54 protein-coding genes (1 of these 54 running past the window's edge) are annotated in these 57,671 nt (G+C 42.9%); 43 read left to right on the top strand and 11 right to left on the bottom strand.

Features of this window, described 5'->3' with window-relative positions:
• The 4 genes from dltD to DW930_RS09700 form a co-directional block, all read left to right on the top strand.
• A protein-coding gene (gene dltD, locus DW930_RS09715) for a D-alanyl-lipoteichoic acid biosynthesis protein DltD (protein WP_123159932.1) crosses the window boundary here: on the top strand, positions 1-235 show its 3' portion. The gene continues 1,034 nt to the left of window position 1, outside the view; the window shows 235 of its 1,269 coding nt (coding positions 1,035-1,269); the start codon falls outside the window, past its left edge; the stop codon is at positions 233-235.
• Positions 236-379: 144 nt separating this feature from the next.
• Positions 380-616 (top strand): hypothetical protein, encoded by a 237-nt coding sequence (locus tag DW930_RS09710; protein ID WP_203224893.1) that lies wholly within the window; start codon positions 380-382, stop codon positions 614-616.
• Between the two features lie 100 nt (positions 617-716).
• Complete coding sequence (gene aspS / locus DW930_RS09705) at positions 717-2,471, top strand: aspartate--tRNA ligase (RefSeq protein ID WP_123159931.1); 1,755 nt, start codon at positions 717-719, stop codon at positions 2,469-2,471.
• Between the two features lie 73 nt (positions 2,472-2,544).
• A complete protein-coding gene (locus DW930_RS09700; protein WP_123159930.1) occupies positions 2,545-3,486 on the top strand; it encodes a YitT family protein in 942 nt (313 codons plus the stop codon).
• A gap of 34 nt (positions 3,487-3,520) precedes the next feature.
• Here DW930_RS09700 and pulA read toward each other — a convergent pair whose 3' ends face one another.
• The 6 genes from pulA to DW930_RS09670 all read right to left on the bottom strand — a co-directional run bounded on the left by pulA (position 3,521) and on the right by DW930_RS09670 (position 11,110).
• Positions 3,521-5,572, bottom strand: a complete 2,052-nt coding sequence (pulA, locus tag DW930_RS09695; RefSeq protein WP_123159929.1) for a type I pullulanase — start codon at positions 5,570-5,572, stop codon at positions 3,521-3,523.
• Positions 5,573-5,580: 8 nt separating this feature from the next.
• Entirely contained in the window at positions 5,581-6,564 is a 984-nt protein-coding gene (locus tag DW930_RS09690) for a LacI family DNA-binding transcriptional regulator (protein ID WP_120701465.1), read from the bottom strand.
• A gap of 11 nt (positions 6,565-6,575) precedes the next feature.
• Positions 6,576-7,388, bottom strand: coding sequence for a DUF1189 domain-containing protein (locus DW930_RS09685; RefSeq protein ID WP_123159928.1), 813 nt, complete (start codon positions 7,386-7,388; stop codon positions 6,576-6,578).
• A 244-nt stretch (positions 7,389-7,632) separates the two neighbouring features.
• A complete protein-coding gene (locus DW930_RS09680; RefSeq protein WP_023024736.1) occupies positions 7,633-8,475 on the bottom strand; it encodes a sugar ABC transporter permease in 843 nt (280 codons plus the stop codon).
• Between the two features lies 1 nt (position 8,476).
• A complete protein-coding gene (locus DW930_RS09675; protein ID WP_023027397.1) occupies positions 8,477-9,772 on the bottom strand; it encodes a sugar ABC transporter permease in 1,296 nt (431 codons plus the stop codon).
• A gap of 81 nt (positions 9,773-9,853) precedes the next feature.
• Positions 9,854-11,110, bottom strand: a complete 1,257-nt coding sequence (locus DW930_RS09670) for an extracellular solute-binding protein (protein WP_117744835.1) — start codon at positions 11,108-11,110, stop codon at positions 9,854-9,856.
• A gap of 349 nt (positions 11,111-11,459) precedes the next feature.
• Here DW930_RS09670 and malQ point away from each other — a divergent pair, with 349 nt between their 5' ends.
• The 4 genes from malQ (at position 11,460) to nrdI (ending at position 16,593) form a co-directional block, all read left to right on the top strand.
• Complete coding sequence (malQ, locus tag DW930_RS09665) at positions 11,460-13,097, top strand: 4-alpha-glucanotransferase (protein WP_279387284.1); 1,638 nt, start codon at positions 11,460-11,462, stop codon at positions 13,095-13,097.
• A 21-nt stretch (positions 13,098-13,118) separates the two neighbouring features.
• On the top strand, positions 13,119-15,377 hold the full coding sequence (glgP, locus tag DW930_RS09660; RefSeq protein ID WP_120701469.1) for a glycogen/starch/alpha-glucan family phosphorylase: 2,259 nt from the start codon (positions 13,119-13,121) through the stop codon (positions 15,375-15,377).
• 174 nt (positions 15,378-15,551) lie between these two features.
• A complete protein-coding gene (locus tag DW930_RS09655; RefSeq protein WP_023027392.1) occupies positions 15,552-16,064 on the top strand; it encodes a hypothetical protein in 513 nt (170 codons plus the stop codon).
• A gap of 61 nt (positions 16,065-16,125) precedes the next feature.
• Entirely contained in the window at positions 16,126-16,593 is a 468-nt protein-coding gene (gene nrdI, locus DW930_RS09650; protein ID WP_123159926.1) for a class Ib ribonucleoside-diphosphate reductase assembly flavoprotein NrdI, read from the top strand.
• Positions 16,594-16,666: 73 nt separating this feature from the next.
• Here the strand turns inward: nrdI and DW930_RS09645 are convergent, their stop codons facing one another.
• Together DW930_RS09645 and argS are read right to left on the bottom strand one after the other, a co-directional pair.
• The gene (locus DW930_RS09645) at positions 16,667-16,912 is read right to left on the bottom strand and encodes a hypothetical protein (protein WP_023024726.1); all 246 of its coding nucleotides are present in this window, start codon (positions 16,910-16,912) and stop codon (positions 16,667-16,669) included.
• 164 nt (positions 16,913-17,076) lie between these two features.
• The gene (gene argS / locus DW930_RS09640; RefSeq protein WP_023024724.1) at positions 17,077-18,765 is read right to left on the bottom strand and encodes an arginine--tRNA ligase; all 1,689 of its coding nucleotides are present in this window, start codon (positions 18,763-18,765) and stop codon (positions 17,077-17,079) included.
• A gap of 102 nt (positions 18,766-18,867) precedes the next feature.
• On the opposite strand from argS, the gene argR reads away from it, so the two are divergent.
• Both argR and mutS read left to right on the top strand, forming a co-directional pair.
• Entirely contained in the window at positions 18,868-19,311 is a 444-nt protein-coding gene (argR, locus tag DW930_RS09635; RefSeq protein ID WP_023024723.1) for an arginine repressor, read from the top strand.
• Positions 19,312-19,417: 106 nt separating this feature from the next.
• Positions 19,418-21,961: a DNA mismatch repair protein MutS gene (gene mutS, locus DW930_RS09630; RefSeq protein ID WP_123159925.1), complete on the top strand. Its 2,544-nt coding sequence runs from the start codon at positions 19,418-19,420 to the stop codon at positions 21,959-21,961.
• Positions 21,962-22,148: 187 nt separating this feature from the next.
• Here the strand turns inward: mutS and DW930_RS09620 are convergent, their stop codons facing one another.
• Positions 22,149-22,607 (bottom strand): DUF3021 domain-containing protein, encoded by a 459-nt coding sequence (locus tag DW930_RS09620; protein WP_123159924.1) that lies wholly within the window; start codon positions 22,605-22,607, stop codon positions 22,149-22,151.
• Complete coding sequence (locus tag DW930_RS09615; RefSeq protein ID WP_123159923.1) at positions 22,604-23,041, bottom strand: LytTR family DNA-binding domain-containing protein; 438 nt, start codon at positions 23,039-23,041, stop codon at positions 22,604-22,606. The genes DW930_RS09620 and DW930_RS09615 overlap by 4 nt, the downstream gene beginning before the upstream one ends.
• A gap of 253 nt (positions 23,042-23,294) precedes the next feature.
• Here DW930_RS09615 and mutL point away from each other — a divergent pair, with 253 nt between their 5' ends.
• From mutL to DW930_RS09595, 4 genes are read left to right on the top strand one after another with little or no spacing between them, the layout of a single operon-like run.
• On the top strand, positions 23,295-25,244 hold the full coding sequence (gene mutL / locus DW930_RS09610; RefSeq protein ID WP_123159922.1) for a DNA mismatch repair endonuclease MutL: 1,950 nt from the start codon (positions 23,295-23,297) through the stop codon (positions 25,242-25,244).
• Between the two features lie 20 nt (positions 25,245-25,264).
• Complete coding sequence (gene ruvA, locus DW930_RS09605; protein WP_123159921.1) at positions 25,265-25,858, top strand: Holliday junction branch migration protein RuvA; 594 nt, start codon at positions 25,265-25,267, stop codon at positions 25,856-25,858.
• 9 nt (positions 25,859-25,867) lie between these two features.
• A complete protein-coding gene (locus DW930_RS09600) occupies positions 25,868-26,431 on the top strand; it encodes a DNA-3-methyladenine glycosylase I (RefSeq protein ID WP_123159920.1) in 564 nt (187 codons plus the stop codon).
• Positions 26,428-27,111: a type II CAAX endopeptidase family protein gene (locus DW930_RS09595; protein WP_123159919.1), complete on the top strand. Its 684-nt coding sequence runs from the start codon at positions 26,428-26,430 to the stop codon at positions 27,109-27,111. Before DW930_RS09600 ends, DW930_RS09595 begins: the two co-directional genes overlap by 4 nt.
• Before the next feature lie 180 nt (positions 27,112-27,291).
• Here DW930_RS09595 and DW930_RS09585 read toward each other — a convergent pair whose 3' ends face one another.
• Positions 27,292-28,347 (bottom strand): S66 peptidase family protein, encoded by a 1,056-nt coding sequence (locus DW930_RS09585; RefSeq protein WP_123159918.1) that lies wholly within the window; start codon positions 28,345-28,347, stop codon positions 27,292-27,294.
• 357 nt (positions 28,348-28,704) lie between these two features.
• Here DW930_RS09585 and DW930_RS09580 point away from each other — a divergent pair, with 357 nt between their 5' ends.
• From DW930_RS09580 to DW930_RS09435, 29 genes are all read left to right on the top strand, one after another.
• Positions 28,705-29,973 carry a competence/damage-inducible protein A gene (locus DW930_RS09580; RefSeq protein WP_123159917.1) on the top strand — a complete coding sequence of 423 codons (1,269 nt, stop codon included), beginning with the start codon at positions 28,705-28,707 and terminating at the stop codon, positions 29,971-29,973.
• 46 nt (positions 29,974-30,019) lie between these two features.
• Positions 30,020-31,162 (top strand): recombinase RecA, encoded by a 1,143-nt coding sequence (recA, locus tag DW930_RS09575; protein ID WP_117744824.1) that lies wholly within the window; start codon positions 30,020-30,022, stop codon positions 31,160-31,162.
• 87 nt (positions 31,163-31,249) lie between these two features.
• Positions 31,250-31,648 carry a transcriptional regulator Spx gene (gene spx / locus DW930_RS09570; protein WP_006595399.1) on the top strand — a complete coding sequence of 133 codons (399 nt, stop codon included), beginning with the start codon at positions 31,250-31,252 and terminating at the stop codon, positions 31,646-31,648.
• Between the two features lie 183 nt (positions 31,649-31,831).
• Positions 31,832-32,425 (top strand): SP0191 family lipoprotein, encoded by a 594-nt coding sequence (locus DW930_RS09565; protein WP_123159916.1) that lies wholly within the window; start codon positions 31,832-31,834, stop codon positions 32,423-32,425.
• A 10-nt stretch (positions 32,426-32,435) separates the two neighbouring features.
• The gene (locus tag DW930_RS09560) at positions 32,436-32,987 is read left to right on the top strand and encodes a hypothetical protein (RefSeq protein ID WP_117744822.1); all 552 of its coding nucleotides are present in this window, start codon (positions 32,436-32,438) and stop codon (positions 32,985-32,987) included.
• A gap of 141 nt (positions 32,988-33,128) precedes the next feature.
• Positions 33,129-33,395 (top strand): IreB family regulatory phosphoprotein, encoded by a 267-nt coding sequence (locus tag DW930_RS09555; RefSeq protein ID WP_006597020.1) that lies wholly within the window; start codon positions 33,129-33,131, stop codon positions 33,393-33,395.
• Positions 33,395-33,814 carry a Holliday junction resolvase RuvX gene (ruvX, locus tag DW930_RS09550; RefSeq protein WP_117744821.1) on the top strand — a complete coding sequence of 140 codons (420 nt, stop codon included), beginning with the start codon at positions 33,395-33,397 and terminating at the stop codon, positions 33,812-33,814. The genes DW930_RS09555 and ruvX overlap by 1 nt, the downstream gene beginning before the upstream one ends.
• Before the next feature lie 17 nt (positions 33,815-33,831).
• The gene (locus tag DW930_RS09545; protein ID WP_006595405.1) at positions 33,832-34,143 is read left to right on the top strand and encodes a DUF1292 domain-containing protein; all 312 of its coding nucleotides are present in this window, start codon (positions 33,832-33,834) and stop codon (positions 34,141-34,143) included.
• A 324-nt stretch (positions 34,144-34,467) separates the two neighbouring features.
• The gene (locus DW930_RS09540) at positions 34,468-35,715 is read left to right on the top strand and encodes a folylpolyglutamate synthase/dihydrofolate synthase family protein (RefSeq protein WP_120701484.1); all 1,248 of its coding nucleotides are present in this window, start codon (positions 34,468-34,470) and stop codon (positions 35,713-35,715) included.
• Positions 35,716-35,837: 122 nt separating this feature from the next.
• Positions 35,838-36,260, top strand: a complete 423-nt coding sequence (locus tag DW930_RS09535; RefSeq protein WP_120701485.1) for an SP_0198 family lipoprotein — start codon at positions 35,838-35,840, stop codon at positions 36,258-36,260.
• A gap of 264 nt (positions 36,261-36,524) precedes the next feature.
• Complete coding sequence (gene cls / locus DW930_RS09525; protein WP_117744818.1) at positions 36,525-38,060, top strand: cardiolipin synthase; 1,536 nt, start codon at positions 36,525-36,527, stop codon at positions 38,058-38,060.
• A gap of 150 nt (positions 38,061-38,210) precedes the next feature.
• A complete protein-coding gene (locus tag DW930_RS09520) occupies positions 38,211-39,077 on the top strand; it encodes a hypothetical protein (RefSeq protein ID WP_174705351.1) in 867 nt (288 codons plus the stop codon).
• Positions 39,078-39,251: 174 nt separating this feature from the next.
• On the top strand, positions 39,252-40,730 hold the full coding sequence (locus DW930_RS09515; RefSeq protein WP_042507535.1) for an LCP family protein: 1,479 nt from the start codon (positions 39,252-39,254) through the stop codon (positions 40,728-40,730).
• Positions 40,723-41,454, top strand: a complete 732-nt coding sequence (cps4B, locus tag DW930_RS09510; protein WP_123159915.1) for a capsular polysaccharide biosynthesis protein Cps4B — start codon at positions 40,723-40,725, stop codon at positions 41,452-41,454. The genes DW930_RS09515 and cps4B overlap by 8 nt, the downstream gene beginning before the upstream one ends.
• A gap of 42 nt (positions 41,455-41,496) precedes the next feature.
• Positions 41,497-42,192, top strand: coding sequence for a Wzz/FepE/Etk N-terminal domain-containing protein (locus DW930_RS09505; RefSeq protein ID WP_023024692.1), 696 nt, complete (start codon positions 41,497-41,499; stop codon positions 42,190-42,192).
• 12 nt (positions 42,193-42,204) lie between these two features.
• Positions 42,205-42,900 (top strand): tyrosine-protein kinase, encoded by a 696-nt coding sequence (locus tag DW930_RS09500; RefSeq protein ID WP_023027373.1) that lies wholly within the window; start codon positions 42,205-42,207, stop codon positions 42,898-42,900.
• Between the two features lie 19 nt (positions 42,901-42,919).
• A complete protein-coding gene (locus DW930_RS09495) occupies positions 42,920-44,293 on the top strand; it encodes a sugar transferase (protein ID WP_023027372.1) in 1,374 nt (457 codons plus the stop codon).
• A gap of 2 nt (positions 44,294-44,295) precedes the next feature.
• Positions 44,296-45,081 (top strand): LicD family protein, encoded by a 786-nt coding sequence (locus DW930_RS09490; protein ID WP_123159914.1) that lies wholly within the window; start codon positions 44,296-44,298, stop codon positions 45,079-45,081.
• A gap of 20 nt (positions 45,082-45,101) precedes the next feature.
• A complete protein-coding gene (locus tag DW930_RS09485; RefSeq protein ID WP_196805881.1) occupies positions 45,102-45,824 on the top strand; it encodes a WecB/TagA/CpsF family glycosyltransferase in 723 nt (240 codons plus the stop codon).
• Positions 45,799-46,884, top strand: a complete 1,086-nt coding sequence (locus DW930_RS09480; protein WP_023027370.1) for a glycosyltransferase family 4 protein — start codon at positions 45,799-45,801, stop codon at positions 46,882-46,884. The genes DW930_RS09485 and DW930_RS09480 overlap by 26 nt, the downstream gene beginning before the upstream one ends.
• Positions 46,881-47,975: a UDP-N-acetylglucosamine 2-epimerase (non-hydrolyzing) gene (wecB, locus tag DW930_RS09475; protein ID WP_123159913.1), complete on the top strand. Its 1,095-nt coding sequence runs from the start codon at positions 46,881-46,883 to the stop codon at positions 47,973-47,975. The genes DW930_RS09480 and wecB overlap by 4 nt, the downstream gene beginning before the upstream one ends.
• Positions 47,975-48,940, top strand: coding sequence for a glycosyltransferase family 2 protein (locus DW930_RS09470; protein ID WP_023024683.1), 966 nt, complete (start codon positions 47,975-47,977; stop codon positions 48,938-48,940). The genes wecB and DW930_RS09470 overlap by 1 nt, the downstream gene beginning before the upstream one ends.
• A gap of 55 nt (positions 48,941-48,995) precedes the next feature.
• On the top strand, positions 48,996-49,703 hold the full coding sequence (locus DW930_RS09465) for a 2-C-methyl-D-erythritol 4-phosphate cytidylyltransferase (RefSeq protein WP_023024681.1): 708 nt from the start codon (positions 48,996-48,998) through the stop codon (positions 49,701-49,703).
• Between the two features lies 1 nt (position 49,704).
• Positions 49,705-50,730 (top strand): zinc-binding dehydrogenase, encoded by a 1,026-nt coding sequence (locus DW930_RS09460; RefSeq protein WP_023024679.1) that lies wholly within the window; start codon positions 49,705-49,707, stop codon positions 50,728-50,730.
• Positions 50,731-50,736: 6 nt separating this feature from the next.
• Positions 50,737-52,155, top strand: a complete 1,419-nt coding sequence (locus tag DW930_RS09455) for a flippase (protein ID WP_023024678.1) — start codon at positions 50,737-50,739, stop codon at positions 52,153-52,155.
• 202 nt (positions 52,156-52,357) lie between these two features.
• Positions 52,358-53,506, top strand: coding sequence for a hypothetical protein (locus DW930_RS09450; RefSeq protein WP_023027368.1), 1,149 nt, complete (start codon positions 52,358-52,360; stop codon positions 53,504-53,506).
• A 129-nt stretch (positions 53,507-53,635) separates the two neighbouring features.
• A complete protein-coding gene (gene glf / locus DW930_RS09445; RefSeq protein WP_023024674.1) occupies positions 53,636-54,733 on the top strand; it encodes a UDP-galactopyranose mutase in 1,098 nt (365 codons plus the stop codon).
• 15 nt (positions 54,734-54,748) lie between these two features.
• Positions 54,749-55,804 carry a sugar transferase gene (locus DW930_RS09440; protein WP_023027367.1) on the top strand — a complete coding sequence of 352 codons (1,056 nt, stop codon included), beginning with the start codon at positions 54,749-54,751 and terminating at the stop codon, positions 55,802-55,804.
• A 114-nt stretch (positions 55,805-55,918) separates the two neighbouring features.
• The coding region (locus DW930_RS09435; protein ID WP_243635771.1) for a GBS Bsp-like repeat-containing protein at positions 55,919-57,671 on the top strand (1,753 nt) is incomplete at its 3' end.

Raw genomic sequence — 57,671 nt, 5'->3', positions numbered from 1 at the left:
TTACCAATTAGAAAGTCAAGGCTTTACCCATATTGCTGATTTTTCTAAAGATGGTGATAAACCCTACTTTATGCAAGATACCATTCATATGGGCTGGAATGGATGGTTGGCATTTGATAAAGCAGTTGATCCTTTTGTCTCCAACCCTCAACCTGCCCCTGAATACAAGATTAACAATCGTTTCTTAAGTCAAGACTGGGCTAACTATAAAGGTCAGCCGGATCAATTTAAGTAAGATGCGAAGAGGTTGAGAATACCCAGTCTCAACCTTTTTTCCTATGGTTTTGAATGAACTTATCCCCATATTCACAGACTTATCCACAAACTTGTGGATAAGTCTGTCTAATACAACGAGAGGAACTGGTACAAGATGAAAACAATGAAGAAAATAGCCTTTTATGCGATTCTTCAAGGAATAGTGATCTTTCTCATTACGGGCCTCATCACCCAATTAGTCAGAGGAGATTTCTTTTTCCGTAGCTTGGCCCCAATATTTGGAGTCTTGGCAGCTGTCATGCGTTTTGGAACAGCAAGTCTGATGAAAATGTTGGCCCCAACGCTATACGATGAAGAGGTAAAAAAAGAGAAAGCTCCTACCAAGAAAGAAGCTGAATAAAAAAATTGTTTTTTCTGGAAAAATCTCTGGGAAAGCACTTATCTAACAGGCTTTATGGTAAAATAGAAGGAAGAATATTAGTTTGGAGAGTAAAAATACAATGAAACGTTCCATGTATGCAGGGCGTGTTCGCGAGGAACACATTGGACAAGAACTAACCCTCAAAGGATGGGTGAGTCGACGCCGTGATTTGGGTGGCTTGATCTTTATTGATTTGCGGGACCGTGAAGGGATTATGCAATTGGTCATCAATCCGGAAACTGTTCGTTCAGAAGTCATGGCCACGGCCGAGAGTCTTCGTAGCGAATATGTGATCGAAGTGACAGGTCAAGTTGCTGCCAGACAGCAAGCGAATGATAAAATTGCAACAGGTCAGGTTGAAATGCATGTTTCTTCCTTAACTGTCCTCAATACTGCAAAAACCACGCCATTTGAGATCAAGGACGGCATTGAAGCCAACGACGATACTCGTCTACGCTATCGATATTTGGACTTGCGCCGTCCAGAAATGTTGGAAAACTTAAAATTGCGTGCCAAGGTAACCCATTCTATCCGTAATTACTTGGATGAGTTGGAATTTATTGATGTGGAAACACCATTCCTTTCTAAATCAACTCCAGAAGGGGCGCGTGACTACCTCGTACCATCTCGCGTTAACAAGGGTCACTTTTATGCCTTGCCTCAAAGCCCTCAAATCACCAAACAATTGTTGATGAATGCTGGCTTTGACCGTTATTATCAAATCGTCAAATGTTTCCGTGATGAAGATTTACGTGGCGACCGTCAACCAGAGTTCACACAGGTCGATTTAGAAACTTCCTTCTTGACAGAGCAAGAAATTCAAGATATTACGGAAGGTTTAATCGCACGTGTTATGAAAGAAACTAAGGGAATCGAAGTGAAACTTCCTTTCCCACGGATGAAGTACGATGATGCTATGGCTCTTTATGGATCTGACAAACCAGATACTCGTTTTGAGATGCTCTTGACAGACTTGACAGAAGTTGTAAAGGGTGTAGACTTCAAGGTCTTCTCAGAAGCACCTGCCGTTAAAGCCATCGTTGTTAAAGGCGCAGCAGACAATTACTCTCGTAAAGACATCGATAAGATGACCGAAGTAGCCAAGCAATATGGAGCAAAAGGTCTAGCGTGGGTCAAGGTAGTTGATGGTGCTTTAAACGGTCCAGTAGCTAAGTTCTTGACAGGTGTGACAACAGAGTTGACAAGTGCTTTACAGTTGGAAGAAAAGGATTTGGTTCTCTTTGTAGCAGATACACTAGAAGTGGCCAATGCAACTCTAGGTGCCCTTCGTTGTAGAATTGCCAAGGAATTGGACCTCATTGACAATAGTCAATTCAACTTCCTATGGGTGGTCGATTGGCCAATGTTTGAGTGGTCTGAAGAAGAAGGTCGTTACATGAGTGCCCACCATCCATTTACACTTCCGCAAGCAGATACAGCTCATGAATTAGAGGGCGATCTTGCCAAGGTACGGGCCATTGCCTATGATATTGTGCTCAATGGTTACGAGCTTGGTGGTGGTAGTCTTCGGATCAACCAAAAAGAATTGCAAGAACGGATGTTTACCGCTCTCGGTTTCTCAAAAGAAGACGCGACAGAGCAATTTGGTTTCTTGCTAGAAGCCATGGATTATGGTTTCCCTCCACATGGTGGATTAGCTCTTGGTTTGGACCGTTTTGTCATGCTGTTAGCTGGTGAGGAGAATATCCGTGAAGTGATTGCCTTTCCTAAGAACAATAAGGCAACGGATCCAATGACCCAAGCCCCTTCTACAGTAGCTGATAAACAACTGGAAGAGTTGAGCCTACAAGTAGAAGTAAAAACTGAGGAATAAGGATAGAAAAAGCGGAAAATTACCATAAGCAACTTGTGGGATTTTCCCTTTATTTATAAATTGAGAGATAAACATGAAAAAAACTCGCTTAGGCAAGATCTTGCGTTATTATATACGAAGATTGGCCTATAACTTTAAATTACTACGGGTCTTAAAAAGTATTTCCCGAGAGAAGTACGATGAAAAGATCTCGGCTTCTTTGGTCTATGGCTTCCTATCTGCTGTTGCTGTGAACTTCTTTTTCCAGCCGGGACGTGTGTATTCCAGTGGTGCGACAGGATTGGCCCAGATTATATCCGCCCTTAGTGATCGATTTTTAGGCTTTACCATTCCGGTCTCTTTGTCATTCTATGTCATCAATCTGCCATTGATGATCATCGCTTGGTATCAAATTGGTCATAAGTTTACTATTTTCACCTTTATCACGGTGTCTATGAGTTCCTTCTTTATCCAATTTATGCCAGTGGTTACCCTGACCAATGATCCTATTATGAATGCTCTCTTTGGGGGAGTTGTAATGGGGACAGGGATTGGATTTGCGCTTCGCAACAATATCTCCAGTGGGGGAACCGATATTGTTAGCTTGACCATTCGAAAGCGAACGGGCAAGAACGTCGGAAAAATTTCTCTCATCGTCAATGGGACCATCATGTTGATAGCAGGGATGACCTTTGGTTGGAAATATGCCCTCTATTCGATGATTACCATTTTTGTGTCCAGTCGAGTGACAGATGCAGTCTTTACCAAGCAGAAGCGGATGCAGGCTATGATTGTCACTAGCCAACCGGATAAGATAATTGAGAAAATTCATAAGCGTTTGCATCGTGGAGCAACCATTATCCACAATGCGGAAGGGACTTATAATCATCAGGAAAAAGCGGTCTTGCTCACCGTTATTACCAGAGCAGAGTTTAATGAGTTTAAATTTTTAATGAAAAAAGAGGATCCTGAAGCTTTTATTACCATATCAGAAAATGTTCATATTATTGGACGTTTTGTCGAAGTGGAGGATTAAAAAATTCCTGCAAGATAGGCTTGCAGGAATTTTTTTATGCTTGTTCTACCAAAATCCAACTATAGGCTGGAATGGTGAATTCTCTTTGAGAAATTTGTTGCTCTCTAGTATAAACATGGGGGTGAGCAATTGCTAATCTAGCAGGCTGTTTGAGTGAATAAGTCCACTCTTGATCCCCCAGGTTGACCAAGATAAGAAGTTTGCGTCCATCTTTTTCGATGCTGTAAGAGAAAGTGTTTTCCGAAGTCCAGGTGACTTGACAGTAGTCTCGAATGTCTTGGGCCTTCTCTAGGTGGAGGAGGTCTTCCTCTTTACGATAGGCAATCAATTCACGAAGGAACTGAATATCTCTTTCATAGGCTGTAGAAGAAAGCCAGTCTAGTTGATTTAGAGCATCTGGAAGATTGTAAGTATTTTCTTCTAAGCCTTTGCTGCGATAGAACTCTTGGCCAGCATGTAGGAAGGGAACGCCTTGAGACAAGAGGACGAGGTGCAAGCCGAGACGGGCTTTAGCCTGTCGCTTCTCCTCTGAAATGTTTGGATCTTCAACCTTGAGATAGTCAAAGAAGGTTGCGTTATCGTGGCATTCCACATAGTTAATCGCCTGTTGAGGACGCACAAAGTGGGGTGCTCCTTTGAGTCCGACATTGCCAGTCAAAATATTGGCAAGATCATTGGCCTGATAGCGACTTTCTATACGTCCTTCTTTCAAGATGCTTCGTTTAACGGTATCTCGGAAGTTGTCACTGAAAAAGCCATAAGGACGAAGGTGACGGGCATTGTATTGATGAGCCAGGAGTTCAGGATCCAGTCCTGTATCCATCTTCCACCCTTCCCCATAAAGGTAAATGTTGGGGTAAATAGCGCTTAATTCTTCTTGAATTTCCATCATGGTTTGGCGATCAAGAATGCCCATCAGGTCAAAGCGGAAGCCATCAAATCCGTAGAGTTGAACCCATTGTTTGACAGATTGTTTGATATAGTTGCGAACCATAGCTCTCTCGCTCGCTACATCATTGCCACAGAAGGTTCCGTTGGTTCGTTGGTGGTCTTGGTCATAGCGATAAAAGTAGCCTGGGACAATCCGCTCAAAGGCAAAATCGTCAGAGAGGTAAACGTGGTTATAGACGACGTCCATGATGAGGCTGAGATCGGCCTGATGGTAGGCATCAATCACTTGTTGTAGCTCAAGGATCCGTTGGTAAGGATCATTTGACTGGGTGCTAAAACTTCCTTCAGGGACATTGTATTGGACAGGGTCATAGCCCCAATTGTAGCCAGCGACAGGGTTGGTTTCATCCACGCTTCCAAAATCATAGAGGGGCATGAACTGAACATGAGTAATGCCCAGGGATTTCAAGTAGTCAAAGCCAAAGGTCTGGTTTCCATGTTTAGGAGATTCTAATAAGGCTGGGAAGGTCCCAGGGTGTTGGAATCCTGCTTCTTTTTGCATGGAGAAGTCCCGGACACTCAGTTCATAAATGACGGCCTGAGTCGGATCCAGTTGTGTCGTTGCACGCTGAATGGGGCGCTCAATCTTGTGGCGGTCGATGACATAGCTAGCTCCTGAATTAGCTTCAGAAGAAAGGGCATAAGGGTCATGAACGGTATGGGTTACACCATTGACCTGATGCTGGTAGTAATAAGAGGCTTTTTCCCAATCTCCCTCGAGTACTAGACGCCAAACTCCTTTTTCTGTCCGCTCCATCGGGTAGGCAGTTTGGTTGATCAAGAGCTCAACCTCTTGAGAGATAGGAGCCCAGAAGGCAAAGATCGTTTTTTCTTTTGAGTAATGAGCTCCTAAATCCTCTCCATCATAAGCATAAAGCTGATCAAAGATGGGTTGACGGACGATATCCCGGAAGTGGAGGAGGCAGGACTCTCCTTTACTATTTGAAAGAGTATAGCTTTGACTCATGTCGATGGGAAGGAGGCTTCGAAGAGTTTTTTCTTCCTCCGTCGGCAGGAGTTCAATCGTTTTCGAACCAGACGTCAATGTAAAAGGAAGAGAGGCCATTACGCTCTCTCCTCCTTCCACGCGAATCAAGTCTTGGTCATCTAAATAAGCTGAAAAATGAGTTATCATAGGTTCTCCTAAAGTTCAATAATCGAATGTTCAATAAGCTGTCTGTAGCAAACAGTTTTGTTTTCCTTGTTGTCCTTAATAATTTGGAGTAAGGTTCTAACAGATTCACGTCCTAATTCAACCGTATTGATATCAATATAGGCGTCAATTGGAATCCGTGGTTTAATGGAGTCGAAGGAAATAATCGGAAGATCGACTTGTTTGTCGCTCAGGTATCGCCGGACCCCTTCGGCAACGAGAATATCCGTTGTCATGAGAGCTTCGAGTTCTTCAAAAGGCAGGGTATCCATGATTTGGTATGAATTTTCTTCGAGCAAGAAACCAAAGGAGAACTTGACCAATTCTTCACGAAGAGGGATTTGATGACTGGCCAGAGCTTCTTGATAACCCTTGTAGCGGTCTTGAGAAACAGCCAATTCCTTATTTCCTCCAAGGAAAGCGATATGTTGGTATCCCTTGTTGATAAAATATTCGGTCGCATCAAAGGCTGCTTTAACATTGTCGTTATCGACTAATGATACAAAAGGGGAAGTTGCTTTCCCTAAAATCAAGAAAGGAAATTTATCTTCAATACAGAAGTCAACCAGAGGATCATTCAATTTGGAATAGAGGAAGATGAGTCCATCCACCCGCTTACCATAAATCATTTGTTTGAGTTGAGCGAGGCGGTGGGGTTCATTAGCCCCTGTACAAATCTGAATCGCATAGCCATGATCAGAGGCGACCTGGCTAATCCCACGGAGGACCGTAGGGAAGAAGGGGTTTTGGAAGAACACATCACTTTCATCGGGCAAGACAAGGGCAATCACCTGACTGGACTGGCTCACTAAGCTACGAGCATTTAGGTTTGGATGGTAATCCAGTTCTTTCATGGCAGAACGAACCCGCTTTTTAGTGGCTTCACTGATGGTAGATTTATTTTGAATCACTCGTGTAACGGTAGATGGTGCAACGCCAGCTAGTTTGGCGACATCTTTGATGGTGACACGCATAAAAGACCTCCCTAAGGTTTGTAATCTGGATCCCGGAAATGAGTCTTATAGAAGGCAAGCGCTAGGAACAAGACAAATAGGATATTTTGGATCAAGATGGTTGTTGTAAAGACTTGGTGGAACAATAAACTGACCAGGACGCTGGCAAGAATAGGCAATCCAAGACAGTTGAGAGTGAAGTTGAAGCATTCTTTGAAGGTTTTGAGAGAGAAGAGACGTGACTTCCGTGTCAAGAAGAGGAAGAAGGAAGCTCCAAATACTAAAATTGCAAAATTCACAGCAGATAAGAAACCTGAGAAGAGGACGAGGAAGAGGCTAACGGCCAATCGATTGGCTTGGAACCAATCTTTGGAGATGGCTTGGCTTAAAGCATCTTTGTTTTCAAGACTCTTTTGATTAATTGCCTGATAAGGAATGCTTGCAAGTTCTTTATTTTCTCTGCTAATTACTAGTTGGGTCTTATCGAAATAGAGGGTTAATTTTTCACCTAATGAAGTCCCTTCGTGATGACCGATGATAACATGGCCAGCTTTGTTCTTATGAACTCCAAAATGACTGTTATAGATTAGTTCATGCTGGTCAATACGGACATTTTCTTTCAAGTCCTTCATAACATCCTCCGTTAAGGGATCAAAGACATCGCTAACGAAGGTAGTTAAGGGGTAGGTCTGAAGTTCTGCATTTTGAACGGCGACAGGAATGAGGGTCAAGGATAGAAGAAAGAGTGAGGTAAAAATCATTTGGAACCAACTGAGTTGTTTGCGGTTGGCAAATGCTTTTCTAACCTTAAAAAGGCTGGAAAAATAATTAAATGGATAGGGCATGAATTGACCTTTCTAATCTCCAAAATGTGGAGAGCATAACAGATTTTATCCTTAACCAAAGATGGGAGAGAGACCGGTAGCAAATCAAGCAACTTGCTATCCTTGTCCCACTCCCATCCTTTCCTTAAAGATAAAATTTATGTGACTGAGAGAAAAGTAGGAGAAAAATTCTCCTTCTTTTCTTCATTGATGGAAGCTGTACCTATCCATGGAAGGTGACAAACTTCTGATAGAAAACCTTTTTTTATCCTTTATCCCCACCAGCTGTCAAGCCTGAAACAAAGTTCTTTTGGAGGAAGAAGAAGAGCACACAGATTGGGACTGCAATCAGAATCGCACCTGCCGCAAAGAAGGCAATCTTTTGATTTTTTTGGTCGCTGATAAAGGTTTGAAGACCAACCGCTACCGTGTAGTTGATTTCGTCACGAAGCAAGAATTTAGACAAGATGTAGTCTCCAAAAGGTCCCATGAAGGCCCAAAGCGCTTGGACCGCAATCATTGGGCGAACCAATGGAAGGACGATTTGCCAGAAGCGACGGAAGTGTCCAGCACCATCCAATTTTGCAGATTCATCAAGTGAAATTGGGACGGTATCGAAGTAACCCTTCATCAACCAAGCGTTCATGGGGATCCCTCCACCGACATAGAGGAAGATCAGGAACCAGCTGTGGTTCAAGGCGTTCAACATCAAGGCCATAACGAAGAAGGCAGTCAAAGCAGCCATGGTAGGTACCATTTGGATAATCAAGAAGAAGACCAAACTTTGCTTACGAGCCAAGAAGTTATAGCGGCTGTAGGCATACCCTGCCAGGGTAATGATAGATGTTTGAGCAACCATGGTAATAATGGCGATAATCAAGGTATTGAGATACCAAGTACCATAGAGGGTATCCGTAAAGAGTTTTTGGAAGTTATCAAAGCTGAGGCTGCCACTGAAATCAAGCGTAAAGGCACTGACGTTACCAGTTTTGAAGGCTGAAAGAACCGTAATCAACAAAGGATAGATGATAACGATGGATAGGACAACCAAGTAGAGGTAAGTCAAGAAATGATTAAGGCGGCGTTTAAATTGAACTGAATTTTTCATTTTACACATCCTCCATATCAAATGCGTGCAGTTTCTTGAAGGCGATCATCGAGATCGAGATCACAATCAGAGAGATAATCAACGTAACCGCAGCAGCCATTGAGTATTGAGGTGATGAGTTCGTTGTCAATTTATAAATCCAAGAAATCAAGATATCTGTCGAACCAGCATTTCCTCCAACAGATCCAGGTCCACCATCGTTAAAGAGGTAGATAATGGAGAAGTTGTTAAAGTTGAAGGTGTATTGGCTAATGAGCGTTGGTGCCGCAACAGCCAAAATCATTGGGAAGGTAATGTTGCGGAATTTTTGCCAAGCATTCGCCCCATCAATGTAGGCTGCTTCATAAAGATCGTTTGGAATAGATTGCAAGATTCCGAGTGTCAAGACGTAAATGTAAGGGAAGCCGAGCCAACCTTGCATCATAATCAAAGCAATTTTTGTCCAGGTAGGGTCCGTTTTCCAAGGAATGAGAACCCCATCTAAGAATGGGAAAATCTTCGCAAATAGAGGAATGACTTGCGCATTGATGGCCCCGATACTATCGTTGAACATGTTTGAGAAGGTCAAGATAGTGATGAAGGCAGGGACCGCCCATGGAAGAAGGAAGATGACCCCAAAGATGCGTTTTCCTTTAATGAATGGTTGGTTAGAAATAATGGCTGTCAAGATACCAAGAACGATTTGAAGTGTTGAAGCTGCCAAGGCCCAGATCAAGGTCCAGCCTAATACAGATGTAAAGGCAGAACGGAAGGTACTCAAAGTCCACATGTTGGTGAAGTTTTGAAGTCCGATCCAATCAAGGAGCGTAAAGCGAGCTGTATGCTTAAAGTCGTAGTTGGTAAAGGCAATCATCAAGGTAACCAAAACGGGGAAGATGATTGCAAAGGTCATGGCAATATAAGAAGGGATGATCAAAAGATAGGGGAAGCCATTTTCATAGATAGCATTGACCATCTCTTTTAGGGTCATCGGTACTCGAATGCCATTATTAATCCGCTTGGCTACAGTACCCGCATCTTTGATATTCAGAGCGTAGAACATCAAATAAACGACTGTGATAATTAAGTGGAAGGCACCACGGATTAAGATAAAAAGAGAGTTATCTTGTCCACGGACGGTACCGAGGGTGATGAGTTTGGACAATTCCCCCAAACCAAGCCCGAAAAAGTAAGCGAGAAAGACAAGCGTTACACCGAGAAAGATGTATCCTTTTGCTTTCTGTTTGTTATAGATTTGTCCCAAGCCAGGAATGAGGGATAACCACATTGCCTTTTTTGGATTTTGTTGTGTTTCCATATCGACTCCTTATATGTGAGCGGTCAGAGGCCACATCACAGCGAAAGGCTGGGAAAGATTCCCAGCCCCTTGGGAACTGTTTTACTTGCCACCGAATTTTTGTTCGATAGTTTCTTTGATCAATTTAACAGCATCGTCAGCAGCATCTTTAGCAGATTTCTTACCACTTACAGCGTCGAAGAGCATAGTTGCAGCTGGATCCCAAACAGTACTCATTTCAGAGATGTTTGGCATTGGTTGAGCATTTTCAAACTGTTTAACAACGGCAGTTGTCAACTCATCGTTTTTACCAACAGCGTATTCACGAGCTTCTGTGTTAGCTGGCACTTCGTTAGTCTTATCGTAGAAGGCTTTTTGTTGATCAGTTGAAGTCAAGAAGTCAACAAATTTTTGAGCTGCTTCAGGGTTATTAGCACCTGCAGGGATAACCCAAGCTTTACCACCACCGAAGGCAGAGTATGCTTTTCCGTTTGGAAGGGTAGGGATAGTTGCTACACCGTAGTTTACTTTAGCTTCTTTCAATGAAGATGCTTTCCATGGTCCATCGATGATGGCAGCTGTCTTACCTTCTTGGAATTGAGTTTGGATGAAGTTTGCAGCACCTTTAGTGTCTTGCAATCCTTTAGGCCATTTAGCGTACCAAGTTTTCGCGTATTCGATACCGTCGATGGCACCTTGGTTGTTCAAACCTACGTCTTTTGGATCTGTACCATTTTTACCGAAGACATATCCACCGTTACCTGAAAGGAGTCCGTATGCATAGTAGAAGTTTGTCCAGTCAGCAAGGAAGGCAGTGTTTTTACCTTCTTCACCAGCGAAGTCATACTTGCTGTCTTTTGCTAATTCTTCAAGTTCACCAAATGTTTTTGGAGCTTCTTGTAGGAGGTCTTTGTTGTAGTAAAGAACCAATGTTTCGATAACTGCTGGTGCTCCATATACTTTGCCACCGTTTGTTACAAGTGATTCAGTTGTTTTGTCAGTCTTGCTGTCTTTGTTCAATGTAACTTCTGCCAATTGACCGTCGTTACCAAGACCACCTACGCGGTCGTATGGTGCCATCATAACGTCTGGAGCTTTACCAGATTGGTTGTCAAGAGACAATTTGTCCAAACCACCAAGAGCGTCACCAGTCTTGATAGTTACTTTTGTACCACTTTCTTTTTCAAAAGCTTTCGCAGCTTCTTCCATATATGATTTGTAACCATTATCAACGTAGACGGTTAACGAGTTTTTAGCAGAAGAAGAATCTTCTTTTTTGCCTCCACAAGCTACCAAAAGAAGTGATGCGAATCCAACTGTACCAAGTACAGCAGCGCTTCGAAGAATTGTGCGTTTCATGATTTATTCCTCCTAAAGAATAAAAATAAGATTATTAGTTGAAAACGTTTTAGACAAACGTTTTCCTTAACACGAATAGTATATCACAGGGAGAAAACGTTTGCAAGCATTTGTGCAAAATTTTTTTAAAAATTTTTTATCTTCTATATATACACACAAATAGTTGACAAGAAAATGAGAAAGGGATACACTAGGCATAGGGTTAACATGCAGAAAAAACATAAAAGTTTAGGAAACCTCTTGCATAAACCACAGGATTACTTTATAATGGATAAGAACGCAAACGTTTTCCTTAAGCGTTGCATAAAGATGATCTAGGGTCATTTATAAATAGGTTAAATTCAGTTCTATGTCTGCTGACTGCTCTTCTTCAATTCTTCCTGAGAGTTGGAGTGGGATCAGAAACAGCATAGAAGGTTCGTCTATTTTCTTAAAACAAAAAAATATTAAACTAAAGGTGGTACCCTCAATGAAAAAACGCCAAAGTGGTGTCTTGATGCACATTTCATCCTTGCCTGGGAAGTATGGAATCGGTTCGTTTGGCCAAGCAGCTTACGATTTTGTGGATTTCCTCGTTCGTACCAAGCAACGGTATTGGCAAATTTTGCCTCTCGGAACAACAAGCTACGGGGATTCTCCTTACCAATCCTTCTCGGCTTTTGCAGGCAACACCCATTTTATTGACTTTGATCTTTTAATTGAACAAGGACTCTTGGATGCATCTGATGTAGAAGGAGTTGATTTTGGTCAAGATCCAACAGAAGTAGACTATGCCAAGATCTTCGAGCAACGTCGTCCTCTTCTAGAAAAAGCGGTTGAAGCTTTTCTCAAAACAGGTGATTGGGATGACTTCAGCCGATTTGCAGAGCAAAATGCAGCTTGGTTGGAATTGTTCGCTGAATACATGGCCATTAAAGAACATTTTGAATTAAAAGCATGGACAGAGTGGCCAGATGCAGCGATTCGAGCTCGTCAACCAGAAGCTCTTGCTTCCTACCGCTCTCAATTGGAAGATAAATTGACTTACCATCGAGTGACACAGTATTTCTTCTTCAAACAATGGTTGAAATTGAAAGCATACGCTAACGATAACCACATCGAAATCGTAGGAGACATGCCAATCTACGTAGCGGAAGATTCAAGTGATATGTGGGCAAATCCACACCTCTTTAAAACAGATGAAAATGGGAAAGCAACCTGCATTGCAGGATGCCCACCAGATGAATTCTCAGCAACTGGTCAACTTTGGGGGAACCCAATCTATGACTGGGAAGCAATGGACCAAGATGGATACAAATGGTGGATTGAACGCTTGCGTGAAAGCTTTAAAATCTACGATATCGTTCGGATTGACCACTTCCGTGGTTTTGAATCTTATTGGGAAATCCCAGCTGGTTCTGATACAGCAGCACCTGGTAAATGGGTCAAAGGGCCTGATTATAAGCTCTTTGCAGCAGTGAAGGAAGAGCTCGGTGACTTGAACATCATCGCAGAAGACCTTGGCTTTATGACAGATGAAGTGATTGAATTGCGTGAACGGACAGGCTTCCCAGGAATGAAGATTCTTCAATTTGCCTTCAATCCTGACGATGAAAGTATCGATAGCCCTCACTTGGCGCCAAACAACTCTGTCATGTACACAGGAACGCATGATAACAATACGGTTCTTGGATGGTACCGCAATGAGATTGACGATCCAACTCGTGAGTATCTTGCACGTTACACCAATCGTAAAGAATACGAAACTGTTCCACATGCTATGCTTCGTACGGTCTTTGCTTCTGTCAGCTTTATGGCTATCGCCACTATGCAAGACTTGCTAGAGTTGGATGGTTCGGCTCGGATGAACTTCCCATCTACCCTTGGTGGAAACTGGTCATGGCGAATGACAGAAGATCAATTGACACCAGCTGTCGAGGAAAACTTACTTGACTTGACAACCATTTATCGCCGAATCAATGAAAATTTGGTGGATTCAAACCAATAGAAAATTTCAGGAGACACAAAAATGTTACCATTAAAAGAATTTGTACAAAATCGTTACAATAAATCTATTGCAGAATGTAGTAACGAAGAGCTTTATCTTGCTCTTCTTAACTACAGCAAACTTGCAAGTAGCCAAAAACCAGTCAACACTGGCAAGAAGAAAGTTTACTATATCTCAGCTGAGTTCTTGATTGGTAAACTCTTGTCTAACAACTTGATTAACCTTGGTCTTTATGACGAAGTTAAGAAAGAACTTGCTGATGCAGGTAAAGAGTTGATCGAAATCGAAGAAGTAGAATTGGAGCCATCACTTGGTAATGGTGGTTTGGGCCGTTTGGCTGCCTGCTTTATCGACTCAATCGCTACACTTGGTTTGAACGGTGACGGGGTTGGTTTGAACTACCACTTCGGTCTTTTCCAACAAGTTCTTAAAAACAACCAACAAGAAACCATTCCAAATGCATGGTTGACTGACCAAAACTGGTTGGTTCGTTCAAGCCGTAGCTACCAAGTGCCATTTGCACACTTTACATTGACATCTACTCTTTACGATATCGATGTACCTGGTTACAAAACAGCGACTAAAAACCGCTTGCGTTTGTTTGACTTGGATTCGGTTGATTCTTCAATCATCAAAGATGGTATCAACTTTGACAAGACAGACATCGCTCGCAACTTGACTCTCTTCTTGTATCCAGATGATAGTGACCGTCAAGGTGAATTGCTCCGTATCTTCCAACAATACTTCATGGTTTCAAATGGTGCGCAATTGATCATCGACGAAGCGATCGAAAAAGGAAGCAACTTGCATGACCTTGCTGACTACGCAGTTGTACAAATCAACGATACTCACCCATCAATGGTGATTCCTGAATTGATCCGTCTTTTGACTGAACGTGGAATCGAACTTGATGAAGCAATTTCTATCGTTCGTAGCATGACAGCTTACACTAACCACACCATCCTTGCTGAAGCCCTTGAAAAATGGCCACTTGAATTCTTGGAAGAAGTGGTTCCTCACTTGGTACCAATCATCAAAGAATTGGATCGTCGTGTTAAAGCAGAATACAAAGATCCAGCTGTTCAAATCATTGATGAAAACGACCGTGTACACATGGCTCACATGGATATCCACTACGGATACAGTGTTAACGGGGTAGCAGCACTCCACACAGAAATCTTGAAGAACTCTGAGTTGAAAGCCTTCTACGACATCTACCCAGAAAAATTCAACAACAAAACAAACGGGATTACCTTCCGTCGTTGGCTCATGCATGCGAACCCAAGCTTGTCTCACTACTTGGATGAGATTCTTGGACGCGATTGGCACCACGATGCTTCTAAGTTGGAAGACCTTCTCTCATATGAAGATAAGGCTGCTGTCAAAGCAAAATTGGAAGATATCAAAGCTCACAACAAACGTAAATTGGCTCGGCACTTGAAAGAACAACAAGGGGTGGAAATCAAGACAAACTCTATCTTTGATATCCAAATCAAACGTCTTCACGAATACAAACGCCAACAAATGAACGCTTTGTATGTGATCCACAAATACTTGGACATCAAAGCTGGTAACATCCCTGCACGTCCAATCACTGTCTTCTTTGGTGGTAAAGCAGCTCCTGCCTATACCATCGCACAAGATATCATCCACTTGATCCTTTGCTTGTCAGAAGTAATCGCTAATGACCCAGCAGTTGCTCCACACTTGCAAGTGGTAATGGTTGAAAACTACAACGTTACTGCAGCAAGCTTCTTGATCCCAGCATGTGATATTTCAGAACAAATCTCATTGGCTTCTAAAGAAGCTTCAGGTACTGGTAACATGAAATTTATGTTGAATGGAGCTTTGACTCTTGGTACCATGGATGGAGCTAACGTGGAAATCGCTGAGTTGGTTGGAGACGAAAACATCTACATCTTCGGTGAAGATTCAGAAACTGTTATCGATCTTTACGCTAAATCAGCTTACAAATCAAGCGAATTTTACGCTCGTGAAGCTATCAAACCATTGGTTGACTTCATCGTGAGCGACGCTGTTCTTGCAGTAGGTAAGAAAGAACGCTTGGAACGTCTTCACAATGAGTTGATCAACAAAGACTGGTTCATGACTCTTCTTGACTTGGAAGACTACATCAAAGTGAAAGAGCAAATGCTTGCTGACTACGAAGATCGTGACGCATGGTTGGATAAAGTGATCGTCAACATTGCAAAAGCAGGATTCTTCTCATCTGACCGTACCATCGCTCAGTACAACGAAGATATCTGGCACTTGAACTAATTTGCCTTTAGTATTCTAGAAGCAATATACTTAGAAAAGAAGAGCTCCTTTTGGATCATATCCTGATTTAGAGGGAGCTTTTTTAGTACAGGACTAGTGGGGAAATCTAAACTTGCGCTTCCCTTAGGTTCACGTTATAATAAATACTATGGATATTAGAAACGAGGAAATACAATGAAGAAAAATCCGATTTATATGTATGTCTTGCTAGCCCTCTCAGCGATGGGAACTCTATTAACTGCTCAGTCCTTCTTTGGATTGGCTAAAGTGGAGATCACAGATGAAACGGCAGCTTCTTTGAACTTAACCACTGCAATTGAACGGGAAGAATATAAAGCCTTCCTTGAAAAACTAATCGTAGCGCTACGCGGACCGATTGCTTGGTTGTTGCTATCTCTTTTAATTGGGGGCTTAATTGCTGTTGGCTATTTCTTCCTGTCTAAAAAGGATATTGTCAAGGCCACCTACGCCTATATGGGTCAAATTGGAGCCTTTGTCCTAATAAGCTTGCACAATTTCTGGTCTTATCGTTCTTCCATGTCGGTGATCACAACAGATAAATTGCGGACCTTGATACAGGCTTCTAGCTTATATGCGCTTGTCTTGAGTATAGTTGTAGCCCTTGTTTACCTGGGAATCCTTCTCTACAAATTAAAAAATAGACCAGCTAGCGACCTTTCAGCTTAGATGACAGCATTCAAAAGCTCCTCTAGCCTAGTCTTAGACAAAGAAGGAGGAGCTTGTCTGATTGGAGAAAAAAATGAAAGTATGTTTTGTCTATATCAGTTTAAGTGGCAATACTGAAAGTTTTGTCCGTCGCCTCAGTGACTATCTATGGGAGCAGTACCCTGACTTGGTTATTGAAAAAATCCATGTCAAAGACCTGGTCAAAGAAGGGAAGCCTTTCTTTGAAGTTGATACTCCTTTTATTGCCTTTTTACCTACCTATCTAGAAGGAGGAAATGGTGTTGATAATGGGGATGTGGAGATTTTAACGACCGATGTAGCAGACTTTATTGCCTACGGAGACAATGCCACTAAATGCTTGGGAGTTGTAGGATCTGGAAACCGCAACTTCAACAATCAATATTGCCTAACGGCCAAGCAGTACAGTCAACGCTTTGGCTTCCCTATGCTAGCAGACTTTGAGATGCGAGGGATGCTAGGGGATATCAAAAAAGTAGCTGGTATTATCGAAGACTTGTATCACTTTTAAAATGAGAAGAGAGTGGGACAGAAATCGAATTCTAACGAATGACCGATTTCTGTCCTACTCTCTCTTTTGTTACTTATTTTAATTGATCTGTGATTTCTTTCGAAAGTAAGAGGCCGAGGCGATAGTCCTTGTTGATAGCGTGGATGACATCGTTGATGTTTTCCGTCGTTTGGATTTGCTCCTTGATGCCTGCTTTGAAGGTTTCATCTTTTAAGAGTTGCTCTTGTAAAATCTTTTGCAGTTTTTCTCTCTCGTATTTATTGATTAAAAAGAGAATGACTAGACTAACTAAAATAAGAATGTAAACGGTTTGGTTCATAGGGTTCTCCAGAAGATAAGATAATAGATAAGGGAAGCGCTAATCCCTAAAAATATAGGTGTATGTAACATGAGAAAAGGAGTGAGACGGAACTAAATAAGGCTTATTTAGCTACTCCTCTCACCCCTAAAAGAGACGGTTCCTATCAAAAAGTAAAGAAGATATTACATTTTCTCAGGCGCATCCACACCCAATAGACGAAGCGCTTCTTTCAAAACAACTGCTGTCGAGTAGCTAAGAGCAAGACGGCTTTCGCGTTCTGGGCTTTCATCCAAGATACGAGTGTGAGCATAGTACTTGTTGAAGGCTTGAGCCAAGTTGATGGCATATTTAGCAATCAAGGATGGATCATAGTTTTCAGCAGCACGTTTGACAACACGAGAGAAGTCTTGGAGAAGCTTGATGATTTCCCAGCTTTCAGGATCGCTCAAGCTATAAGTCGCATCTGCAGATGGTGTGAAGTTGGCTTTGCGAAGGATAGATTGGATACGAGCATAAGCGTATTGAACGTATGGTCCAGTTTCTCCTTCGAAGGATACCATGGCTTCAAGGTCAAAGTCATACCCGTTTCGACGGTCTGTCTTCAAGTCATAGAATTTAACCGCACCAACACCGACTGCATGTGCTACTTCTTCCTTGTTTTCTAGTTCAGGATTCTTTTCTTCGATCTGAGCTTTAGCACGAGAGATAGCTTCTTGAAGGGTTGGTTCGAGCAGGATGATATTTCCTTTACGAGTTGACAATTTTTGGCGGTTCTTTGTCACCAAACCAAAGTCAACGTGGATCATATCGTCGCTCCATTCAAATCCCATTTTCTTCAAAACAGCTTTCAACTGACGGAAGTGGTTGGATTGTTCTTGACCTACAACATAGATGTTTTTCACAAAGTTGTAAGTCCGTGCACGGTAGATAGCGGTTGCGATATCACGAGTGATATAAAGAGTGGCACCATCTGATTTTTTAATCATAGCTGGTGGTAGGTTGACATCATCCAACTCAACGATGCTAGCCCCCTTAGACTCTTTCAACAAACCTTTTTCTTCAAGGATTTGGACAGCTTCGTCCATCTTGTCATTGTAGAAGGCTTCTCCGTTTAAGCTGTCAAATTCAACACCGAGGAGTTTGTAGATACGGTTGAATTCTACCAAGCTCTCGTCACGGAACCATTGCCACAATTCAGTCGCTTCTGGATCTCCATCTTCCAATTTCTTGAACCAGATACGTCCTTCATCGTCCAAAGCAGGATCGTTTTCGATTTCGGCATTGATGCGAACATAAAGTTTCAACAATTCGTCGATTGGATTGGCTTCGACAGCTTCCTTGCTACCCCATTTTTTGTAAGCCACCATTAAGAGACCGAACTGTTTACCCCAGTCTCCCAAGTGGTTGATTTTAATGGTATTGTAGCCCATTTTTTTATAGATATTTGAAATAGCATCCCCGATAACGGTTGAACGTAAGTGACCAACTGAGAATGGTTTTGCGATGTTTGGACTAGAAAGGTCGATGGTAACGTTCGCTCCTTGCCCTTCTTCTTGTTGTCCATAGTCAGCACCCGCTTGGATAACAGATTTGATGACTTGGTCAGAGATTTGTGATTTATCTAAGAAGAAGTTTACGTAAGGACCAGTAGCAACGACTTTTTCAAAGTGAGAGGCATCGATTTTTTCCGCAATATCAGCAGCAATCGCTTGAGGAGCTTTGCGTTCGATTTTAGCCAAAGAAAAGGCAGGAAAGGCGATATCTCCGAGGTCTGAAGATTTTGGTTGCTCTAGTAAATTTAAGATAGTTTCTTGGTCTAAGCCTTCGATGACTTTTGCCAATTCACTTGCAATAAGTTCTTTATGATTCATAGTAGCTCCTTTGGTCTTTTGTTACTATTCTATCACAAAATTCGGCCTTTCTTCAAACTTTTTGGTATAATCAAAGTATAATTATTCAAAAGTGGAGCAAAAATGAAAAAAGATGAACGTCAGCTTTTGATTCGAGAAATTATCCAAAATGAGAAGTTATCGACGCAAAAAGAAATTCAAGACCGTTTAGATCAGAGAGGGGCGGGAGTGACCCAGACAACCTTATCCAGAGACCTACGAGAAATTGGTCTGATCAAAGTAAAAGAGAAGGGTGGTCTCTATTATAAACTAGCCGATGAACCTGATCGAACAGATATTTTTAGACTGATTGCTCAATATGCACAAGTGGTCTCGAGAGCAGAGTTCACACTGGTTGTTCGGACGGAGCTTGGAGAGGCGGCGATTTTAGCCAATGCAGTCGATGAAATTTTGGATGATCAAATCCTTGGAACCGTCGCAGGGGCCAATACCCTTTTAATTGTTTGCAAGGACCAAGAAGTCGCACAAACGGTCCAGCAGACCATTCTCCAACATTCTAGTCACTAGTCAAGGGCGAGGGACCAGTCCAGAAAGGGATCGGCCCTCCTTTTATGTCAGTTTAGTGTTGGAGCAAGTTCTCAGAATGAATGAAATGATAGAGAAAAGGAGCGATATGGCAGCAGAAAAAATATCACCTGGCATGCAGCAATACCTAGATATCAAAAAAGACTATCCGGATGCTTTTTTGCTCTTTCGGATGGGGGATTTTTACGAGCTCTTTTATGAAGATGCCGTCAATGCCGCACAGATTTTAGAGATTTCCTTGACTTCAAGGAATAAAAATGCAGAAAATCCGATTCCCATGGCTGGAGTACCTTATCATTCGGCCCAGCAGTACATCGATGTTTTGATCGAAAAAGGCTATAAGGTGGCTATTGCAGAGCAGATGGAAGATCCTAAGCAAGCCGTCGGTGTGGTCAAGCGGGAAGTGGTCCAAGTCATTACTCCAGGGACCGTTGTCGATTCGACCAAGCCAGACAGCGCCAACAACTTCTTGGTAGCCTTGTCTCATGATGAGACGGATTATGGCCTTGCCTATATGGACTTGGTGACTGGAGAGTTTCAGGTCACTAGTTTGAATGATTTTGCCATGGTCTGTGGGGAGATACGAAACCTGCGGGCGCGTGAGATTGTCTTGACCTACTCTTTGTCAGAAGGTGAAGAAAGAGTCCTTCTTGGCCAAATGAACCTCTTGCTCTCCCCTATCTCAGAAGTGGCGGAGGATGTCCAACTTCTAGGGGCTGAGTTGACTCATTTGGAGAGAATAGCGGCTGGAGGTCTGCTCCAATACGTACAGGAAACCCAGAAGCGGGAGCTCCACCATATCAAGCCTGCCCATCACTATGAAGTCCGTGATTTCTTGCAGATGGATTATGCGACCAAGGCGAGTTTGGACTTGACAGAGAATGCCCGGACAGGTAAAAAACACGGCAGCCTCTACTGGCTCCTAGATGAAAGCAAGACAGCCATGGGAGGACGTCTCTTGCGAGCTTGGATCCAGAAACCCTTAATGGATCGCCATCAGATCGAAGAGCGCCAAGAGATTATCCAAGTCTTCTTGGACCATTTCTTTGAGCGAAGTGATCTGGCAGATCGTCTCAAGGGTGTGTATGACATCGAGCGTTTGGCCAGTCGGGTCTCCTTTGGTAAGATTACTCCCAAGGACCTCTTGCAATTGGGCGAAACGCTGCGCCACGTCCCCTTGATCAAGTCGCTCTTGGTCGAGATGGGAGAGCCTGTTCTAGATCTCCTCATTGCTCAGTTAGATGAGCTACCAGAGCTTTGCCGTCTCATCGAAGCGGCTATTGATCCGGATGCCCCTATCGTTCTGACAGAAGGCAATATCATCCGTACTGGCTTTGATCCAACTCTGGATCAGTACCGTGTTGTCCTCCGAGAAGGGACCGGCTGGATTGCAGAGATTGAAGCCAAGGAACGCGAAGCCAGTGGTATTACCGGTCTTAAAATTGACTACAACAAAAAAGACGGTTACTATTTCCATGTGACCAACTCCCAATTATCCCGTGTGCCAGCTCATTTCTTCCGCAAGGCAACCTTGAAAAACTCCGAGCGCTTTGGGACAGAAGAATTGGCTCGGATCGAAGGAGAAATGCTAGAAGCTCGGGAACAATCAACCAGTCTGGAGTATGCGATTTTCCTACGAATCAGAGAGGAAGTCGGCAAGTACATTCAGCGCTTGCAGTCACTAGCGCAAGCCCTAGCAACGGTAGACGTCTTGCAAGGCCTAGCCTGTGTAGCTGAAAGGCAACAACTGACCCGACCAGTCTTCCAAGAAGCGCGTGATATCCGGATTGAAAAGGGCCGTCATCCGGTTGTTGAGAAGGTAATGGGAGCTCAAAGCTACATTCCCAATAGTATCCTCATGGATGAGACCTGTGATATCCAGTTGATTACGGGGCCCAATATGAGCGGTAAGTCCACCTATATGCGTCAATTGGCTATCATTGTCATTATGGCCCAGATTGGCTCCTTTGTACCAGCTCAAGCGGCGACCCTCCCTCTCTTTGATGCCATTTACACTCGGATTGGGGCGGCAGATGACTTGGTGTCCGGCCAGTCGACCTTTATGGTTGAGATGATGGAGGCCAACAATGCCATTCGCCAAGCGACTCCAGCCTCTCTTATCTTGTTTGATGAGTTGGGCCGGGGAACGGCGACCTATGATGGCATGGCTTTGGCCCAAGCCATTATCGAATACATCCATGACCGGACAGGGGCCAAGACACTCTTTGCCACCCACTACCATGAGCTAACCGACTTGGAGCAGACCCTATCTCGCTTGCGCAATGTCCACGTCGCTACCTTGGAGAAGGATGGCCAAGTGACCTTCTTGCACCGAATTGAAGAGGGACCAGCGGATAAATCCTATGGGATCCATGTGGCCAAGATTGCAGGCCTGCCAAGCGATCTATTGAAGCGGGCAGATGCCATCCTGAGTCAACTAGAAGGCCAAAGCCAAGAAGTGCCGGTAGCAGCTCCAACCAAGCAACCCTCTCAAGAGCTTGGAGAGCAGTTATCTCTGTTTGCAGCAGACACCACTCACCCAGTACTAGAAGAATTAAACAATCTCGATATCTACAACATGACCCCGATGGAAGTCATGATGGCAGTTACCGAGATGAAAAAGAGAATATAAAAGAGAGTGGGACAGAAATCGGTCATTCGTTAGAATTCGATTTCGTCGTCCCACCTCCGCACAGTTGAGTAGGGCTGTAAAAGCTGATGAAATCAGCCTAGTAGAGCCCACTCAACTACTGCGTCTTGCTCGACAATCCAAAGACAATTGAGAGGCTAGGACTTTTGCCCCAGCCTCTTTTTATTTATCAGGCTTTCCCTTGTAACTGACGGTTGATGTCATCCACTTTCTTTTTATTGAGGTAGTAAGAAATAGCCCAGATAATGAGATAGACAAAGCTAAACTCAAGAATGACAGAGAGATAAAAACTGATTTGCATTGGGAACCAGCCGCCCAAGGTTGCTAAGGGTAGAAAACCAAAGAGCATCAAGAGGTAGTGGCTGACGGTTGCACGAAGAAGGCTCCAATCCTTGTTGAACAGGGTGTTTCCTAGACTAAAGAGCAAGCCGATTCCAGCCCAAACCAGAGTACAATAGAGCATGACTAAAGATCCATGAATCTCATGGGTTTGCATCCACTGGCCGACAGCTGAGCTAGAACTGAGGGGCATATAAGTGGAAGGGGAGTTTAAAAAAGAAAAGAGGATTGAGAGGACGAGACCGATTAAGATCCCTTTTAGAGCGTTGGTAAAATGGTTTTTTATCATGATAATTTCTCCTTAATGGCTTTTAAGTAACGACGAGAAGAGTAAGTTAGACTCCCGTTTTTTAGATGGATTTGAACTGATCCGCTACCGGTAAAATACAGATGATCGATTTCTTTGGTATTGATAATTTCAGATTGGGAAATTTTTAAAAAGTAGATGGGCAAGTCTTCAGAGAGTTGGTAGAGAGGACCTGTGAGGATGAAGTGATCATCCTTTGTTTCCCCCACCACTTGCCGATTTTCAATATAGAAACGATGAAACAAGTGGGTCTCTACAAGATAGGTTTCCCCATCCTTCTTCGCTCGCAAGCGATCCTTCTGGTCCAATTCCTCTATAAATTGTTGGACTTTCTGGATGCGTTCGCTAGGTTGTGGCGCTGTGATAGCTACGCCTTCTTCTTGAAAATGGGGGTCAATGGTAACTGTTACTTTCATACAAATCCCTCCTAACTGATTGACGTAAGGTAAGCGATCCGCTAGCAGGACCTCTTGCTTACAATTCTATTAAACACTTTTTCAGGCATCAAGACAAGGTTTTTTGCATATTAGGTCATTTTGTCTGTCTATCTGGTAGAAGGCCAGTATCTTTAGTGGAGCTAGGGTTCAAGGTTTTATAAACGGAGGCCTTCCCTGGAGATATGGTATAATAGTTCTACCTATGCGCGTATAAAAGATAAGAGGGGAAGCTATGTCACAGATTATCGAATTACCAGAAATTCTAGCCAATCAGATTGCTGCCGGTGAGGTCATTGAACGCCCTGCTAGTGTGGTCAAGGAACTGGTTGAAAACTCCATTGATGCAGGTGCGAACCAGATTGTCGTAGAGATTGAAGAAGCGGGCTTAAAGACCATTCAAATCACGGATAATGGACAGGGGATTGCCCACGAGGAAGTGGAATTAGCCCTTCGTCGCCATGCGACTAGTAAGATCAAGAGTCAAGCGGATCTCTTTCGGATCCGGACCCTAGGCTTCCGTGGCGAGGCCTTACCCTCCATTGCTTCTGTCAGTGTTATGACCATCCTAACAGCTCAGGAAGGAGCTAGTCATGGAACCAAGCTAGAGGCTAAAGGGGGGGGAATCACTTCACTTGAGCCGGCAACCAGCCCCGTGGGGACCAAAATCAAGGTTGAGGACCTCTTTTTCAATACACCAGCCCGCCTCAAATATATGAAGAGCCAACAGGCAGAGTTGTCCCATATCGTCGACATTCTCAACCGCCTGAGTCTAGCCCATCCAGAGATTGCCTTCACCTTGATCAATGACGGTCATGAAATGACACGGACAGCAGGGGCGGGGAATCTTCGCCAAGCCATCGCAGGAGTCTACGGTCTGGCTACCGCCAAGAAAATGGTTGCCATCGAGACAGGTGATTTGGACTTTGAAGTGTCCGGCTTTGTCTCGTTGCCAGAACTGACCCGGGCCAATCGCAACTATATTAGCCTCTTTATCAACGGCCGTTACATCAAGAATTTTTTGCTCAACCGGGCTATCTTGGATGGCTACGGTAGTAAACTGATGGTCGGACGCTTCCCGATAGCGGTGATTAATATCCAGATTGATCCCTATCTAGCTGATGTCAATGTCCACCCGACCAAGCAAGAGGTCCGTATTTCTAAAGAACGAGAACTGATGACCTTGATCTCCCAAGCGATTGTCTCTGCTTTGAAAGAGCAAGATCTGATCCCAGATGCTCTGGAAAATCTGGCCAAGTCGACACTTCGTCGAACAGAGAAGCCAGTCCAGACCAGCCTCCCCCTAAAAGAAAATAGCCTCTATTACGACCGAGACAAGGGAGATTTCTTTGTCCGTCCAGAGGTCGGGGAATCTCGACCAAGTGGTGAAATGACCTCAGAGCAAACGGTTCTCTTTGCCCCAGAAGATGGAAATCAGGAGACCAAATCACCGGCCATCAAGTTCGCAGAGCGAAAGGCGCCTCAGTACGATCAATTAGACCACCCAGAGTTGGATCTGGCTAGTCTAGACAAGGCCTATGACAAGCTGGAGGGAGAGGAAACATCGACCTTCCCAGAGTTGGAATATTTTGGTCAGATGCATGGGACCTATCTCTTTGCTCAAGGCAATGGGGGACTCTACATTATTGACCAACATGCGGCCCAAGAGCGAGTCAAATACGAAGAATACCGAGAGAGCATCGGGGACGTGGATGGCAGTCAGCAACAACTGCTGGTGCCGTATATCTTTGAGTTCCCTGCGGACGATCTGATCCGCCTGCAACAACGCAAGCACCTCCTAGAAGAAGTGGGAGTCTACCTGGAAGAATACGGGGTCAACCAGTTGATCCTGCGGGAGCATCCGATTTGGATGAAGGAAGAAGAGATCGAGTCGGGCATCTATGAGATGTGTGACATGCTCCTCTTGACCAAGGAAGTATCCATCAAGAAATACCGAGCTGAGTTGGCTATCATGATGTCCTGCAAACGCTCCATCAAGGCCAATCACACCCTGGATGATTACTCCGCGCGCGACCTCATCTACCAACTGTCCCAATGTGACAACCCCTATAACTGCCCTCATGGCCGTCCGGTCTTGGTCAACTTCACCAAGTCCGACATGGAAAAAATGTTCCGACGCATTCAGGAAAATCACACCAGCCTGCGGGAATTGGGCAAATATTAAACAAAGAATAAAGGAATCTTATGTACGAATACATTAAAGGAATCTTAACGAAAATCACGGCTAAATACATTGTGGTAGAAACAGCAGGGATCGGCTATCTCTTGCATGTGGCCAATCCCTATGCCTATTCTGGCAAAATGAATCAAGAGGTGCAGGTCTATCTGCATCAAGTGGTTCGGGAAGACGCTCACCTTCTCTATGGCTTTGCGACCGAAGAAGAGAAAAAGCTCTTTTTGAACTTGATCTCGGTCTCTGGAATTGGCCCAGTCTCAGCTCTAGCCATTATTGCTGCGGATGACAATGCAGGCCTTGTCCAAGCCATTGAAAGTAAGAACATCACCTACTTGACCAAGTTTCCGAAGATTGGTAAGAAAACAGCCCAACAGATGGTCTTGGACTTAGAAGGGAAAGTTGTTGTGGCAGGAGACGACCTCCCTGCTAAGGCTGCAGCTCCATCTAGCAGTGACAACCAAGAACTGGAAGAGGCTATGGAAGCCATGTTGGCATTGGGCTACAAGGCAACAGAGCTCAAGAAAATTAAGAAATTCTTTGAAGGAACGACTGACACAGCAGAGAACTATATCAAGTCGGCCCTTAAAATGTTGGTCAAATAGGAGATTTCTATGCCAAAACGCTGTGGCTGGGTTAAAATGAACAACCCTCTATATGTAGCCTACCATGATGAGGAGTGGGGACAACCTCTTCACGATGACCAAGCTCTTTTTGAGTTACTCTGTATGGAAACTTATCAGGCTGGTCTGTCTTGGGAAACGGTGCTCAACAAGCGCCAAGCTTTCCGAGAAGCGTTTCACGGATATCAAATTCGAGCGGTCGCAGAGATGGCGGACTCTGAATTAGAAGCTTTAATGGATAATCCAACCATCATCCGCAATCGTGCCAAGATTTTTGCGACGCGTGCCAACGCTCAAGCCTTTTTACAAGTCCAGGAAGAGTTTGGCTCTTTTGATGCTTATCTCTGGTCTTTTGTTGAGGGGAAAACTATCGTCAATGATGTACCTGACTACAGCCAGGCGCCTGCCAAAACAGCTCTATCTGAGAAATTATCCAAAAATCTCAAAAAACGAGGCTTTAAGTTTACAGGCCCCGTTGCAGTTTTGTCATTTCTACAGGCTGCAGGGTTGGTTGATGACCATGAGAATGATTGTGAATGGAAGGGTCTTAAATGATGTCTAACAAAAATAAGGGAATTCTGATTTTTGCGATTCTCTATACAGTTCTCTTTGTGTTTGGTGGTGTTAAATTGCTGGCTTATTTGATGCCATCTGCCATTGCGAATTATCTAAAATATCTACTCTATGTAGTATTAGCTCTATATGGCTCTTTCTTGTGCAAGGATAGATTGATTCAACAATGGAATGAGATCAGAAAAACTAAAAGAAAATTCTTCTTTGGCGTTTTAAAAGGCTGGCTCTTTCTTTTCCTCATGACCATTCTCTTTGAACTTCTATCGTCAATATTAAGGCAGTTTTTGGGACTAGACGGACAAAGTCTAAATCAGTCGAATCTTCAAAGCACCTTTCAAGACCACCCCCTACTGATAGCAGTTTTCGCCTGTATCATTGGACCTTTAATGGAAGAACTCTTTTTCCGTCAACTCTTATTGCATCATTTGAAAAAACGGTTGCCAGATTTACTAAGCATTATTCTGGTAGGACTTATCTTTGCCCTGAGTCATATGCATAATTTAAGCTTATCAGAGTGGGTCGGTGCAGTCGGTTATCTAGGTGGTGGCCTTGCCTTTTCAATTATTTATGTGAAAGGGAAAGAAAACATTTACTATCCTCTACTTGTTCATATGTTAGGCAATTGCCTTTCCCTTATCATTTTAGCTATCAGTAGTATGTGATGAAAATACCAGTAATGATACTGAGAAAGAGGCTGGGACAAAAGTCCTAGCCTCTCAATTATCTTTGGATTGTCGAGCAAGACGCAGTGGTTGAGTGGGCTCTACTACGCTGATTTCATAAGCTTTTACAGCCCTACTCAACTGTGCGGAGGTGGGACGACGAAATCGAATTCTAACGAATTACCGATTTCTGTCCCACTCTCTTTCTTTGTTATAGTCAAAGCGAATGACTTGCTCCGTTGCATCTACATACGCGTGGACTCCAAAGGGAACAATGGCTCTTGGTGTGGCATGGCCAACATTCAGATTATAGATAATCGGGATATTGTTGTCAATGATATCCAATAGTGCCTCCTTATAGTCGTCATAGAAGGTTTCATCCATAGGTTTTCCGACCAGGAGTCCACTGATGACCTCGAATATACCAGTGTTCTTTAAAGTCCGCAACATCTTTTTGAATTCTTCAGGCTCAGGCTTTTCTTCGCTTGTTTCTAGCAAGAGGATTTTTCCTTCCCAGTCTGACAAGTTAGGGAAAAGTTTGTATTTTTGGCAGAGGTCTGTGCTATCTGCGTACCGAGAGCTATCAAAGATATCGTAGAGGGATTCGAGGCAACCACCGAGAATTTTCCCCTCGAACTGGGCAGTTCCTTGTAACAACTCAAAACCAGTATTTACATGACTGACACGAGGTGTTCCCAGAGCCTTGGGACTAAAATCAGTCCGTTCCTCATACCAAACGTTACTAGGGCGAATTTCTGAGATTTTTCCAGTCTCAATCAATTCTTTGAAGTAGTGGAGGCTATATGGCAACATTTCTTTGTCTAATTCACAAATGTCTGCTAGAAATGATTGACCGTAAAAAGTCTTGATTCCTAGTTTATGCAACATGAGATGGTTCATGGTCGTATCCGAGAAGCCAAGAAAAATTTTTTGTTTGATAACCTTTTGTAGTTGGTCATTTTCAAAAAGATAAGGTAGTAAGCGATAAGTGTCGTCTCCACCAATGGCGCATAGGATCATGTCGATGCTATCATCAGAAAAAGCCTGAATCAAATCCTCTGCACGAGTTTCAGGATGTTCTTTTATAAAGTCTAAGCCTTTTAGTGAATGAGGTAAAAAGATAGGATTGAGTCCGAGGTCCTTGAGACGTTGAATACCCAAGTCCACTTCATGTTTGACAAATTCCTCTCCGATAATGCCACTAGATAAACTAATAATACCAATAGTAGAAATCATATCTTATCCTCCTAAAAATAAATTGATGCTATTGTATCATAAAAAATGATAGAAAAATATAAGGAATAGCGTTAGAAATACGATTTTATGTCAATAAAGCAACAGAAAAATAACCGCTCGATGTGCTTACTTCAGAATATAGGCAAGCCCTTTTAGAAGTTGGTTACCACGTAGTTAAATCTCTTAGGAATGTTGATGTAACGGATTTTATAAGAGTTTTTTACTTTATAATACTCTAAAAGAAAAAGATTGAAGAAAGTTACCTAAAATGAACTTTTTCTTCAACCTGTTTTTAAAATAATTTAGGAAATTGTGTTACAATGAAGAAAAATTACGAATAATATAAGTGGAGGCGTTATGAAAGCAGAGATCATTGCAGTGGGAACCGAAATTCTCACTGGACAAATTGTCAATACCAATGCGCAATTCTTATCAGAAAAGTTGGCCGGTCTAGGGATCGACGTTTATTTCCAAACTGCAGTTGGAGATAATGCAGATCGTCTCTTGTCTGTTCTTGCGATTGCGCGTGATCGAAGTGATCTCGTTATCCTCACAGGAGGTCTCGGACCGACCGAAGACGATCTGACCAAGCAAACCCTGGCCCAATTCTTGGATAGAGACTTGACCTTTGATCCCGAAGCAATGGCCAAGTTGGATCGCTTCTTTGCCAGTCGGCCAGACCATGTCCGAACTCCCAATAATCTGAGACAAGCTCAAATAGTGACAGGCTCTACGCCACTCCAAAACCTAACCGGTTTGGCAGTGGGAGGGCTGATTGAAGTAGAAGGTGTTAGCTATGTGGTTTTGCCTGGTCCTCCTAGTGAATTGAAACCCATGGTTACGGATGAGTTGGTGCCTCTGCTAGCGACAGGAGAGAAGCTATACTCACGTGTCTTGCGCTTCTTTGGGATTGGGGAAAGTCAGCTGGTAACCGTCTTGGCGGATGTGATTGATGGCCAAACGGACCCAACCCTGGCCCCTTATGCCAAGACCGGAGAAGTCACCTTGCGCTTGTCGACCAAGGCTTCGTCACAAGAGCGAGCAGATCAGAAATTGGATCAACTGGAGCAAGTGATTCTCCGTCATGAGACCTTGGATGGTCAATCCTTGAGCCAGCTCTTCTATGGCTATGGAGATGACAATTCCCTAGCTAAGGTAGCTTTTGAACTCTTGCGCGAGCGGGGCTTGACCCTGACTGCAGCGGAGAGCTTGACGGCCGGGATGTTTCAGTCGAGTCTGGCTAATTTCTCAGGAGCCTCAGCGGTCTTACCGGGAGGTTTTGTTACCTACAGCATAGAGGAAAAGAGCAAAATGCTCCAAATCCCCCTAACTGAGTTGCAAGAACATGGAGTGGTCTCTGCCCATACAGCTGAGCGAATGGCGGCACAAGCTCGTCTCTTAACAGGGGCTGACTATGGAGTCAGTCTGACAGGTGTTGCTGGTCCAGACAGTCTGGAAGGGCATCCAGCAGGGACTGTCTTTATTGGAATTGCGGGCCCTAAAGGAGTCCAATCGATCAAGGTCAATATCGCTGGCCGGAGTCGTATGGATGTTCGTAAAGTCGCAGTCCTCCATGCTTTTAATCTGGTACGCAAGACTGTATTATTAGATGAAAATTTGCTATAATAAAAAGAAGGTGTAAAACACTACGCTTTGAATATAGGAGAAAAGAATGGCGAAAAAACAGAAAAAATTAGATGATATCTCAAAGAAATTTGGAGATGAGCGTGAAAAAGCCCTCAATGATGCCCTGAAGTTGATCGAAAAAGACTTTGGTAAGGGTTCCATCATGCGTCTGGGCGAACGCGCAGAACAAAAAGTACAAGTCATGAGCTCTGGTTCCTTGGCTCTTGATATTGCCTTGGGTGCTGGTGGTTATCCAAAGGGTCGGATCATCGAAATCTATGGTCCAGAATCATCAGGTAAAACAACCGTTGCCCTTCATGCAGTAGCGCAAGCACAAAAAGAAGGAGGCATTGCTGCCTTTATCGATGCCGAGCATGCCTTGGACCCATCTTATGCAGCAGCTCTCGGGGTCAATATTGATGAGCTCCTCTTGTCTCAACCAGACTCAGGGGAACAAGGACTTGAAATCGCGGGTAAATTGATCGACTCAGGTGCCGTTGATTTGGTCGTGATCGACTCTGTTGCTGCTTTAGTACCACGCGCAGAAATCGATGGAGATATCGGTGATAGCCACGTTGGTTTGCAAGCACGGATGATGAGCCAAGCCATGCGCAAACTCGGAGCTTCGATCAATAAGACCAAGACCATTGCCATCTTTATCAACCAATTGCGTGAAAAAGTTGGGGTCATGTTTGGGAACCCTGAAACAACTCCTGGTGGTCGTGCCCTTAAATTCTACGCTTCTGTTCGTCTAGACGTCCGTGGAAATACCCAGATCAAGGGAACGGGTGATCAAAAAGATACCAACGTTGGTAAAGAAACCAAGATCAAGGTTGTGAAAAACAAGGTAGCTCCACCGTTCAAGGAAGCTATGGTTGAAATCATGTACGGAGAAGGAATTTCACGTACAGGCGAATTGCTGAAAATTGCAACAGATCTTGATTTGATCCAAAAAGCTGGTGCTTGGTATTCTTATAACGGTGAGAAGATTGGCCAAGGTTCTGAAAATGCTAAGAAATACTTGGCAGACCATCCAGAAATTTTTGATGAGATTGATCACCAAGTGCGCGTACGCTTTGGTTTGATCGATGATGACACTGCTGTAGTTGCACAAGATGAAGTAGCTGAAAGCTCACTTGTTGAAGAAGTAACACTAGATCTTGATGATGCAATTGAGATTGAAGAGTAATTTTTTTCAAAATAGGTCGAAAGACTGATGGTTTTTATGGTATAATATACTACAATGTTATTATCGTGTGGCGAAAGGAGTGCATACATGATTAAAATTTACACAGTTTCAAGTTGCACGAGTTGTAAAAAAGCCAAAACTTGGCTAAATGCTCATCAGTTGATCTATAAAGAACAAAACCTAGGTAAAGAAGGGATTACAAAAGAAGAATTACTCGATATTTTGACCAAAACAGAAAATGGAATTGCAAGTATCGTCTCTTCAAAAAACCGATACGCTAAGAATCTAGGAGTCGATATTGAAGACCTCAGCATGAATGAAGTTATCGATATCATCTTAGAAACACCACGAATCTTGAAAAGCCCTATCCTAGTGGATAACAAGCGACTTCAAGTTGGTTATAAGGAAGACGATATTCGGGCCTTTTTACCACGTTCTGTACGAAATGTTGAAAATGCGGAGGCTCGCTTAAGAGCAGCCCTATAAGAAACAAGTAGCCAATCGTTGAGCTACTGAGAAGAGTCGAGATCCTACGATCTCGACTTTTTCTTTTGTGTCTCGATAAAGAATCCACAAAAAATGCTTGTAAGAATGTTTTTGCGGGGGATTCTATGGTACAATACTTCTGTGGGGAAAATCCCTTTATAGAAGCTTATTAAAGGAGAAAACATGAAAAAGAAGCTTATTTGTCTAGGAGTCTTGCTCCTGACGTTGACAGCTTGTGGACAGAAGAAACAAGGGAAAACCGACTCTTCCAGTGTTCAAAAATCCAACAGTGCTAAAATCGAATCGTTCAATAAAGAAAATCGAAATTTGTTAGAGAAGGCAGAAGAGCAACAAGTCTTTACCAAACACTTTGTTCTTCCAACAGATGAGAAAGGTATTCGCCAAGAACAGACCATCACCTATCAAGGGGAACAATTACAAAAATTGGTCATGACCAATACCACTCCTGCCAGTGATGAATTGAAAAAAGCCATTCAAGAGGTCGGTCTCGAAGAAGCCCAACGATTGATGGTAGAGTCGATGGACAAGGATGAACAACTCCGACAGGCGCGGGCCCTTCCAGGTTTTACAATTGAACTGACCCTACCAAATGAAAATGAATACCAAACGGTCATCACTTATGATTTCACCCAGTTGGATACGAAAAAAGCGGTGGAGTTAGAGTACTTCAAAACAGCCAATGTTGCAGATTTGTTGAAGTTGACACCAACAGAATATATGAATAATCTACTCCGTAATGGAGCAAAAGAAGAATAAGGAGAAAAACGTGAAAAAATTTCTATTACTAGTCGTTGCAGGATTGCTTGTCTTGGTAGGTTGTGGGAATTCTCAATCAAAAGGTGGCAAGTCCTTATCGAAAGATAGCGTCGTCACTCGTACCTTTAAGATCGATAGAGATGTCGATGAGGTTGACGAGGTAGGTAAACAGGAAATTACAGTGACAGTATCCTACCAAGGAAAGAAATACAAGAAAGTTTCAATCAAACTAGCGACTCATGTGTCGGATGAATTCAAAGCCGAGATCAAGAAGTTGATCGATGCTGAGGATGATAAAGAAGGTGCCAAGCAAGCCTTGATTGAGGGCTACGAAGGCGAAGGGGGCATTGATGAACTAAGAGACTACGATGGGATCACCGTGACATCAGATTGGACAGGTGAAGCAATGGTCTCTGAGATTGAGATTGATCCTGATAAAGTAGACTTCGATGACATTAAAAACAGTGAAGACTTAGGAGAAATTTGCAAAATGATCAAGACTTACTCTCCAACGCTCTTCATCAAAAACATGGAAAAAAATGGCTTTAAAGAAGTAAAATAATGTCATTGAAAAATGCAGAAGATTGCTTTCAAAAATAAGTGATAAAAAGTCCAAGAAAGCCCGTAAAATCAATATTTTTCGTTTGAAAAGGTATGGAAATTATGGTATAATAGTACTAATATAAAGAAAGAGGGTGGTATTGTGGGATTTACAGACGAAACAGTACGTTTTAATCTTGACGATTCAAACCGTAAAGAAATTAGTGATACATTAAAGGATGTCTACTTATCTTTGGATGAGAAGGGCTACAATCCAATCAATCAAATCGTTGGTTATGTACTCAGTGGTGATCCTGCTTATGTACCTCGTTATAACAACGCTCGCAACCAAATTCGTAAGTACGAACGAGATGAAATTGTTGAAGAATTGGTTCGTTACTACTTGAAAGGGCAAGGGATCGATCTCTAATGAGAATTATGGGACTAGACGTTGGCTCGAAGACAGTCGGAGTAGCCATCAGTGATCCATTAGGTTTTACTGCTCAAGGTCTGGAGATTATTCAGATTAATGAGGAGAAAGGAGAGTTTGGCTTTGACCGTCTCTCTGAACTGGTGAAGGAATACCGGGTTGATCGCTTTGTCGTTGGTTTACCCAAAAACATGAACAACACAAGCGGCCCTCGCGTGGAAGCGAGTCAAGCTTATGGGAAGCGTCTTGAAGAGTTATTCAACTTGCCGGTTGAGTATCAGGATGAGCGTTTGACGACCGTTGCGGCGGAGCGAATGCTGATTGAGCAAGCAGATATCAGCCGAAATAAGCGTAAAAAAGTCATTGATAAATTGGCTGCCCAGTTGATTTTACAAAATTATTTAGATCGAAAATTTTAGAAAAAAGAGGAAATAAGATGGCACACAATCATGATCATGATCACAACCATGACGAACGCGAATTGATTACATTGGTGGATGAGCAAGGAAATGAAACCTTGTTTGAAATTCTTTTGACCATTGATGGAAAAGAAGAGTTTGGTAAAAACTATGTTCTTTTGATCCCTGCAAATGCAGAAGAAGATGAAAATGGTGAAGTAGAAATCCAAGCATATTCATTTACTGAAAACGAAGACGGAACAGAAGGCGACCTTCAACCAATCCCAGAAGATTCAGATGATGAATGGAATATGATTGAAGAAGTCTTCAACAGCTTTATGGAGGAGTAAAAATGTTCAGTGAACATTTTTACCCTTGCGTTGAAAATGCAGACCGCAAGTAAATCCAGTGGATGTTTTTAGCCCAACTCCTAGAAATTAGAAGAGTTGGAACGTCCGGGGGACGTTTTTACCCTTGCGCTAGAAACAAAAAACGCAAGCAAGTCTGGGAGACTGTATCACCCCTGCGCAAGAAATACAAACCGCAGGAACATCCAGTGGATGTTTTTAGCCTTGCTTCAAAAAACACTTGAAGCGGCGGAATAGCGATCAAAGAAATAGCGGAGCGTGAGCCAGTAATATGGTTTGATCGCTCTTTTCTTTTAGGAGAAAGAAATGAATCAAATTGAAGAATGGATGAATAGTCGGATTGGACTCAATTTTCGTTCAGGCTTGGGGCGCATGCAACAGGCTGTAAAGCTCTTAGGGAACCCTCATGAAGCCGTTCCGATGATCCATGTGACAGGGACAAACGGGAAGGGATCAACCATTGCTTTTATGCGCCAACTATTCCAGCAGCATGGTCTGAAAGTCGGGACCTTTACTTCTCCGCATATCGTTAGTATGCATGATCGGATTTGTATAAATGGGCAACCGATTTCGGATCAGGATCTGATTCGCTTGGGTCAGAGAATCCAAGCAATGGAGTCTCAGCTTCTCGAGACTCACGACCAACTCTCCTACTTTGAGATTGTCACCCTCTTAGCCTTTTTGTATTTTCATGAGCAAGAAGTAGACTTGGCCTTGATTGAGGTTGGGATCGGAGGGCTTCTCGATACAACCAATGTCATCACAGGAGAAGTAGCAGTGATTACCTCAGTAGGTCTGGATCATCAAGAGACCCTGGGAGGAAGTCTAGAGGCCATAGCTGCTCAAAAAGCTGGAATCTTTAAAGCAGGGAAGCCGGCTGTTATTGGTCCACTGGCTGAAGAGGCTGAGCAAGTCTGCATAGAAAAGGCCAAAGCAACAGGCTGTCCGCTAGCTCGCTATGGAGAAGATTTCCAACTGGTAAAGGGTGTCTTCCAAGATGCCCGGCATCGGTTTGATTCACTAAAAGTGGGGCTCAATGGAGCTTACCAGGAAGAGAATGCTACGGTGGCTCTCGAAGCCTTTCTCCTCTTTATGGAGCAGAGAGGGAAGCTGGTCGATGAAAACTGTGTTCGGGAGGCTTTGCAAACGACTAGCTGGCCGGGTCGTCTGGAAAGCTTTGGCCAAGGAGTCTATCTAGATGGCGCTCACAACCCTCATGCTATCCATCGATTGGTCGAATATGCGCGCACCTTTTCAGATAAACGGGTGAAAATCCTCTTTGGTGCGTTAAAGCGCAAAGATTACAAGGGGATGTTGGAGATCTTTTCAAGAGACTTGCCGGAGGCGGACTTAACGGTGACGACCTTTGCTTATGGGGAAGTTGTCCAAGAGGCGGATGGCTTAGGCTATCCTTATGTAGCTGATTTCAGAGATTACTTACAGGATTTTTATAGCCGACAAGATGGCCAAGAGGTGCTATTTGTCACTGGCTCACTCTACTTCATTTCAGAAGTACGCGCTTATCTACTAGAGCAAGGAAAGAATCCTTTATAGGCAGTAACCCTCATCGGTCAGTCATAAAGATTGACCGAAAACTACCTCTATCGTATACTAAAGGTGAGCCACAAATGAACGGGGAAGTCCGTTAAAAAAGTTGGCGCGAAAGGAGACCATCCATGGCAAAGAAAATGACTGTTTTATTAGCAACAGCTACAGTCCTCCTACTTGGAGCGTGTTCAAATCAGCAAACACCATCGCAAACGAATACTCCATCAAGTGTGACGACAACAACGGCGACTTCTTCTAAACAGACAACAACCAGTCCGCAGGTGAACCAAACTGGTCTTGACGGAACCTATATGGGAATGGATGAAAGTGATCAAGTGACTCTCGTCATCACTGGTGATTCAGGGACTTGGACAGCTGTAGAGGCAGATGGAGAGCAAGAGCTGAAACAGGTCAAGCTAGATGCTGCCAACCAGATCATTTTTATCGGAGATGATGGTTACCGCTATCAATTGGAGGGGCAACAATTGACCCTGAAAGAAGCGGACCAAGACTTGGATGATCAGGATACAATCGTTCTGACCAAGCAATAAAATAGCAGAAGAGAGGCTGGGACAAAAGTCCTAGCCTCTCAATTGTCTTTGGATTGTCGAGCAAGACGCAGTGGTTGAGTGGGCTCTACTAGGCTGATTTCATCAGCTTTTACAGCCCTACTCAACTGTGCGGAGGTGGGACGACGAAATCGAATTCTAACGAATGACCGATTTCTGTCCCACTCTCTTTTTCATTTTATCGGGTTTGCGCTCCCTTCTTAGAACTGGTATACTAGTAGGGATTATAAAAGAAGGAGAATGAGGGTGAGTTTTCGAAAGATTCGATTGTTAATGTCCAAATATGGGTTCAGTATCCTCTTTATGGGGTTCGAACTCTGGCTGTCTTTTGCGGCCTTCTTTTGGCTTAATGAATGGTTCCCAAATTGGATGTCTGTCACTATCATGGTCCTCTTGTATATCTCGACCATTTTGGCGATCGTCAACCGCAATATGCCTCCAGAGAGCAAGGTGACCTGGCTCTTGATTGCCGTCATCCCCGTCTTTGGTTCCCTTCTTTACCTCATGTTTGGGGAGCGTCGTCTGTCCAAAAAAGAAATGGTTCAGTTGGAAAATATGGAGTCCATGAATTTCCGTGAGGACAACAGCCGCGAGCTTCGCCTCCAGTTAAAGGAAGAGAGTAAGGCCGTTTATGGGGTGGTCAAGTCTATTCTATCCATGGACCACAATGCAGACCTCTACAACGGGACAGCTTCGACCTTTTTCCCACTAGGGGATCAGATGTTTCCACAATTGTTGGAGGATTTGCGCTCAGCCAAGAAATTTATCTTTCTCGAATTTTATATCATCGAGGAAGGTCTGATGTGGAACAGCATCCTAGATATCCTACTTGAGAAAGTTAAAGAAGGGGTCGAAGTGAAGCTGTTATACGATGATATTGGCTGTATGGCGACCCTCAAGGGAAACTATTCCAAACGCTTGCGCAAGTTAGGGATTGATGCCCATAAGTTTAACAAGGTGGTGCCACGATTAACGGTGTCCTATAACAACCGAGACCACAGAAAGATATTGGTCATTGATGGTCAGATTGGCTATACAGGTGGGGCCAACCTAGCGGATGAGTATATCAACCAGAGAGAACGCTTCGGCCATTGGAAGGATAGTGCAGTGCGCTTGGACGGTCGAGCCGTCAAGGCCTTGACGCGACTTTTTCTCATGAACTGGTACATTAACCAGGGAGAAATTGAAGATTTTGATAAATACCATATGGAAAACCAAGCGGTAGATGGTGAAGGTTTCTATATCCCCTTTGGTAGTGGACCGAAACCGATCTATAAGTCCCAGGTTGGTAAGGCTGTGTATCAGAATATCATCAATCAGGCAACGGACTATGTCTATATTACGACCCCTTATTTAATCATTGATTATGATTTGACAGAAGATATTCGAAATGCGGCACTCCGAGGCGTTGACGTACGCATCGTGACCCCCTCCATTCCGGATAAAAAGTTGATCCAAATCGTTACACGAGGGGCTTATCCAGACCTGATGGAAGCAGGGGTAAAAATCTATGAGTACACTCCAGGCTTTATCCATAGCAAGCAAGTATTGGCCGATGATGAAGTCGCAGTAGTCGGGACCATCAATTTTGACTATCGGAGTCTAGTCCATCACTATGAGAATGCTGTCTGGATGTATCGAAGCCCAGAATTGACCAAGATCCGAACTGATTTTGAAGAGATTTTCTCCGTGTCTCAGCAGATCAAATTGGACACTTTCCGAATCACCTGGTACCAGTATTTGATCAAAGAGATTATGCAGTTATTTGCGCCCATGCTATAGGCGATGAGATCCCTCCGCAAGAGAAGGGGTCTTTTTTATTACGAAGTAGAGACAAAATATTACAATTTATTTACGTAGGCTTGTCTAAGAATGTTCAGGGAGGCTATTTTTGGTATAATGAACATAATCTATAAAAAATAAGGAGAACTTATGAAAAAGCTCGTAAAATATGGTGTCTTACCAGCCTGCTTGTTGTTGTTGGCAGCTTGTTCGTCAAAGCCAGCTACTGAGAAAAAAGCAGCCAAAGAGGATAAAGTAGAACAATCTAGTGAGTCAAAAGAGGAAAAAACAAAAAAACAAATTGAGAAAGATGGAGATATCATTCTTCGTGCCATCTTCACTGACCATTCTTCTGGTTTCACAACCTTGATGGGAACGTCAGTTGACAAGTGGAAAAAACAAATTACCGAAAAATTTGTTGATGAAAATGCCTCAAAATATCTACCTGCAGAAGACTTCACACTTGAACTCTCAACTGAAACATTCACGCCAGAAAAAATCTTAGAATTGTTTGACCAAGCTCGTTTCAAAGTGCTAGCAACTATTGGTGATGACTATGAAATCACTAAGGTTGAAGACGAAGGAGATACTGCGACAGTTACGTTCAAATCTCGTGCCATTGCAACACGTGACTTGGCTAACTTGATCAACCGTGCAAAATCTAGTCTTTTTGAAAACGGAATTGAAGATGTTAAAAAATTAGAAGACAACACAGATCCAGATCTAGAAAAACGCTTGTCTCTATTGAACAACTTCTTGTTCTATTATGCCTTTGACCGCTTGAATGAAGACTTTGGTTACATCGAACCACGCGAGTACACTTTGGAATTGACGAAAACCAAAGAAGGACGTTACATCCTTAGTGATGAAAGCTTCCTTGAATTGCGTAAGGAAATCTTTGTAAACGAATACTCTGCTGATGGAGCTGAAACTCGTAAAGGAAGTAATACCTCAAAGAGTGATTCTTCAACTAGCAAGGATTCAGACACAGGTTCAACCTCAAAAGATAAAGTATAAACCCATAAAAAAGGTGAGGAAACTCACCTTTTTTATTTTCCCATTTCTTTTTCCCGTATTGCTGTACAGGGAGCTCAGAATAGTATAAAATTAATAGTGGAGAATTGGGCATAGATTCCGATTTTTAGGATGATTTTATGTTATAATATTTAAGAAAATAGTATGGGGGATGAAATGAATCGAAGTAGAAAAAACAAACGTTCAACCAGAACGAGCAGTTGGGATCAGCTACGTATTGTCAATAGTGGTCTCTGGGTCTTAACGCTACTTGTGGCTGGACTCTTTCTTTATAATATCTTTAGCTACAATATCCTAGCTTTCCGTTATTTGAATATCCTTGTGACGGCCTTGCTAGTTGGCGGACTTTTTTTAACCTTGGGTTTGATCCTTGCAGGCAAGGCTAAAAAGACGACGCTATTTTTATTGGTTCTGGGCTTGCTAGGGACCTCCGTGGGGACCTATGTTACCCAGCAATTGGTCGATGTCGCTGGAAATGTGAACCGAAATGCCAACTATACGGAATTTGAAATGGCTGTCTATGTCAAAGCGGATAGTCCAATCCAAGATATCAAAGAAATTAGTAGTGTAGCGGCACCTACGGGGAATAACAATGCAGACGATCTTCAAGCCTTGGTAGAGGAAGTGAAGAAAACGCGCCAGCATGACTTGACGATTGAAGATGTGGAATCTTATGTGGCAGCTTACCAGGCCCTACAAGAAGACAAGACAAAAGCCATTGCCTTGAATAGTACCTTTGAAGATACCATTGCAAGTGTGGATGCTGACTATGCGAAAAAACTAAAGAAAATTTACTCCTATAAGATTCGCCGTCAAGTTGAAACCAAAGCTAAGGCGGATGCGAATGCGGACACCTTTAACATCTATGTCAGTGGGATTGATACTTACGGTCCAGTCACTTCGGTTTCTCGATCTGATGTCAATATTATTATGACGGTCAACCGAAAGACCAAGCAAGTCTTGTTGACCACCACTCCGCGTGATGCCTATGTACCGATCGCCGATGGCGGAAACAACCAAGGGGATAAATTGACCCACGCTGGGATTTATGGAGTAGATGCATCTATTCATACCCTAGAAAATCTGTATGGCATCAAGATTGACTACTATGTCCGTTTGAACTTCACCTCCTTCTTGAAGCTTGTCGACTTAGTCGGAGGGATTGATGTAGAAAATGATCAAGAATTTACAAGTCTACACGGGAACTACCACTTCCCTGTAGGAAAAGTCCACTTGGATTCGGAACAGGCCCTTGGCTTTGTCCGTGAACGTTACTCTCTCGAAGGTGGAGACAACGATCGTGGGAAGAACCAAGAAAAAGTGATCGCAGCCATTATCCATAAATTAACATCGACCAAAGCATTGAGCAATTACAATGAAATCATTTCTGGTTTACAAGATTCCTTGCAAACCAATATGCCCTTGCCAACGATTATGAATTTGGTGAATACCCAGTTGGAGACTGGCGGAAGTTACAAGGTGACTTCACAAGCTGTCACTGGACAAGGACGAAATGATTTGCCTTCATATGCTATGCCAGGATCCGCCCTCTACATGATGGAGCTGAATGCTGATAGTGTGGCACAAGCCAAAGAAAAGATAAACCAAACCATGGAAGGAAAAAACAATGATTGATATTCATTCACACATTGTCTTTGATGTGGATGATGGACCAAAGACGATTGAGGATAGCAAGCTCCTCATCGAGGAAAGCTACCGTCAGGGGGTTCGTACCATCGTTTCGACATCTCATCGTCGAAAAGGGATGTTTGAAACCCCAGAAGAAAAGATCTATCAAAACTACTTGGCAGTAAAAGAGATGGTGGAGACCTATCTGCCAGAAATGACCTTGCATTTCGGAGCAGAAATCTACTATACGCGAGACATCCTAGAAAAGCTAGAAGCTGGGACCATTCCAACGCTTGCTGAGACTAGCTTTGCCTTGATTGAATTTAGTATGGCGACGCCTTACAAGGAGATTCACCAAGCCTTAAGTGCGGTCTTGCGTTTAGGAGTGACTCCGGTGGTTGCCCATATTGAACGCTACCACTGTTTAGAAAAGAATGAAAAACGGGTGCGGGAATTGATCCGAATGGGATGCTATACCCAGATCAATAGTTCTAGTGTCCTCAAACCTAAACTGTTTGGTGATCGCTACAAGTTCATGAAACATCGTGCCCAATATTTCTTGGACAAGGACTTGGTTCATTTTGTTGCAAGCGATATGCACAATGTCGAACAGCGCCCTCCATACATGGAAAAAGCTTATCAGTTGATTGAAAAACGCTACGGCAGTGACCGGGCGCGCGCCCTTTTTGTTGAAAATCAACAAACATTATTGGATAACGAATTATTTTAACAATCAAGTTCCATCACGGGGATTGAAAAGGAGAAAGTGAATATGAAAAACCAAGAGAGCAAAGAGATCGAATTGGATGTGGTCTCCCTCTTTAAAACCTTATGGCGTCGTAAATTCTCAATTATCATTACGGCCTTGCTGTTTGCGATTGGAGCCCTAGGGTACAGCGCTTTTGTAGCGAAAAAGATCTATCAAAGTACCAGCCGTATCTACGTGGTCAGCCGTCAGAACCAAGAAAACAATGCCTTGACTAACCAAGATCTTCAAGCGGGATCCTATTTGGTTAAAGACTATCGCGAGATTATCCTTTCTCAAAATGTCTTGAACCAGGCCATTGAAGAGTTGAAGTTGGAAATGACTCCAGCAGAGCTTGCTAAGAAAGTCTCAGTGGCAGTTCCGACAGATACTCGGATTTTGTCCATCACTGCATCAGACCCAGATCCACAAGAAGCAGCTCGCATCGCGAATGGCTTGAAAGATGTAGCGGCAGAAAAAATTATTGCTGTGACCAAGGTGTCTGACGTGACAACATTGGATGAGGCAGTTGTCCCGCAAAATCCTTCTTCGCCAAATATCAAACGGAATGTTGTCATTGGCTTTGTCCTTGGTGGTGTCTTGATTTCCATTCTGGTGATCTTGTCAGAGGTATTGGATGACCGTGTGAAGAAACCAGAAGATATCGAAGAAGTGATGGGCATCACACTATTAGGTGTGATCCCTAATGTGAAGAAACTGTAAGAGGGAGAATTCATGGCAACCTTAGAAATTGTAAAAAGCAAATTAGCAGCGATGACTCAGGCCGAAGAGTATTTTAATGCCTTGAGTACCAATATTCAGTTGAGTGGGACCAATATTAAGGTCGTTGCCATCTCATCTGTGCAACCAAACGAAGGAAAATCAACCATTTCTACGAATTTGGCGACAGCCTTTGCGCGTGCGGGCTATCGTACCTTGTTGATCGATGCGGATATCCGTAATTCGGTCATGACAGGTGTCTTCAAGAGCCAAGGACGTGTCGCTGGATTGACAGAAGTACTTTCTGGGAAGAGTGAGATTTCCCAAGCGATTGCGACAACAGACTATCCAAAACTGGACGTTCTCTTGTCCGGTCAGATTTCTCCAAACCCGACAGGTCTCTTGCAAAGCAAAAACTTCGAGGTCATCCTTGAGGCGCTTCGCAATCACTACGACTACATTATTGTTGATACTCCTCCGATTGGGATGGTAATTGATGCAGCGATTATTGCTCAACGCTGTGATGGAAGCTTAATTGTGACGGCGGCAGGGGCTGTGAGTCGCAAGGCTGTGCAGAAGGCCAAAGAGCAACTGGAACAGACGGGGACACCTTTCCTAGGAGTGGTCCTTAATAAATTTGATATTCAATTAGAGAAATATGGTTCCTATGGTAATTACGGGAACTATGGCAATTATGGGAAAAAAAGATAAGGAATAGGATAGGGATATTATGACAGAAGGAAGGGGATTTCACAAATTTGCTTTGGCCTTTGTTCAAAGTTTACCAGTCTTAGTTGTGGCTTATGTGTTTAGTTTTGTGACAGAGACAGAAATCCACTCTAATACAATTTTCTATCTATATTTATTGCATTACGTAGCTTTCTACGTCAGCGATTACAACCAAGATTATTTCAAGCGGGGCCATCTAGTTGATTTCTTACAAACTTTGAAATATAGCTTGTGTTTCGCGCTCGCCATCAGTTTTTCGAGCTTCTTTTTGGAGGAGAAATTCTCCCTTTCTCGTCGGGGGATGATTTACTTTTTGGTTAGTCATACTCTTGTCCTTTATTTGATGAACTACCTCATCAAACGCTATTGGCGACGCTTCTATTACAGCCTTAAAGGAAGTCACAAGATTCTCTTGATTACGGCAAATTCTCGTCTGGATAAAGTTCTGGATCGGCTTCTTTCGTCAAATGATAGCGGTGGAGAAGTAATAGCTGTCACAGTATTGGACCGCCCAAACTTTCAACACCCAACTGTTCGGGTTGTTCCGAAGGAAGACCTGTTAACCTTTGCGACCTATGAAGTGGTAGACGAAGTCTTTCTCAATCTTCCAAGTGAAGAGTATGACATTGGTGAGTATGTCTCACAATTTGAGACTATGGGGATTGACGTCACCGTTAACCTCAATGCTTTTGATTTGAACTTTGCTGGCAACAAACGGATTCGAGAAGTGGCTGGGCTCAATGTCGTCACTTTCTCGACTAACTTCTACAAACCTAGCCACGTGACCGCGAAACGTGTGATCGATATCTGTGGCTCCTTGGTAGGCTTGGTTATCTGTGGCTTGGTAGCGATTGTATTGGTACCTTTGATTCGCAAGGATGGAGGTCCTGCTATTTTTGTCCAGAAACGGGTCGGGAAAAATGGGCGCTATTTCAAATTTTATAAATTCCGTTCGATGTATGTCGATGCAGAGGAGCGGAAAAAAGAATTGTTGGATCAAAACACCATGACCGGTGGCATGTTCAAAATGGACAATGACCCTCGGATTACGCCGATTGGGCGCTTTATCCGCAAGACCAGTCTAGATGAGTTACCACAATTCTTCAATGTTCTAAAGGGAGATATGAGTCTGGTTGGAACCCGTCCGCCAACAGTGGATGAGTATGAGAAATACACTCCAGAACAAAAACGCCGCTTGAGTTTTAAGCCTGGTATTACAGGGCTTTGGCAGGTGAGTGGTCGTAGCGAAATTACAGACTTTGACGAAGTCGTTCGCTTAGATATATCTTATATTGATGGCTGGACGATCTGGTCAGATATTAAAATATTGCTGAAAACGATCAAAGTTGTGTTTAAACGAGATGGAGCGAAGTAAGAATGAGTAAAGTAAGACAGATTCAATTAGGAGAGTTGTCCTTATTAGAAAAGTATATTGAGATTTGTTCTAAGTGCAATCTTCGCTATTATGCTTTAGGTGGGACTTTATTAGGAGCTATTCGTCACAAAGGATTTATTCCCTGGGATGATGATATGGATTTAGGAATGCCTAGAAAAGATTATGAAAAATTCCTGGAAATTTGCGAAAAGGAATTGCCGGATCATGTCATCCTAAGAATCCATGATGATAATTTGGGTAACACATCCATCATGGATACTTCCCTTCAAATTGAATTTGGTGGTGTTGTGTGTAGTCCTTTTATCGATGTGTTTCCTTTAGATGGTTATCCATCAGATGGTTTCCACTATTTCTTACACACCAATAAAATTAAGTATTATCGTGCCCTTTCAAAAATATCTGTTATTAATCGCCTGCATAATCGCGACCGAGGTTTCTTTGAAAATACAATTGTGAAGGTCTCTAAGGTCCTTCACCTAGACAAGTTACTAAATACTGAAAAAATCAATCAGAAGTTACAAAATACGATCAAAAAATATGACTTTGAGACAAGTGATCTCGTGGGGAATGTCTTAGGATCCTATCGCGAGAGAGAATTGGCCTACAAAGAAGTATTCGGGGAGCCACAACTCCTTGATTTTGAAACTATTAAAATCAGTGGTCATGCCGATCCGGATGCATATCTGACAAAGATCTATGGCGATTATATGAAGCTGCCTGAAGAATCAGAGCAAAAAGGTCACTTTGAATCCACTTGGGGAGAATAAGTTTGAAAAGTTTTACAATGATGGGGGTCAGGATTGACCCTTTAACAATGGCTGAAACCGTTGCTGCTACAGAACAGTTTGTCCTAGACAAAAAACCGCTCCATTTGATGGGGGTCAACGCAGATAAGCTCAATCAATGTGCGACAGATGAGGCCATCAAGAAAATTGTCAATGAATCTGAAATCATCAATGCAGACGGTGCTTCTGTTGTTCTCGCAGCTCGCTATTTGGGTTATGCTGTGCCAGAGCGCGTGGCAGGCATTGATTTGATGCAGGAATTGCTCCATTTAGCCAATGAAAAAGGCTACTCTGTCTACTTCTTCGGTGCAAAAGAGGAAGTCTTGACAGATATGCTGGCCATCTTTAAAAAGGATTATCCGAATCTCCGAGTAGTAGGTCATCGCAATGGCTATTTCTCCACTGAAGAAGAGGAGACTATCCAAGAAGATATCCGTGAGAAGAATCCAGATTTTGTCTTTGTCGGGATTACCTCTCCTAAAAAGGAGTACTTGATCCAGAAGTTTATGGACAATGGCGTAAACTCTGTCTTTATGGGAGTAGGAGGAAGCTTTGATGTCCTCTCAGGCCATATCAAGCGGGCGCCTATGTGGATGCAAAAGGCCAATCTGGAATGGTTGTTCCGTGTGGCCAATGAACCCAAACGGCTCTTCAAGCGCTATTTTGTAGGAAATGCGACTTTTATTAAGAGAGTAGTACATGAAAAACGGAAAGCAAAAAAATAATATTCTTCATATTTCTCGGACCATGGACATCGGTGGGGCGGAGCGAATTGTCTATCAGTTGGCGACAGACCTCAAGGATGAATTTGACCAGGTTCATGTCGCATCAACTGGTGGATTGTGGGAAGAAAAACTAGCAGAGAATGGGATTCAACACCATCGCATTTTGGACGTCGATAGCAAACAGCCAGCTACTGTACTCAAAATTCTTGCTAGTCTTTCCAAAATCATTAAAGAGAATAAGATCACTCTTGTCCACACCCATCACCGGATGGCTGCTTTTTATATTCGTTTGTTGCAACTGCGTCATCCGAACTTGATTCATGCCTATACAGCCCATAATGTTTTCAAGGATAAATTACCACTTTATAAATTTGCGCTAGGAAAGGCTCGAACGGTTGCTGTCAGCCAAGCTGTCCAGGAAAATATCCTTAATGATGTAAAGTCAAAAAACTCTGTTGTGATTTATAATGGAGTGAAAATGCAACACAGTGAACATACAGTAAATGAAATTACTAAGTGTGACGGTATCAAAATAGGCTGTATAGCTCGCTTATCCGAACAAAAAGGGTTGACCTATCTGATTGAAGCTATGTCACTTGTGACAAATCCAAGTGTCTTCCTGTTTATTGTCGGTGACGGAGAATTGAGAAATGATTTGATAAATCAAACAAAAAAGCTAAATCTGGAAGAAAGAATTCATTTTTTGGGCTACCGAAGCGATGTCGTAGAGTGTATCAATAGCTTTGACTTTTGTGTTCTTCCGTCAGTCTTTGAAGGATTTGGATTGGTTGCAATCGAGGCCTTTATGAACGGTAAAACGATGATTGCAACAGATATTCCAGGTGTGAATGAAGTAGTGAACTCTGAGAATGGGATCCTCGTTCCAGCTGAGGATCCGCAAGCCCTGGCGCAAGCAATTAAAGAGTTGGCAGGAAATCCTGAGAAAAGAGCCTCTTTAGCTGTTCAAGCAAAGAGGGATTATGATACCAAATTTAGCTATTCTATCTTTTTAGACAACTATCGTAACTTTTACCAATTCATGAGAAAGGGTTCAAGATGAAAAAAGTACTGTTGGTGTTTGGGACGCGTCCAGAAGCTATTAAAATGTGTCCTTTGGTGAATGAACTCAAGCAGCACAATACGATTGAAACTGTAGTCTGTGTAACAGGGCAACACAAGGAAATGTTAGAACAGGTCTTGGATGTCTTCCAAGTCACTCCAGATTATGATCTTGGTATCATGAAGGCTAACCAAACCTTGTTCACCATCACGACCTCTATTTTAGAGAAAATCCAACCGGTTTTGGAGCGGGAGCAACCTGATATTGTCCTCGTCCATGGGGATACCACTACCACCTTTGCGACAGCTTTGGCAGCCTTTTATATGGGCATCAAAGTGGGGCATGTGGAAGCAGGTTTACGGACTTACAACCTTCAAAGTCCTTATCCCGAGGAGTTTAATCGTCAGGTTACGTCTATTGTAGCAGACTACAACTTTGCTCCGACCCAGGTTTCAAAAGCGAACCTAGAAAAAGAAGGACGTACCAATATCTTCATTACGGGAAATACAGTAATTGACGCCTTAAAGACAACGGTAAAAGAAGACTACGATCATCCTATTTTGGAATGGGCGAAAGGAAGTAAACTCATCATGTTGACGGCCCATCGTCGCGAAAATCTTGGAGAACCTATGGAGCACATGTTCCGTGCGGTCAACCGGATTTTGGAAGAGTTTGAAGATGTGAAGGTGGTCTATCCTATTCACAAAAATCCAAAGGTCAGAGAATTGGCCGGTAAGATTTTTGGAGAGAATGAACGGATGAAAATTATTGAGCCATTGGAAGTGATTGATTTTCATAATTTTATGAACCAAAGTTATATGATTTTAACGGACTCAGGTGGCGTCCAAGAAGAAGCACCTTCTTTAGGGAAGCCGGTCCTTGTCATGCGTGATACAACTGAACGTCCAGAAGGTGTGGCTGCAGGGACTCTGAAATTGGTCGGAACAGAAGAAGAAGCCATCTATCGCAACTTCAAGCTCCTTCTGGAAGACCAAGACGAATACAAGAAGATGAGCCAGGCAAGCAATCCTTATGGGGATGGAACGGCTTGTCAACAGATTGTAGAAATTATCATGAAGGGATTAGCATAATGGAAAAGGTTTCGATTGTCATACCGGTCTATAATGTCGAGGAGTATTTACAGTATAGTGTCGGTAGTCTTAGACAACAGACCTATTCAAATATTGAAATCATCCTGGTCGATGATGGATCAACTGATCGTTCAGGAGAAATTTGTGACCAGTATGCCCAGGAAGATGACCGTATTCGAGTGTTCCATCTTCAAAATGGGGGGATATCGTATGCTCGAAACAATGGTGTAAGAGCTGCAACAGCTGATTGGATAATGTTTCTAGATTCGGATGATTACTATGATCGTAGAACCGTTGAATATTTGATGGGATTGAAAGACCAGTATAATGTTGACTTTGTATCGACTCCGGTCATTGAAGTTAGAAATCACGAGGACAAAGATTTTTCGGGAGAGGTAAATGAAAAGAGTCCAAGAAAATTAGACCGTTATACAGCCCTCAAAGAGATGTTCTATGGTCGCCATGTAGGGACTCATTCGGGGGGGAAACTCTATAAGAAAGAGATTCTACTTCAATATCCCTATCCTGAAGGAATGATCTACGAAGACTTAGCCGTTGCCTATGAGCACATTGCTGCTTGCAAGGAGATTGCTGTTAGCGATCTCAATCTCTATAAGTACTATAGGAGACCTGGTAGTACAGTCAATTCTTCTTTTAGCGATCGCCTTTTGGATTTTTATAAGGCTATGGACTGGAACAGAGCCTATGTTGAGCGGGACTATCCTGATGATCAGGAAATGAAAAAAGCGGTAAATACCCGCTATGTTTTTAATGGCCTGCATGTAGTCCATGCCTTGTTAGGTTCTCAAATGTATGACCAAGTCAACAAGATTCGCAAAGAGTATCGTCACTATTGGAAAGATATTCTAGTCAATTCACATATTACAAGAAAAAATAAACTCAAATACCTTCTTTTGCTCCTTTCTCCTCATTTGTATCAAAAGGTGAGAGCAAAACTAGGCTAGATCGTCAATGGCCATGTTCTAGAGAAGGAAAAGATACAAAAACAGGAGGTTTAGGATGATTTATGCAGGGATTTTAGCAGGTGGAACAGGATCACGGATGGGAATTACGGATATGCCCAAACAATTTTTGGATTTAGGTGGCCGTCCTATTTTAATCCATACCGTAGAGAAGTTCTTACTGGTCCATGAGATTCAAAAGATTGTATTGGGGATTCATCCGGACTGGGTGACTTATACTGAAGACCTGGTCGACAAATACTTGGCTTCTTATAAGGAACGGATCTTGGTTGTAGAGGGAGGAAGTGACCGTAACTCTACCATCGAAAACATCATCTTGGCTATCGATAAGGTGCAGCCTTTAACAGATGAGGATATTATTGTTACACATGATTCGGTTCGTCCCTTTGTCAGCCTAAAAACCATTCAAGAAAATATTGAATTGGCCAAGAGCCATGCTGTTGTGGATACAGTTGTCGAAGCGACCGATACCATTGTTCAAAGCTTGGATAATACCTTTATCACGGATATCCCAGAGCGGCAATACCTCTATCAGGGTCAAACCCCTCAGACCTTTAAAATGAAAGATTTCCTCGCCTTGTATCATGACTTGAGTGATCAGCAGAAAGAAGTCTTGACGGATGCCTGCAAGATCTTTGTCATCAATGGGGAAAAAGTTGCCCTGGCTAAAGGGGAATATTCCAATATTAAAATTACGACGATTACAGATTTGAAAATTGCACGCGGTATGATTGAGGACAATTAATATGTTGAACCAAATCTTTCAGCTGACCCAGCCGAAAAATATCACCATCAAATACCAAGAAGAAGACATGAGCCGTGGAGACAAGGTGTTGATTCGCCCCTATTACATGGCTATTTGTCACGCGGATCAACGTTACTACCAAGGGAAGCGGGATCCTAAGGTGCTCAAAAAGAAGTTGCCCATGGCCCTTATCCATGAATCGTCTGGTATCGTGGTAGCGGATCCTACAGGGACCTATCAACCAGGACAGATTGTAGCCATGGTTCCCAACCAGCCTCCCCATCAAACAGAAGGTGTCTTCTTTGAAAATTATTTAGAGGGAACGCACTTCTTGTCTAGTGGCTTTAATGGCTTCATGCAGGAAGTGGTTGCCTTGCCACTGGATCGTGTAGTGGCTTATCCAGAGGAAGTTCGGGGCCCTGTCACAGCCTTAGCGGAGTTTAGTAGTGTTGCCATGCATGCCATTCATCGCTTTGACCTCATTGCCCACCAACGAAGAGAATCTGTTTTAATTTTAGGTGATGGAAGTCTCTCTTATGTAGTTGCGACTTCTTTAAACTATCTTTACCCAGATTTGAAAATTACAGTCGTAGGGCGCAATAGTGATAAACTGCAATTGTTTAATTTTATCCATCAGGCAATTTTAACCAGCGAGTTGACAGAAGACCAACGTTTTGATCATGCTTTTGAATGTACTGGCGGTCAAGGAAGTGAACCAGCTATCAATGACATTATTGATCACATCAAGCCTCAAGGAACCGTGATGCTGATGGGAGTTAGTGATAACCGGGTCGCGGTCAATACAAGAGATGTTCTTGAAAAGGGCTTGACCCTTGTTGGGTCTTCTCGCTCAGGTCGTGAAGATTTCGAGCAGGCTGTAGAAATGCTGGCGAATCGTCGGGTCCAAAGTCGCTTAAAGAATATCATCCATGTTGACGGAGAAGTTCAAGCTATTTCAGACATTCATCGTGCTTTTGCGACGGATCTAGTTACGCCGTTTAAAACAGTCTTTAAGTGGGGATTGTAGACAATCATGAAAGTTCTTAAAAATTACGCCTATAATCTCTCCTACCAGTTGCTGGTGATTATCTTGCCGATTATCACCACCCCCTATGTGACGCGGGTCTTTAGCTCGAATGACTTGGGGACCTATGGCTATTTCAACTCCATCGTCACCTATTTTATCCTTTTGGCGACGCTAGGAGTGGCCAATTATGGAACCAAAGAGATCTCAGGACACCGGAAAGATATCCAGAAGAATTTCTGGGGGATTTATACCCTCCAGTTGGGGGCTACGATTTTATCTCTTACCCTTTATGTTCTTTTGTGTCTCACCCTACCTTCCATGCAAAATCCTGTTGCTTATATCCTAGGACTTAGTTTGGTTTCTAAGGGACTCGACATTTCCTGGCTCTTTCAGGGATTAGAAGATTTTCGCAAGATTACGGTTCGGAATATCACGGTCAAACTGGTTGGAGTCATCTCCATCTTCTTGTTTGTCAAATCTGCCAATGATCTGTATCTCTATGTATTCTTACTCACCATCTTTGAGCTCTTAGGTCAGCTCAGTATGTGGCTACCTGCTCGTGAATTTATTGGGAAAGCCCATTTTGATATGGCTTATGCACGGGTACATTTAAAGCCGGTCATTCTGCTCTTTCTACCGCAGATTGCCATCTCCCTCTATGTCACCTTGGATCGGACCATGCTGGGGGCTCTCGCCTCTACAAAGGATGTGGGGATTTATGACCAAGCCTTAAAACTGGTCAATATTTTGTTAACCTTGGTGACCTCACTGGGAAGTGTCATGTTGCCTCGTGTATCGAGTCTCTTATCCTCAGGGGACCACAAGGCTGTCAACAAGATGCACCAGATGTCCTTTTTGATTTATAATTTGGTCATTTTCCCGATTATTGCCGGCATGCTGATTGTCAATGATGACTTTGTTCAATTCTTCCTAGGGAAGGATTTCCAGGATGCGCGTTATGCCATTGCCATTATGATTTTTAGAATGTTCTTTATCGGATGGACCAATATCATGGGGATTCAAATTCTGATCCCTCATAATAAAAACAAAGAATTTATGATTTCGACAACTGTACCCGCCATTGTCAGTGTCGGATTGAACCTAATCTTCCTGCCAAAACTGGGCTTTATTGGAGCTGCGATTGTGTCAGTGTTGACAGAAGCTTTGGTATGGGGGATTCAACTCTATTTCACACGAACGTATCTTAAAGAAGTGCCGATTATGGGCTCAATGATGAAGATTGTGCTTGCTTCAGGCCTAATGTATGGTCTATTGTCACTGGTCAAATCCATTGTCCATCTTTCGCCGACTCTGAATGTCGTTCTGTATGCCGGACTAGGTGGGATCATCTATGGAACCTTGATTTTGCTTTTCAAGGTGGTGAATGTGAAAGAGTTAAAACAGCAATTTACGAAACGTGCATAAAGCAAGACTCATCCATAAAGATGGAAGAAGTACTTGTTAGACGAAATAATGGTAACTATGAAAAGAGAGGCCGAGAAAGGAATGATAAAAGATTTTTGATGACCTTGGATATAAATAATGAGATGGACACTTCTGTCTGGCTCAAGACTAGCCTATCTCTTGTTATCCTTGGTTTCATGTTTTTTATCAATGTATTATCAATATGTTAAAAATGAAATTTGACGACCTCCTCGTTAGTGTTGTCGTAGCTATCGTCATATTCTTTAATACCCTATCAACAACGATGTTGAATAAAGGGATTTTTCACATGAATGCAAGCACTCTTTTGTTAGTAGTCTTGCTATTGGCATTGCGGTTTTGGAACAAGATCAATGTTTCTTATACGTACTTGCTATTTTCATTAGCCTTACTAGCAATTGGTATCCTCGTATATGTGAAAACTGGGAGACTCAATTTTTTAGTCTATTCCTTATTGATGTCCTTGTTAATAAGTGCAGATAGGAAGGTCGTTTTACGGACCTATATCTTTGTTGGTGGAAGTATTCTTGTATCAGTCTTCTTCTTATCTCTTTTAAAAGTCATTCCGAACTTGCAATATAGTCGGGGAGGCGTTATTCGGAATTCTTTTGGTTTTATCTATCCTACGGATTTTGCTTCGCATTGTTTTTATCTTTTCGTAGCGATGTCTTATCTATTGAAGAATCGCTATATCTGGCTACGGACCTTTGGTGGGCTCTTCTTGGCCGTCTTTCTCATTAAGTTTTGTGATGCTCGGATGAACGCCTATTCATTGTTGGTGGGAACCTTTATTTTTGCTTTCTTCTATCTGACCAAGGAAAAGAAAATTGGACTCTATGCCCTCATGCCATACTCAGCTGCGATTTTTTCTTCTCTCATCCTCTATCTGACTTATCACTTCTCCTGGACTTCGCCTTTCTATGTGAAAATCAATCAATTGATTACAGGGCGATTAGCCTTAGGGAAAAATGCCTTTAATTTATACGAACTAAATTGGTTTGGAACTAGAGGAGTTCAATTTATTGGTTCAGGGGGGAGCACAGAGTCTGTCCTCAGCTATAACTACGTCGATTCCTCCTATGTCCAAATGCTCTTCACTTATGGTATTGTTCCGGTACTCACCCTCATTTTGATTTATATTGTAGTATCTAGGGATGAGTATAAGAAGGGGAGATATCTTTACGTTGCTATTCTATCTTTAATCACCGTCAACTGTGTGATTGAAGCCTTTTGGTTTGTACCTTCTTATAATATTTTTATGTTTATCCTCTTCACTCGAAACACGATTGATGCTAGTCCATCGGAAACAGTCGGTGAGCTATCATATAGTTAGTGTTGGTATCAGGAGTGGTTGGAGAACTCACCTAAAGTATAAGAATACAATTACTGGACATGTTATTTGTATCAGTCAAAGGCATGTTAAGTTAAACACTGATGACCATCTATTAAAAGGGAGACAACTATGTACGATTATCTAATTGTTGGTGCTGGTTTATCAGGGGCAATTTTTGCTCATGAGGCAACCAAGCGTGGCAAAAAAGTAAAAGTCATTGATAAACGGGACCACATTGGTGGAAATATCTACTGTGAAAATGTTGAGGGCATCAATGTCCACAAGTACGGTGCCCACATTTTCCATACGTCCAACAAAAAAGTTTGGGACTATGTTAACCAGTTCGCTGAATTTAACAACTATATCAACTCACCGGTGGCTAATTACAAGGGGAGCCTTTACAATCTTCCCTTCAACATGAATACCTTCTACGCTATGTGGGGAACCAAGACTCCGCAAGAAGTCAAGGACAAGATTGCCCAGCAAACGGCTGATATGAAGGATGTTGAACCCAAGAACTTGGAAGAACAAGCGATCAAGTTGATTGGTCCGGATATCTATGAAAAATTGATCAAGGGCTACACAGAAAAACAATGGGGACGTTCTGCCACAGACCTTCCACCATTTATCATCAAGCGTCTTCCAGTTCGTTTGACCTTTGATAATAATTATTTTAACGACCGTTACCAAGGGATTCCAATCGGTGGTTACAATGTCATCATTGAAAACATGTTGGGTGATGTGGAAGTAGAACTTGGGGTCGATTTCTTTGCTAATCGTGAAGAGCTGGAAGCATCAGCGGAAAAAGTAGTCTTTACAGGGATGATTGACCAGTACTTTGACTACAAACACGGGGAGTTGGAGTACCGCAGCCTGCGTTTTGAACACGAAATCTTGGATGAGGAAAATTATCAAGGGAATGCTGTAGTCAACTACACCGAGCGAGAAATTCCTTATACTCGGATCATTGAGCACAAGCACTTCGAATATGGAACCCAACCGAAGACAGTCATCACCCGTGAATACCCAGCTGACTGGAAACGGGGGGATGAACCCTACTATCCAATCAATGATGAAAAGAACAACGCCATGTTTGCCAAGTATCAAGAAGAAGCAGCCAAAAATGACAAGGTCATCTTCTGTGGACGCCTAGCAGACTATAAATACTACGACATGCACGTGGTCATTGAGCGTGCTTTGGAAGTCGTAGCAAATGAATTTGATTGAAAGAAATAGTGATTCATGAAGTATTTTCTAAAAGAAGAGTTTTTAAAAGATTCTGGTGCTCGAAACGCCGGAAATAAGGCTAGAAATGATGTCGAGGAGATCGTCAAACGAGAAGGTTATCAACCTTTGTTGTTAACAGTTGATGATTGGTACCAAATGGGAACCCTTAAAGCCCAACAACACAAGGCGAAAGCTCTAGCTCAAGCTTTTTCTCAGTTGAAATCAGGGGATCAATTATTGATTCAATTTCCTATGCTTCATCATAGTTTTTTCACCACTCGCTTGGTAAGAAAAATCCAGCGGAGAGGGGTGAAAGTCAACTTTATTATTCATGATTTGGAAGCTTTACGCTATGCGAATTTGGATACAGTACCTTTGAAGCATAAGATTCGGGTTCATCTTCAAGAATCAAGTTTGTTGAAGATAGCTGATGGAATCATCGCCCACAATCCAATCATGAAATCTGTTTTAGTGGATAAAGGAATTGCGGGAAATAAGATTGTTAGCCTAGGTATTTTCGACTATTTGATTCCAAACTTCCAAGAGAAGACAGGGCTAACGAAGAATCTGCCAATCATTGTAGCAGGGAATTTAGCCCAGGAAAAAGCTGGTTATCTTTACTCACTTCCCGAAGAACCTGCTTATAACCTTTATGGTGTTGGCTTCGATGAGAGCAGAGCTCTTGCGAATGAGACTTACTTTGGGTCCTTCCTGCCGGATGAGCTACCAGCAGCTCTTGAGGGTGGTTTTGGTCTTGTCTGGGATGGGGATAGCGCTGAGACCTGTAGTGGTGTCTTTGGTGAGTATCTTCGCTATAACAACTCGCACAAGGCTTCGCTTTATTTAGCAGCAGGTTTTCCTCTAGTGGTTTGGAAACAATCTGCTCTCTCACATTTTGTCTTAGAGAATAGTTGTGGAATTGCAGTGGAATCGTTACATGATCTCTCTCAAGCGATTGCACAGTTAGACGATAAGGACTACCAAGACTTGCTTGTCAATGCAAAAAGGATTGGCCAAAAGATTCGTAATGGAAGTTATTTAACAAATGCCTTGAATAAAATTGTAAAATAGAAGCCTAAAAAGGCTTCTTTTTATATTCTGTAGAAAAAACACCTAGAAACCTTTTCGAATCCCTCTCGGTGTGCTAAAATAGGAACAGTATAAAATATGATTAAAGGAATGAAAATGAGAAAAAAGGATTTCATTTATTTTACCAGTGCAGCTGTATTGCTAGCTGCCTCAGTTCAAGTTGCCCATGCCGATGAAGTGGGAGTGAAAGAATCGGCAGTTACTGAAAGTGAAGCAGTAACGACACCAGCTAGCTCAGCGCCAGTTGTCGAGGAAAAGCAAGAAGTAGGGACTCATCAATATGTGGCGCCAGCTCCAGTAACAGAGCTTCCAGTCACTAGCTCAGAAGTTACGAAGTCAGACGACCCACAGGTAGAAACAAAGCCTATTACAGCAGGGGAATCTGTCCCATCTTCTGAGTCAGCTGCGAAACCTGTAACGGGGACCACTACTTTCTATAGTGCCGGTTCCAAGGCTCCATCTGGCCGTACAGTTAGTAGCCCTGTTTCGGCAGATTTGACCATCTCTAATCCAGATGTTAATGGGAACTTTACGATTACAGCTAAGAACCTCAAAGGCCTTGAGGGCTACAAGGAAGTGAAGATTCCTTTCTGGTCGCATGCCAATGGAATGAAGGATATCGTTTGGTATAGCCCAAGTCGTCAAACAGATGGTTCTTATACGGTTACAGCTAATGTCAATGATCATGAAAATGCCAGCGGGAAGTACGAATCACAGGTCTTCTATGTGGACTATCAAGGTCGCAACACCTTTGTGAAGAAGGCCTTTGTCGATCGTGCAAAGCCAAGTGCTGACTTATCAATCTCTAATCCGGATTCTAATGGGAACTTTACGATCACAGCCAAGAACCTCAAAGGCTTTGAGGGCTACAAGGAAGTGAAGATTCCTTTCTGGTCGCATGCCAATGGAATGAAGGATATCGTTTGGTATAGCCCAAGTCGTCAAACAGATGGTTCTTATACGGTTACAGCTAATGTCAATGATCATGAAAATGCCAGCGGGAAGTACGAATCACAGGTCTTCTATGTGGACTATCAAGGTCGCAACACCTTTGTGAAGAAGGCCTTTGTCGATCGTGCAAAGCCAAGTGCTGACTTATCAATCTCTAATCCGGATTCTAATGGGAACTTTACGATCACAGCCAAGAACCTCAAAGGCTTTGAGGGTTACAAGGAAGTGAAGATTCCTTTCTGGTCGCATGCCAATGGAATGAAGGACATCGTTTGGTATAGCCCAAGTCGTCAAGCAGATGGTTCTTATACAGTTACAGCTAATGTCAGTGATCATGAAAATGCCAGTGGGAAGTACGAAGCTCAGCTCTTCTATGTAGACCAGCAAGGTCGCAATACCTTTGTGAAGAAAGCCTTTGTCGATCGTGCAAAGCCAAGTGCAGATATCACTATCTCAAAAAACGAGGTAGAAGGTACCTTTACAATCACAGCCAAGAACCTCAAGGGCTTTGAGGGCTACAAGGAAGTGAAGATTCCTTTCTGGTCACAAGCGAATGGGATGAAGGACATTGTTTGGTATAGCCCAAGCCGTCAATCGGATGGCTCTTATACGGTTACAGCCAAGGCCAGTGATCATGAAAATGCGAATGGTCAGTATGAGGCTCAGCTCTTTTATGTAGACCATAAAGGTCAGAATACCTTTGTGAAGAAAACCTTCGTCCAGTATGAAGGGAAAACAAGTCCGACTGGTACGATCACAATCCAAAACAATAACAAGGATACGGGAACTTTTGACGTCATTATTAAAGATGTCTACAGCCCTAAAGGCGTACGGACCATTCAAGTTCCGACCTGGTCTGATAAGGACGGCCAAGATGATATCCGTTGGTACGAAGCGA

The organism is Streptococcus sp. AM43-2AT, from assembly GCF_003603405.1.
Classification (GTDB): domain Bacteria; phylum Bacillota; class Bacilli; order Lactobacillales; family Streptococcaceae; genus Streptococcus; species Streptococcus ilei.
Note: the sequence above shows the minus strand (reverse complement) of the source record. Positions and strands in the feature narration are given on the sequence as shown.

What these genes read in the sequence shown, in the direction of transcription:
- wecB (WP_123159913.1), top strand. Translation starts at nt 46,881, where the DNA reads ATGAAAAAAGTACTGTTGGTGTTTGGGACGCGTCCAGAAGCTATTAAA.
- DW930_RS09545 (WP_006595405.1), top strand. Translation starts at nt 33,832, where the DNA reads ATGGCACACAATCATGATCATGATCACAACCATGACGAACGCGAATTG.
- DW930_RS09685 (WP_123159928.1), bottom strand. Translation starts at nt 7,388, where the DNA reads ATGCCCTATCCATTTAATTATTTTTCCAGCCTTTTTAAGGTTAGAAAA.
- DW930_RS09585 (WP_123159918.1), bottom strand. Translation starts at nt 28,347, where the DNA reads ATGATTTCTACTATTGGTATTATTAGTTTATCTAGTGGCATTATCGGA.
- DW930_RS09500 (WP_023027373.1), top strand. Translation starts at nt 42,205, where the DNA reads ATGGCAACCTTAGAAATTGTAAAAAGCAAATTAGCAGCGATGACTCAG.
- cps4B (WP_123159915.1), top strand. Translation starts at nt 40,723, where the DNA reads ATGATTGATATTCATTCACACATTGTCTTTGATGTGGATGATGGACCA.
- mutL (WP_123159922.1), top strand. Translation starts at nt 23,295, where the DNA reads ATGTCACAGATTATCGAATTACCAGAAATTCTAGCCAATCAGATTGCT.
- DW930_RS09515 (WP_042507535.1), top strand. Translation starts at nt 39,252, where the DNA reads ATGAATCGAAGTAGAAAAAACAAACGTTCAACCAGAACGAGCAGTTGG.
- glf (WP_023024674.1), top strand. Translation starts at nt 53,636, where the DNA reads ATGTACGATTATCTAATTGTTGGTGCTGGTTTATCAGGGGCAATTTTT.
- DW930_RS09595 (WP_123159919.1), top strand. Translation starts at nt 26,428, where the DNA reads ATGATGTCTAACAAAAATAAGGGAATTCTGATTTTTGCGATTCTCTAT.
- DW930_RS09620 (WP_123159924.1), bottom strand. Translation starts at nt 22,607, where the DNA reads ATGATAAAAAACCATTTTACCAACGCTCTAAAAGGGATCTTAATCGGT.
- DW930_RS09645 (WP_023024726.1), bottom strand. Translation starts at nt 16,912, where the DNA reads ATGAACCAAACCGTTTACATTCTTATTTTAGTTAGTCTAGTCATTCTC.
- DW930_RS09440 (WP_023027367.1), top strand. Translation starts at nt 54,749, where the DNA reads ATGAAGTATTTTCTAAAAGAAGAGTTTTTAAAAGATTCTGGTGCTCGA.
- argS (WP_023024724.1), bottom strand. Translation starts at nt 18,765, where the DNA reads ATGAATCATAAAGAACTTATTGCAAGTGAATTGGCAAAAGTCATCGAA.
- DW930_RS09565 (WP_123159916.1), top strand. Translation starts at nt 31,832, where the DNA reads ATGAAAAAGAAGCTTATTTGTCTAGGAGTCTTGCTCCTGACGTTGACA.
- DW930_RS09470 (WP_023024683.1), top strand. Translation starts at nt 47,975, where the DNA reads ATGGAAAAGGTTTCGATTGTCATACCGGTCTATAATGTCGAGGAGTAT.
- DW930_RS09655 (WP_023027392.1), top strand. Translation starts at nt 15,552, where the DNA reads ATGAAGAAAAATCCGATTTATATGTATGTCTTGCTAGCCCTCTCAGCG.
- DW930_RS09490 (WP_123159914.1), top strand. Translation starts at nt 44,296, where the DNA reads ATGAGTAAAGTAAGACAGATTCAATTAGGAGAGTTGTCCTTATTAGAA.
- spx (WP_006595399.1), top strand. Translation starts at nt 31,250, where the DNA reads ATGATTAAAATTTACACAGTTTCAAGTTGCACGAGTTGTAAAAAAGCC.
- DW930_RS09615 (WP_123159923.1), bottom strand. Translation starts at nt 23,041, where the DNA reads ATGAAAGTAACAGTTACCATTGACCCCCATTTTCAAGAAGAAGGCGTA.
- DW930_RS09580 (WP_123159917.1), top strand. Translation starts at nt 28,705, where the DNA reads ATGAAAGCAGAGATCATTGCAGTGGGAACCGAAATTCTCACTGGACAA.
- DW930_RS09680 (WP_023024736.1), bottom strand. Translation starts at nt 8,475, where the DNA reads ATGAAAAATTCAGTTCAATTTAAACGCCGCCTTAATCATTTCTTGACT.
- DW930_RS09675 (WP_023027397.1), bottom strand. Translation starts at nt 9,772, where the DNA reads ATGGAAACACAACAAAATCCAAAAAAGGCAATGTGGTTATCCCTCATT.
- DW930_RS09505 (WP_023024692.1), top strand. Translation starts at nt 41,497, where the DNA reads ATGAAAAACCAAGAGAGCAAAGAGATCGAATTGGATGTGGTCTCCCTC.
- ruvX (WP_117744821.1), top strand. Translation starts at nt 33,395, where the DNA reads ATGAGAATTATGGGACTAGACGTTGGCTCGAAGACAGTCGGAGTAGCC.
- DW930_RS09495 (WP_023027372.1), top strand. Translation starts at nt 42,920, where the DNA reads ATGACAGAAGGAAGGGGATTTCACAAATTTGCTTTGGCCTTTGTTCAA.
- DW930_RS09600 (WP_123159920.1), top strand. Translation starts at nt 25,868, where the DNA reads ATGCCAAAACGCTGTGGCTGGGTTAAAATGAACAACCCTCTATATGTA.
- DW930_RS09480 (WP_023027370.1), top strand. Translation starts at nt 45,799, where the DNA reads ATGAAAAACGGAAAGCAAAAAAATAATATTCTTCATATTTCTCGGACC.
- DW930_RS09540 (WP_120701484.1), top strand. Translation starts at nt 34,468, where the DNA reads ATGAATCAAATTGAAGAATGGATGAATAGTCGGATTGGACTCAATTTT.
- DW930_RS09535 (WP_120701485.1), top strand. Translation starts at nt 35,838, where the DNA reads ATGGCAAAGAAAATGACTGTTTTATTAGCAACAGCTACAGTCCTCCTA.
- DW930_RS09465 (WP_023024681.1), top strand. Translation starts at nt 48,996, where the DNA reads ATGATTTATGCAGGGATTTTAGCAGGTGGAACAGGATCACGGATGGGA.
- DW930_RS09455 (WP_023024678.1), top strand. Translation starts at nt 50,737, where the DNA reads ATGAAAGTTCTTAAAAATTACGCCTATAATCTCTCCTACCAGTTGCTG.
- DW930_RS09450 (WP_023027368.1), top strand. Translation starts at nt 52,358, where the DNA reads ATGTTAAAAATGAAATTTGACGACCTCCTCGTTAGTGTTGTCGTAGCT.
- DW930_RS09460 (WP_023024679.1), top strand. Translation starts at nt 49,705, where the DNA reads ATGTTGAACCAAATCTTTCAGCTGACCCAGCCGAAAAATATCACCATC.
- DW930_RS09710 (WP_203224893.1), top strand. Translation starts at nt 380, where the DNA reads ATGAAGAAAATAGCCTTTTATGCGATTCTTCAAGGAATAGTGATCTTT.
- DW930_RS09690 (WP_120701465.1), bottom strand. Translation starts at nt 6,564, where the DNA reads ATGCGTGTCACCATCAAAGATGTCGCCAAACTAGCTGGCGTTGCACCA.
- DW930_RS09485 (WP_196805881.1), top strand. Translation starts at nt 45,102, where the DNA reads ATGGGGGTCAGGATTGACCCTTTAACAATGGCTGAAACCGTTGCTGCT.
- pulA (WP_123159929.1), bottom strand. Translation starts at nt 5,572, where the DNA reads ATGATAACTCATTTTTCAGCTTATTTAGATGACCAAGACTTGATTCGC.
- argR (WP_023024723.1), top strand. Translation starts at nt 18,868, where the DNA reads ATGAAAAAAGATGAACGTCAGCTTTTGATTCGAGAAATTATCCAAAAT.
- DW930_RS09700 (WP_123159930.1), top strand. Translation starts at nt 2,545, where the DNA reads ATGAAAAAAACTCGCTTAGGCAAGATCTTGCGTTATTATATACGAAGA.
- DW930_RS09520 (WP_174705351.1), top strand. Translation starts at nt 38,211, where the DNA reads ATGAAAAAGCTCGTAAAATATGGTGTCTTACCAGCCTGCTTGTTGTTG.
- malQ (WP_279387284.1), top strand. Translation starts at nt 11,460, where the DNA reads ATGTCTGCTGACTGCTCTTCTTCAATTCTTCCTGAGAGTTGGAGTGGG.
- recA (WP_117744824.1), top strand. Translation starts at nt 30,020, where the DNA reads ATGGCGAAAAAACAGAAAAAATTAGATGATATCTCAAAGAAATTTGGA.
- glgP (WP_120701469.1), top strand. Translation starts at nt 13,119, where the DNA reads ATGTTACCATTAAAAGAATTTGTACAAAATCGTTACAATAAATCTATT.
- ruvA (WP_123159921.1), top strand. Translation starts at nt 25,265, where the DNA reads ATGTACGAATACATTAAAGGAATCTTAACGAAAATCACGGCTAAATAC.
- mutS (WP_123159925.1), top strand. Translation starts at nt 19,418, where the DNA reads ATGGCAGCAGAAAAAATATCACCTGGCATGCAGCAATACCTAGATATC.
- DW930_RS09670 (WP_117744835.1), bottom strand. Translation starts at nt 11,110, where the DNA reads ATGAAACGCACAATTCTTCGAAGCGCTGCTGTACTTGGTACAGTTGGA.
- aspS (WP_123159931.1), top strand. Translation starts at nt 717, where the DNA reads ATGAAACGTTCCATGTATGCAGGGCGTGTTCGCGAGGAACACATTGGA.